The 56,576-nt window shown below is 64.1% G+C and carries 52 protein-coding genes, 1 tRNA gene and 1 pseudogene (1 of these 54 running past the window's edge); 27 read left to right on the top strand and 27 right to left on the bottom strand.

What is annotated here, in order from left to right; all coding sequences use genetic code 11:
- The coding region (locus AC630_RS02450; RefSeq protein WP_143197751.1) for a caspase family protein at positions 1–830 on the bottom strand (830 nt) is incomplete at its 3' end.
- 97 nt (positions 831–927) lie between these two features.
- The gene (locus AC630_RS45175) at positions 928–1,209 is read right to left on the bottom strand and encodes a hypothetical protein (protein WP_167561119.1); all 282 of its coding nucleotides are present in this window, start codon (positions 1,207–1,209) and stop codon (positions 928–930) included.
- Here AC630_RS45175 and AC630_RS02455 point away from each other — a divergent pair.
- Positions 1,208–2,014, top strand: coding sequence for an N-acyl homoserine lactonase family protein (locus tag AC630_RS02455; RefSeq protein WP_074116899.1), 807 nt, complete (start codon positions 1,208–1,210; stop codon positions 2,012–2,014). The genes AC630_RS45175 and AC630_RS02455 overlap by 2 nt on opposite strands.
- Positions 2,015–2,069: 55 nt before the next feature.
- Here AC630_RS02455 and AC630_RS02460 read toward each other — a convergent pair whose 3' ends face one another.
- Positions 2,070–2,612 carry a MarR family winged helix-turn-helix transcriptional regulator gene (locus AC630_RS02460; protein ID WP_074116900.1) on the bottom strand — a complete coding sequence of 181 codons (543 nt, stop codon included), beginning with the start codon at positions 2,610–2,612 and terminating at the stop codon, positions 2,070–2,072.
- 110 nt (positions 2,613–2,722) lie between these two features.
- Here AC630_RS02460 and AC630_RS02465 point away from each other — a divergent pair, with 110 nt between their 5' ends.
- From AC630_RS02465 to fahA, 5 genes are all read left to right on the top strand, one after another.
- Positions 2,723–4,351: an FAD-dependent oxidoreductase gene (locus AC630_RS02465; RefSeq protein WP_074116901.1), complete on the top strand. Its 1,629-nt coding sequence runs from the start codon at positions 2,723–2,725 to the stop codon at positions 4,349–4,351.
- A gap of 37 nt (positions 4,352–4,388) precedes the next feature.
- Positions 4,389–4,613, top strand: coding sequence for a DUF2783 domain-containing protein (locus AC630_RS02470; protein WP_074116902.1), 225 nt, complete (start codon positions 4,389–4,391; stop codon positions 4,611–4,613).
- Between the two features lie 25 nt (positions 4,614–4,638).
- Entirely contained in the window at positions 4,639–5,595 is a 957-nt protein-coding gene (locus AC630_RS02475; RefSeq protein WP_074116903.1) for an MBL fold metallo-hydrolase, read from the top strand.
- 2 nt (positions 5,596–5,597) lie between these two features.
- Positions 5,598–6,944, top strand: coding sequence for a homogentisate 1,2-dioxygenase (gene hmgA, locus AC630_RS02480; RefSeq protein WP_074116904.1), 1,347 nt, complete (start codon positions 5,598–5,600; stop codon positions 6,942–6,944).
- A gap of 145 nt (positions 6,945–7,089) precedes the next feature.
- Positions 7,090–8,361: a fumarylacetoacetase gene (gene fahA / locus AC630_RS02485; protein WP_074116905.1), complete on the top strand. Its 1,272-nt coding sequence runs from the start codon at positions 7,090–7,092 to the stop codon at positions 8,359–8,361.
- A 122-nt stretch (positions 8,362–8,483) separates the two neighbouring features.
- Here the strand turns inward: fahA and AC630_RS02490 are convergent, their stop codons facing one another.
- A complete protein-coding gene (locus AC630_RS02490; RefSeq protein ID WP_074116906.1) occupies positions 8,484–8,795 on the bottom strand; it encodes a DUF1272 domain-containing protein in 312 nt (103 codons plus the stop codon).
- 73 nt (positions 8,796–8,868) lie between these two features.
- The gene (locus tag AC630_RS02495) at positions 8,869–9,348 is read right to left on the bottom strand and encodes an Lrp/AsnC family transcriptional regulator (protein WP_074116907.1); all 480 of its coding nucleotides are present in this window, start codon (positions 9,346–9,348) and stop codon (positions 8,869–8,871) included.
- Positions 9,349–9,469: 121 nt separating this feature from the next.
- Here AC630_RS02495 and hppD point away from each other — a divergent pair, with 121 nt between their 5' ends.
- Entirely contained in the window at positions 9,470–10,588 is a 1,119-nt protein-coding gene (gene hppD, locus AC630_RS02500) for a 4-hydroxyphenylpyruvate dioxygenase (RefSeq protein ID WP_074116908.1), read from the top strand.
- Between the two features lie 109 nt (positions 10,589–10,697).
- On the opposite strand, the gene AC630_RS02505 is transcribed toward hppD, so the two are convergent.
- From AC630_RS02505 to AC630_RS02525, 5 genes are all read right to left on the bottom strand, one after another.
- The gene (locus tag AC630_RS02505) at positions 10,698–12,017 is read right to left on the bottom strand and encodes an MFS transporter (protein ID WP_143197754.1); all 1,320 of its coding nucleotides are present in this window, start codon (positions 12,015–12,017) and stop codon (positions 10,698–10,700) included.
- 74 nt (positions 12,018–12,091) lie between these two features.
- Entirely contained in the window at positions 12,092–13,204 is a 1,113-nt protein-coding gene (locus tag AC630_RS02510; RefSeq protein WP_074116979.1) for a CaiB/BaiF CoA transferase family protein, read from the bottom strand.
- A 208-nt stretch (positions 13,205–13,412) separates the two neighbouring features.
- The gene (locus AC630_RS02515; RefSeq protein ID WP_074116910.1) at positions 13,413–14,213 is read right to left on the bottom strand and encodes an FAD binding domain-containing protein; all 801 of its coding nucleotides are present in this window, start codon (positions 14,211–14,213) and stop codon (positions 13,413–13,415) included.
- Between the two features lie 15 nt (positions 14,214–14,228).
- Entirely contained in the window at positions 14,229–16,571 is a 2,343-nt protein-coding gene (locus tag AC630_RS02520; protein ID WP_074116911.1) for a xanthine dehydrogenase family protein molybdopterin-binding subunit, read from the bottom strand.
- Positions 16,572–16,655: 84 nt separating this feature from the next.
- Positions 16,656–17,141 (bottom strand): (2Fe-2S)-binding protein, encoded by a 486-nt coding sequence (locus AC630_RS02525; RefSeq protein WP_074116912.1) that lies wholly within the window; start codon positions 17,139–17,141, stop codon positions 16,656–16,658.
- Between the two features lie 340 nt (positions 17,142–17,481).
- On the opposite strand from AC630_RS02525, the gene AC630_RS02530 reads away from it, so the two are divergent.
- Together AC630_RS02530 and AC630_RS02535 are read left to right on the top strand one after the other, a co-directional pair.
- Complete coding sequence (locus AC630_RS02530; RefSeq protein WP_074116913.1) at positions 17,482–19,521, top strand: methyl-accepting chemotaxis protein; 2,040 nt, start codon at positions 17,482–17,484, stop codon at positions 19,519–19,521.
- 388 nt (positions 19,522–19,909) lie between these two features.
- On the top strand, positions 19,910–21,943 hold the full coding sequence (locus AC630_RS02535; protein ID WP_074116914.1) for a methyl-accepting chemotaxis protein: 2,034 nt from the start codon (positions 19,910–19,912) through the stop codon (positions 21,941–21,943).
- Positions 21,944–22,185: 242 nt separating this feature from the next.
- On the opposite strand, the gene AC630_RS02540 is transcribed toward AC630_RS02535, so the two are convergent.
- A complete protein-coding gene (locus AC630_RS02540) occupies positions 22,186–22,569 on the bottom strand; it encodes a DUF3175 domain-containing protein (RefSeq protein WP_074116915.1) in 384 nt (127 codons plus the stop codon).
- 182 nt (positions 22,570–22,751) lie between these two features.
- Between AC630_RS02540 and AC630_RS02545 the strand changes: the two genes are divergently transcribed.
- The 3 genes from AC630_RS02545 (at position 22,752) to AC630_RS02555 (ending at position 26,763) form a co-directional block, all read left to right on the top strand.
- Positions 22,752–24,239 carry an MFS transporter gene (locus tag AC630_RS02545; RefSeq protein ID WP_074116916.1) on the top strand — a complete coding sequence of 496 codons (1,488 nt, stop codon included), beginning with the start codon at positions 22,752–22,754 and terminating at the stop codon, positions 24,237–24,239.
- A 3-nt stretch (positions 24,240–24,242) separates the two neighbouring features.
- The gene (gene otsB, locus AC630_RS02550) at positions 24,243–25,061 is read left to right on the top strand and encodes a trehalose-phosphatase (protein ID WP_074116917.1); all 819 of its coding nucleotides are present in this window, start codon (positions 24,243–24,245) and stop codon (positions 25,059–25,061) included.
- A gap of 238 nt (positions 25,062–25,299) precedes the next feature.
- Entirely contained in the window at positions 25,300–26,763 is a 1,464-nt protein-coding gene (locus tag AC630_RS02555; RefSeq protein ID WP_074116918.1) for a trehalose-6-phosphate synthase, read from the top strand.
- 87 nt (positions 26,764–26,850) lie between these two features.
- On the opposite strand, the gene AC630_RS02560 is transcribed toward AC630_RS02555, so the two are convergent.
- On the bottom strand, positions 26,851–27,192 hold the full coding sequence (locus AC630_RS02560) for a hypothetical protein (RefSeq protein ID WP_074116919.1): 342 nt from the start codon (positions 27,190–27,192) through the stop codon (positions 26,851–26,853).
- A gap of 195 nt (positions 27,193–27,387) precedes the next feature.
- Between AC630_RS02560 and AC630_RS02565 the strand changes: the two genes are divergently transcribed.
- Positions 27,388–27,477, top strand: a tRNA-Ser gene (locus AC630_RS02565).
- Between the two features lie 237 nt (positions 27,478–27,714).
- On the opposite strand, the pseudogene AC630_RS02570 reads toward AC630_RS02565, so the two are convergent.
- A pseudogene (locus AC630_RS02570) lies at positions 27,715–28,444 on the bottom strand (GDP-mannose 4,6-dehydratase); the annotation flags it as partial.
- 107 nt (positions 28,445–28,551) lie between these two features.
- Between AC630_RS02570 and AC630_RS02575 the strand changes: the two are divergent.
- From AC630_RS02575 to recQ, 5 genes are all read left to right on the top strand, one after another.
- Positions 28,552–30,138, top strand: coding sequence for an amidase family protein (locus tag AC630_RS02575; RefSeq protein ID WP_074116920.1), 1,587 nt, complete (start codon positions 28,552–28,554; stop codon positions 30,136–30,138).
- A 228-nt stretch (positions 30,139–30,366) separates the two neighbouring features.
- Positions 30,367–31,665 carry an O-acetylhomoserine aminocarboxypropyltransferase/cysteine synthase family protein gene (locus tag AC630_RS02580; RefSeq protein WP_074116921.1) on the top strand — a complete coding sequence of 433 codons (1,299 nt, stop codon included), beginning with the start codon at positions 30,367–30,369 and terminating at the stop codon, positions 31,663–31,665.
- Between the two features lie 12 nt (positions 31,666–31,677).
- Positions 31,678–32,721 (top strand): homoserine O-succinyltransferase MetA, encoded by a 1,044-nt coding sequence (metA, locus tag AC630_RS02585; RefSeq protein ID WP_074116922.1) that lies wholly within the window; start codon positions 31,678–31,680, stop codon positions 32,719–32,721.
- Between the two features lie 63 nt (positions 32,722–32,784).
- Entirely contained in the window at positions 32,785–33,528 is a 744-nt protein-coding gene (locus AC630_RS02590; RefSeq protein WP_074116923.1) for a polysaccharide deacetylase family protein, read from the top strand.
- 108 nt (positions 33,529–33,636) lie between these two features.
- Positions 33,637–35,502, top strand: coding sequence for a DNA helicase RecQ (gene recQ / locus AC630_RS02595; protein WP_074116924.1), 1,866 nt, complete (start codon positions 33,637–33,639; stop codon positions 35,500–35,502).
- Between the two features lie 177 nt (positions 35,503–35,679).
- Here the strand turns inward: recQ and AC630_RS02600 are convergent, their stop codons facing one another.
- Positions 35,680–36,693 carry a 1-aminocyclopropane-1-carboxylate deaminase gene (locus AC630_RS02600; protein WP_074116925.1) on the bottom strand — a complete coding sequence of 338 codons (1,014 nt, stop codon included), beginning with the start codon at positions 36,691–36,693 and terminating at the stop codon, positions 35,680–35,682.
- A 173-nt stretch (positions 36,694–36,866) separates the two neighbouring features.
- On the opposite strand from AC630_RS02600, the gene AC630_RS02605 reads away from it, so the two are divergent.
- On the top strand, positions 36,867–37,331 hold the full coding sequence (locus tag AC630_RS02605; protein WP_074116926.1) for an Lrp/AsnC family transcriptional regulator: 465 nt from the start codon (positions 36,867–36,869) through the stop codon (positions 37,329–37,331).
- An 81-nt stretch (positions 37,332–37,412) separates the two neighbouring features.
- The gene (locus AC630_RS02610; RefSeq protein ID WP_074116927.1) at positions 37,413–37,973 is read left to right on the top strand and encodes a carboxymuconolactone decarboxylase family protein; all 561 of its coding nucleotides are present in this window, start codon (positions 37,413–37,415) and stop codon (positions 37,971–37,973) included.
- A gap of 8 nt (positions 37,974–37,981) precedes the next feature.
- On the opposite strand, the gene AC630_RS02615 is transcribed toward AC630_RS02610, so the two are convergent.
- On the bottom strand, positions 37,982–38,854 hold the full coding sequence (locus AC630_RS02615; RefSeq protein ID WP_074116928.1) for a hypothetical protein: 873 nt from the start codon (positions 38,852–38,854) through the stop codon (positions 37,982–37,984).
- 215 nt (positions 38,855–39,069) lie between these two features.
- Here AC630_RS02615 and AC630_RS02620 point away from each other — a divergent pair, with 215 nt between their 5' ends.
- A complete protein-coding gene (locus tag AC630_RS02620; protein WP_074116929.1) occupies positions 39,070–39,315 on the top strand; it encodes a hypothetical protein in 246 nt (81 codons plus the stop codon).
- 9 nt (positions 39,316–39,324) lie between these two features.
- On the opposite strand, the gene AC630_RS02625 is transcribed toward AC630_RS02620, so the two are convergent.
- Positions 39,325–40,260, bottom strand: coding sequence for an alpha/beta hydrolase (locus AC630_RS02625; RefSeq protein WP_074116930.1), 936 nt, complete (start codon positions 40,258–40,260; stop codon positions 39,325–39,327).
- A gap of 168 nt (positions 40,261–40,428) precedes the next feature.
- Between AC630_RS02625 and AC630_RS02630 the strand changes: the two genes are divergently transcribed.
- A complete protein-coding gene (locus AC630_RS02630) occupies positions 40,429–41,316 on the top strand; it encodes a branched-chain amino acid aminotransferase (protein ID WP_074116931.1) in 888 nt (295 codons plus the stop codon).
- A gap of 194 nt (positions 41,317–41,510) precedes the next feature.
- On the opposite strand, the gene AC630_RS02635 is transcribed toward AC630_RS02630, so the two are convergent.
- Complete coding sequence (locus tag AC630_RS02635; RefSeq protein ID WP_074116980.1) at positions 41,511–42,128, bottom strand: class I SAM-dependent methyltransferase; 618 nt, start codon at positions 42,126–42,128, stop codon at positions 41,511–41,513.
- A 107-nt stretch (positions 42,129–42,235) separates the two neighbouring features.
- Positions 42,236–42,820: a polyhydroxyalkanoate synthesis repressor PhaR gene (gene phaR / locus AC630_RS02640; RefSeq protein WP_074116932.1), complete on the bottom strand. Its 585-nt coding sequence runs from the start codon at positions 42,818–42,820 to the stop codon at positions 42,236–42,238.
- A gap of 316 nt (positions 42,821–43,136) precedes the next feature.
- Between phaR and AC630_RS02645 the strand changes: the two genes are divergently transcribed.
- From AC630_RS02645 to yddG, 3 genes are all read left to right on the top strand, one after another.
- Positions 43,137–44,315: an acetyl-CoA C-acetyltransferase gene (locus AC630_RS02645; protein WP_074116933.1), complete on the top strand. Its 1,179-nt coding sequence runs from the start codon at positions 43,137–43,139 to the stop codon at positions 44,313–44,315.
- Between the two features lie 265 nt (positions 44,316–44,580).
- Complete coding sequence (gene phbB / locus AC630_RS02650) at positions 44,581–45,306, top strand: acetoacetyl-CoA reductase (protein ID WP_074116934.1); 726 nt, start codon at positions 44,581–44,583, stop codon at positions 45,304–45,306.
- Positions 45,307–45,440: 134 nt separating this feature from the next.
- Entirely contained in the window at positions 45,441–46,310 is an 870-nt protein-coding gene (yddG, locus tag AC630_RS02655; protein WP_074116981.1) for an aromatic amino acid exporter YddG, read from the top strand.
- Between the two features lie 138 nt (positions 46,311–46,448).
- Here the strand turns inward: yddG and AC630_RS02660 are convergent, their stop codons facing one another.
- Together AC630_RS02660 and gloB are read right to left on the bottom strand one after the other, a co-directional pair.
- Positions 46,449–46,871: a cupin domain-containing protein gene (locus AC630_RS02660; protein ID WP_074116935.1), complete on the bottom strand. Its 423-nt coding sequence runs from the start codon at positions 46,869–46,871 to the stop codon at positions 46,449–46,451.
- Between the two features lie 9 nt (positions 46,872–46,880).
- Entirely contained in the window at positions 46,881–47,648 is a 768-nt protein-coding gene (gloB, locus tag AC630_RS02665; RefSeq protein WP_074116936.1) for a hydroxyacylglutathione hydrolase, read from the bottom strand.
- A 108-nt stretch (positions 47,649–47,756) separates the two neighbouring features.
- Between gloB and AC630_RS02670 the strand changes: the two genes are divergently transcribed.
- Complete coding sequence (locus AC630_RS02670) at positions 47,757–48,503, top strand: methyltransferase domain-containing protein (RefSeq protein WP_074116937.1); 747 nt, start codon at positions 47,757–47,759, stop codon at positions 48,501–48,503.
- Positions 48,504–48,670: 167 nt separating this feature from the next.
- On the opposite strand, the gene AC630_RS02675 is transcribed toward AC630_RS02670, so the two are convergent.
- The gene (locus AC630_RS02675; protein ID WP_074116938.1) at positions 48,671–49,426 is read right to left on the bottom strand and encodes a DUF4167 domain-containing protein; all 756 of its coding nucleotides are present in this window, start codon (positions 49,424–49,426) and stop codon (positions 48,671–48,673) included.
- 462 nt (positions 49,427–49,888) lie between these two features.
- Entirely contained in the window at positions 49,889–50,782 is an 894-nt protein-coding gene (gene prmC / locus AC630_RS02680) for a peptide chain release factor N(5)-glutamine methyltransferase (RefSeq protein WP_074116939.1), read from the bottom strand.
- 90 nt (positions 50,783–50,872) lie between these two features.
- Between prmC and AC630_RS02685 the strand changes: the two genes are divergently transcribed.
- Entirely contained in the window at positions 50,873–51,298 is a 426-nt protein-coding gene (locus AC630_RS02685; protein WP_074116940.1) for an HIT family protein, read from the top strand.
- Positions 51,299–51,495: 197 nt separating this feature from the next.
- Here AC630_RS02685 and AC630_RS02690 read toward each other — a convergent pair whose 3' ends face one another.
- From AC630_RS02690 to AC630_RS02710, 5 genes are all read right to left on the bottom strand, one after another.
- Complete coding sequence (locus AC630_RS02690) at positions 51,496–52,440, bottom strand: DUF5996 family protein (RefSeq protein ID WP_074116941.1); 945 nt, start codon at positions 52,438–52,440, stop codon at positions 51,496–51,498.
- A gap of 160 nt (positions 52,441–52,600) precedes the next feature.
- Positions 52,601–53,299, bottom strand: a complete 699-nt coding sequence (locus AC630_RS02695) for an ABC transporter ATP-binding protein (RefSeq protein ID WP_074116942.1) — start codon at positions 53,297–53,299, stop codon at positions 52,601–52,603.
- Positions 53,296–55,143 (bottom strand): branched-chain amino acid ABC transporter ATP-binding protein/permease, encoded by a 1,848-nt coding sequence (locus tag AC630_RS02700; RefSeq protein WP_074116943.1) that lies wholly within the window; start codon positions 55,141–55,143, stop codon positions 53,296–53,298. Before AC630_RS02700 ends, AC630_RS02695 begins: the two co-directional genes overlap by 4 nt.
- A gap of 11 nt (positions 55,144–55,154) precedes the next feature.
- Positions 55,155–56,030: a branched-chain amino acid ABC transporter permease gene (locus AC630_RS02705; protein ID WP_074116944.1), complete on the bottom strand. Its 876-nt coding sequence runs from the start codon at positions 56,028–56,030 to the stop codon at positions 55,155–55,157.
- Between the two features lie 97 nt (positions 56,031–56,127).
- Positions 56,128–56,576 carry the 3' end of a substrate-binding protein gene (locus AC630_RS02710; protein ID WP_074116945.1) on the bottom strand. The gene runs 898 nt beyond the window's last position, so the window shows 449 of its 1,347 coding nt (coding positions 899–1,347); the start codon falls outside the window, past its right edge; its stop codon occupies positions 56,128–56,130.

Below are 56,576 nucleotides of genomic sequence, written 5' to 3' on the forward strand. Positions count from 1 at the left end.
GGCGGGTTGTTGGCGACGACCGGCGGCGGAGCGGGAGGCGTCGGCTGTTGTGCCGTCACTGGCGGGCGCGATCCGCCGGGCCCGGTGATGAATGAAAAGTCTTCAGCCAGCGAAGACGAGATCCACGGCACCTGCTCACCGCGCGAGGCGCGGGTGACGCCCATCTTGGTGCGGTTCAGTGTCTCTTCCGCCATCAGGTCGGGGACGCGGATTTCCTTCAAGAGTTCCTGGACGAAGAGGCTGTGGTCGCCGCCTGCATCCGAGACCACCGAGGCCAGCGCCGCGGAATACATCACCAGCGTGCCGTTCGGCGCGATGACCGGCGTGAGGCCGGCCGAGAAGCTGCGGAACCGGCGCTCGAACGGGTTGCGCCTGGAGGCGTCGATCAGCGCGATCTTGACGCCGGCGCCGCGGGTATTGAGCTCGCCGAGCACGGTCTCGAGGCTGAAACCGTCGCGGCGCACGTCGGATTCGGTCCAGATCTGTGCATCGATCGGCAGCATGTAGCTCTGGCGCGCCGACTGGATGCCGAAACCGCTGAAGAACACCAGCGCCACCGAGCCCGGCTTGATCTTGCCGTAGAGCTTGTCGAAGGCGCGGCGCATGCCGTCGCCGGTCAGGTTCTCGCCGATCTCGACGGAAAAGCCGTCCCGCTTGAGCTCGTCGGCGACGTCGCGCGCATCGTTGATCGGCTCCTTCAGCGGGGCATCGGCGTCCGGATATTTGGCGTTGCCGATGACCAGCGCATAGCGGTCGCCGGCCGCGAGCGACGGAGCGGTCGGGAGCAATGAAACGAGTAAGGGGAGAAGGACAAGGAAGCGAATTTTCATAATCAGCGCGGTCCAGCCAAAAAGGCGCCGATCCCAGCTTGCGCCGCGGCGACCTTAACTTACGCTCTAGGCATTATCAAACCGGGGAGAGGATGCGTCAACCGCTTGGAGATTCGGCATTATCGCGACGATTGACCGCAACGCACGGGCGCGCCGCGAGGGGAATAAACGGTCTGTCATGGTTGTACTCGACGCGATCCGGTTCGACCTTACGGCGCCATGTTAGGGCTGCCATGGCGACGAAAATGTGATTGGTCTCACATTGCAGGCTTGCGGTGGTCGCAACCTCGGATGTTTGACCTTTGCGGCGGACAATGGCTTGGTTTGCTGGATCGTCCCGGAAGGTCCATCTCGAAAAACGAGCCAAAAGCAAAACCATGGGAAACGTCTACGAAATCTACGCGCTGCGCTATGCGACGATGTCGCCGCGCACCCCCAGCATGAACTTCCTGGCGCCCGACCCGCATGACAGCGCGGCGCAGGACCTCGACTACTTCGTCTGGCTGATCCGCGGCGGCGGCCGCGACGTCCTGGTCGATACCGGGTTCAATGCCGAGGAGGCGACCGCGCGGGCGCGCAAGCTGACGCTCAACCCGGTCGATGCACTGGAGCGCTTTGGCGTCGCCGCGTCGAGCATTCGCGACATTATCGTGACGCATCTGCACTACGACCACGCCGGCAATCTCGATCGCTTCCCGAACGCCCGCTTCCATCTCCAGGAGCGCGAGATGGCTTACGCGACGGGGCGGTGCATGTGCAACGGACTGTTGCGACATCCGTTCTCGGTCGAACACGTCACGCAGATGGTGCGCCACGTCTATGGCGAACGCGTCACCTTCTATTCCGGCGATGGCGAGGTTGCGCCCGGCGTCACCGTGCATCGCGTCGGCGGTCATTCCGACGGCTTGCAGGTGGTCAAGGTCGAGACCGCGCGCGGGCCGGTGGTGCTGGCGTCCGACGCCACGCATTACTACGCCAATCTGCAGCGCCGCAGCCCATTCCCGATCGTCTACAATGTCGGCGACATGGCGGTAGGCTGGGAAACGATCGAGCGCCTCGCCGGTCACCCCGACCGCTACATTCCCGGCCACGATCCAATCGTGGCGCAGATCTATCCGCGCGCCGGCGACAAGGTCGATGTCTGGGCGCTGCATCTGCCGCCGTCGAGATCGTTTGCGAAGTGACGGCGAAGCCGTCATTCCGGGTTCGCGCTACGCGCGCCCCGGAATGACGGAGGGGCTAATACGCCTGCTTGGCGTCGGCCTCTTCGCTGGTCTGGATCAGGTCGAGGCTCGCCTCGATCTTGCCAAGCAGCGCAGAGAGCTGCTTGCGCTCCTGCGCGGAGAGGCAGGCGAGGATTTCGTCCTCCCGCCGCAGCAATTGCGGGAAAAGCTCTTCATAGAGCTCGCGGCCCTTCTTCGTCAACTGCAGGCGGAATTCGCGGCGGTCGGCTTCATTCTCGACCCGCTCGATCAGTTCCTCATGCAACAGCGTGGTCACCGCGCGGCTGATGGTGGATTTGTGGGTGCGGGTGCATTGCGAGATGTACTGCGCGCTACAGGCATCGTTGCGGAAGCCGAGCGTCGCGATCACGCGCCAGGCCGGAATGTCGAGGCCGTGGCGCTCCTGATATTCGACCGCGAGCGCCGAGCTCACCTCCGCCGCAAGCCGGTTGAGGCGGAACGGCACGAACTTGAACAGATCGAGTCGAGCTTTTGGTCCCGGTGAAGCCTCATCGGCTTCCCGTGTCTTCAGCGCGATGTCGCTGGATGTCCTCGCCAAGAAGAGCGCTCCGAATTCCAGTTGACGGCCGGCCGGCTCCGGTCCAAAATAGTTGCACGTGAGACTATCTAGCAGATCAAGCCTCTCCTGACCAGAGCCGAGGTTCGCGTATGGCGCAGGCCAATTCCCCTCAGGCCAAGACCCAGTTCGGCTATCGCCGTCACCCCGATCAGGACCGCCCCGGCCAAAGCCCGGCCGAGCATCCGGTCGTGGTCGTCGGCGCAGGCCCGGTCGGGCTGTCGCTTGCGATTGATCTCGCCCAGCGCGGCCAGCCCGTCGTCCTTCTGGATGACGCCGACCGTATCGGCGAGGGTTCCCGCGCGATCTGCTTCTCGAAACGTTCGCTGGAATATTGGGACCGGCTCGGCGTCGGCGACCGTATGGTCGACAAGGGCGTGGTGTGGAGTGTCGGCCGCATCTTCCATGGCGAATCGCAGCTCTACCAATTCAATCTCCTGCCCGAGGACGGCCATAAGCGGCCGGCCTTCATCAATCTCCAGCAATATTACGCCGAGGCCTATCTGGTCGATCGCATCAGCGATCTGCCTGATATCGACCTGCGCTGGCGCAACAAGGTGACGGCGCTGGAGCAGCGTAACGATTCCGTCCTGCTGACGATTGAAACGCCGGAGGGCGCCTATCGCCTGCACGCGCAATATGTCATCGCCTGCGACGGCGCACGGTCGTCGCTGCGGCAGATGGTCGGCGCCGAGTTTGCAGGCCAAGTGTTCGAGGATCAGTTCCTGATCGCCGACGTCAAGATGACGGCGGAATTCCCGACCGAGCGCTGGTTCTGGTTCGATCCGCCCTTTCATGCGGGACGTTCGGCGCTGCTGCACCGGCAGCCCGACGATGTCTGGCGCATCGATCTCCAGCTCCATCGCTACGCCGATCCGGTCGTCGAGAAGAAACCCGAGAACGTGCGGCCGCGCATCGCGCGCATGCTCGGCCACGACAAGTTCGAGTTCGAGTGGATCTCTCTCTATAAGTTCCAATGCCGGCGGATGGATCGTTTCCTCCATGGCCGCGTGATCTTCGCCGGCGATTCCGCGCATCAGGTCTCGCCCTTCGGGGCGCGTGGCGCGAACTCGGGACTCGAAGACGCCGAAAACCTCTCCTGGAAGCTCGACCGCGTGCTGCGTGGCTTGTCACCCGCGAGCCTGCTCGAAACCTACCATGTCGAGCGCAGCCTGGCGGCCGACGAGAACATCCGCGAATCCACCCGTTCGACCGATTTCATGGCGCCGAACTCGCATCAGGAAGCGCGGCTGCGCAAGGCCGTGCTGTCGCTGGCCAAGGAAACCGAGTTCGGCAAGCGCATGGTCAATGGCGGTCGGCTGTCGGTGCCGTGCAGCTATGACTCGCCGCTGTCATCCCCCGATGCCGACGCTTGGCGCAGCGGACCGTCTCCCGGCTGTTCCATGCTCGACGCCCCCGTTGCGGCGCGCGCGGGCGAGCAGGCTTATCTGACGGATGCATTCCGCAAGGGTGGAACGGATTTCACCCTGCTGTCGTTCAACAATGGCGCGGCGATCGACGCGCCCGATGGTGTGAAGGATATCCGCATCGGCGGCGAGGGCGGGCTTGCCGATCCCTCAGGCCTTGTCGCAAAGCGCTACGACGCCGAGCCGGGTGTGGCCTATCTGCTCAGGCCCGATGGCTATGTTGCGGCCCGCTTCCGTCAACCGACGCGCGCAGCGATCGCGGCCGCGCTGTCGCGGGCCCAAGGCCTGAATTAAAAAGGCTTGAACTGATAAGCTTGAATTGAGGTCTGACATGCCGCTTTCCACCAACTCCAACTTTGCGCGCCCGGACGACGCCTTTCGCGCCATCGTCGAAGCGCATCGCGGCCTCACCGAAGAGCAGAGCGCCGATTTCGATGCCGCGCTGGTGCTGATTCTCGCCAACCATATCGGCGACATCGACGTGCTGCGTGAAGCGATCGGGCTCGCCAGGCGGCGCATGATCGACGGCCAGCAGCAACAACAGCAACAACAATAACCCCAAAGACTTGAAGGATGAACTGATGGCGAAGAATTTCGCATCCACGGGTGATCTTTCCGAGAAGAAGATCACCTTCTCCGAGATCGGCACCGATCTCTACGCGTTCACCGCCGAAGGCGATCCGAACACGGCCGTCATTGTCGGCGACGACGGCTGCCTCGTGTTCGACGCGCAAGCAACGCCGGCAATGGCCAACAAGGTCATCGAGCGCGTCCGGACCGTCACCGACAAGCCGATCAAATATGTCGTGTTGTCGCATTATCACGCCGTGCGCGTGTTAGGGGCCTCCGCCTACAAGGCGCAAGGCATCGTTGCCTCGCAGGAGACCTATCGCCTCATCGAGGAGCGCGGCAAGCAGGATTGGGATTCCGAATACGGCCGCTTTCCGCGCCTGTTCCAGGATGCGCAAAGCATTCCCGGCCTGACCTGGCCGACGCTGACCTTCGAAGGCGAAATGTCGATCTATCTCGGCAAGCGCGAGGTGCGCCTGATGCAGCTCGGCGCTGGCCATACCTCCGGCGACATCGTCGCCTGGGTGCCGGATGCCGAAGTGATGTTCTCCGGCGACCTCATCGAATATCACTCGGCCTGCTATTGCGGCGACGCGCATTTGCGCGAATGGCCGCTGACGCTGAACGAGATCCGCAACTTCAATCCCAAGGCGATCGCGCCGGGCCGCGGCGATGCGTTGAAGGGCCTTGCCACGGGACGCGAGGCCATCGCGATGACGCGCGACTTCGTCTCGACGCTCTATGGCGCGGCCGAAATATCAGTCGCGAAGGGCCGCACGCTGAAGGAGACGATGGCGGCGACGCGCGAGGTGATGGATCCGAAATTTTCCAGCTTCGCCATCTATGAGCACTGCCTGCCGTTCAACGTGTCGCGCGCCTTCGACGAAGCGTCCGGGATCGATGATCCCGTGATCTGGACCGACAAGCGCGACCAGGAAATGTGGGCCGCCCTGCAAGGAGGAGGATAGTCATGAACATCAATACCTCGCCTGATCAGATCATCCGCAGCTCGGCCCAAGTGACGCCGGGCTACATGTCCGGCTTCGGCAACAGCTTCGAGACCGAGGCGCTGCCCGGTGCGCTGCCGATCGGCCGGAACTCGCCGCAGCGTTGCGCCTACGGCCTCTATGCCGAGCAACTCTCGGGCTCGCCCTTCACCGCGCCGCGCGGCACCAATGAGCGCTCCTGGCTCTATCGCATCCGCCCCTCGGTGAAGCATTCGGGACGTTTCGAGAAGGTCGATGCAGGCCTGTGGCGTTCGGCGCCGTGTCATGAATACGATTTGCCGATCGCGCAGCTGCGCTGGGACCCGGCGCCGCTGCCGAAGGAGGATGTGACCTTCGTCCAGGGCGTGCAGACCATGACGACCGCCGGTGACGTGAACACGCAGGCCGGCATGGCCGCGCATGTCTACCTCATCACCAAGTCGATGGTGGACCAGCACTTTTACAATGCCGACGGCGAGCTGATGTTCGTGCTCCAGCAGGGTAATCTGCGCGTCGTCACCGAGTTCGGCCGCATCGACGCCGAGCCCGGCGAGATCGTGGTGATCCCGCGCGGCGTCAAGTTCCGCGTCGAGATTCCGAACGGTCCCGCCCGCGGTTATCTCTGCGAAAACTACGGCGGCGCCTTCACGCTGCCGGAGCGCGGGCCGATCGGCGCCAACTGTCTTGCGAACGCGCGCGACTTCCTCACGCCGGTTGCGTTTTACGAAGACAAGGACACGCCGACCGAGCTCTACGTGAAATGGGGTGGTTCGCTGTTCAAGACGACGCTGCCGCATTCGCCGATCGACGTCGTCGCCTGGCACGGCAATTACGCGCCCTACAAATACGATCTGCGGACCTTCTCGCCGGTCGGCGCGATCGGGTTCGACCATCCCGATCCCTCGATCTTCACGGTGCTGACCTCACCGTCGGAGACGGCGGGCACGGCGAATATCGACTTCGTCATCTTCCCCGAGCGCTGGATGGTCGCGGACAACACCTTCCGTCCGCCCTGGTATCATATGAACATCATGAGCGAGTTCATGGGCCTGATCTACGGCGTCTACGATGCCAAGCCGCAAGGCTTCGTGCCGGGCGGCATCAGCCTGCACAATTGCATGCTGCCGCACGGTCCGGATCGCGACGCTTTCGATCACGCCAGCAACGGCGAGCTGAAGCCGGTCAAGCTGACCGGCACCATGGCCTTCATGTTCGAGACCCGCTATCCGCAGCGTGTGACAGCGCATGCCGCGAAGTCGTCGACGCTTCAGGACGATTACGCGGATTGCTGGACGGGTCTGGAGAAGCGGTTCGATCCGAACAGGCCGTAATCTCTCCCGTCGTCATTCCGGGGCGCCGCGAAGCGGCGAGCCCGGAATCCATACTCCCGATCGTGGCTATGGATTCCGGGCCTGCGCCATACGGCGCATCCCGGAATGACGGCAGACAGAATGTCAAAAACATCTGGCAGGAAACATGCCCCACCCCAACGACCCTAGTCTCCGCTCCTTCATCGGCGTCGATCCCGCTTCCGACTTCCCGATCCAGAACCTGCCCTACGGCGTGTTCTCGACCGCAGCCAATCCGACGCCGCGGGTCGGCGTCGCGATCGGCAACTTCGTGCTCGATCTCTGGGAGCTTGAGCAGGACTCCCGGCTCGAGGTCGGTCCGCTCGGCGTATTCTCCGGCCCCTCGCTCAATCCTTTCATGGCGCTGGGACCGAAGGTCTGGACGAAGACGCGGGCGCGGATCAGCGAGCTGCTGCGTCACGATCATCCCGAGCTGCGCGACAACGAGGAGCTGCGCAAACAGGCCCTGGTGCCGATGCGGGATGCAAAGCTGCATCTGCCGATCACCGTCTCCGGCTACACCGATTTCTATTCCTCGAAGGAGCACGCCACCAATGTCGGCGTGATGTTCCGCGGCAAGGATAATGCGCTGCAGCCGAACTGGCTGCATATGCCGATCGCCTATAATGGCCGCGCCTCGACCGTTGTGGTCTCCGGCACCAGGGTGAAGCGGCCGCGCGGGCAGCTGAAGCCGCCGAATGTCGAGCTACCGAGCTTCGGCCCATGCAAGCGGCTCGATTTCGAGCTGGAGATGGGCGTCGTGGTCGGCCAGCCCTCGCCGATGGGCGGCATGCTCACGGAGAGCCAGGCTGAGGAGATGATCTTCGGCTTCGTCCTGCTCAACGACTGGAGCGCGCGCGACATCCAGCAGTGGGAATATGTGCCGCTCGGCCCGTTCCTCGCAAAAGCGTTTGCGACCTCGATCAGCCCGTGGGTCGTGACCCGCGAGGCGCTGGAGCCGTTCCGCCTGAAGGGCCCGGAGCAGGAGCCGGTGCCGCTCGATTATCTCAGGCAGGCAAAGCCGCAGAACTATGATCTGGAACTCGACGTCTCCTTGCGCGCTGCCGGCGCCAACGCGCCCGCCAGCATCAGCCGTACCAACTTCAAGTACATGTACTGGTCCTCGGTGCAGCAGCTGATGCACCACGCTTCCAGCGGCTGCGCCATGAACGTCGGCGATCTCCTGGGGTCCGGCACCATCTCCGGCCCGGAGAAGAACCAGCGCGGCAGCCTTCTGGAGATCAGCTGGAACGGCACGGAGCCGGTCGAACTTCCCGGCGGCGCGAAGCGGTCGTTCCTTGAGGACGGCGACAGCCTCATGATGCGCGGCTGGTGCCAGGGCAACGGCTATCGCGTTGGTTTTGGCGAGGTCGAGGGGACGATTTCGGCGGCGGAGTAGGCTTCGCCGTCGCCACCAAGTCCGTCATTGCGAGCGCAGCGAAGCAATCCAGAATCGTTCTGCGGAGTGATTCTGGATTGCTTCGTCGCAAGAGCTCCTCGCAATGACGGTGTGGAGAGAGCCTACCGTCTCTCCGGCGGCACGTCCTTGATTCTCGCGCAATGCGCCGCGACGTCGTCCAGGCTGTACTTCAGATGTACCCGCTTGTCGGACGGCGCCTGCTTGCTGGTGCACACGCCTGGCCGCCATTCCTGCATGGGGCGGATCGGGCGCGGGGCAAAACTGCCGCCGCAGTTCGGGCAGACGTTGGAGAGCCTGGTCTCCACGCATTCCGCACAGAACGTGCATTCATAGGAGCAGATCCGCGCATCTGTCGCATTCGGCGGCAGGTCGCGGTCGCAATATTCGCAGTTCGGTCGAAGCTGGAGGGCCATGGCTGAAACTCCCGGATTGACTGGGATCATCGCAGATCGCGCGCGCAGCGCGAATGCCGCATTTCCCTCGATTTCAGCCGGGCTTGATCTCCTTGAGCGGCAGCCGCGAGCTTTCCTTGAGCCTGTCGAGCACGATCGAGGAGCGCACATGCGCCACGCTCTGGTGCGGCATCAGCACGTCGTTGACGAGGTTGGAGAGCCCCTTGAGGTCGCGCAGCACCGCCTTCAGCACATAATCAGCGTCGCCGGTGAGTGAATAGGCCTCCTGAATCTCGTCGATGCGGCCAACCAGCGCGCGGAAGCGCTTCGAATTGTCGGGCGAGTGGGTCGCCAGCGTCACCTGGATGAAGGCGATCACGCCGAAGCCCAGCGCCTCGCTGGAGAGATCGGCGTGGTAGCCCGCGATCACCTTCTTCTCCTCCAGCCGCATCCGCCGGCGCGAGCATTGCGAGGCCGAAAGCCCTGCAAGCTCGGCGAGCTCCTGGTTGGTGAGGCGGCCGTCGTCCTGGAGCGCACCCAGGATCTTGAGGTCGAAGGCGTCAACCGAAATCATGCGTTATTTGTCCATTTCATGCATGGATCGTGCATATGATAGCCAGGGAGACGCCCCGTTTGCACGCTCATTGCATCTCCCGTGAAGGATATTTCAGGCTGCAGCAATTTGGGAGAGCACCATGGGTCCGTTTCCGCACGATGCGCCGCCGGCCACGATCAGCGCCGACAATCCGATGGGTACCGACGGGTTCGAGTTCGTCGAATATGCGCATCCCAATCCGGAAGAGCTGCACGCGCTGTTCAAGCTGATGGGCTATGCCCCTGTCGCGCGCCACAGAACTAAGAAGATCACGGTCTATCGCCAGGGCGACATCAATTATCTCGTCAACGAGCAGCCCGGCACCCACGGCTACGAGTTCGTTGCCGCGCACGGCCCCTGTGCGCCGTCGATGGCGTTCCGTGTGGTCGACGCAAAAGCGGCCTTTGACCGTGCGATTGCGCTCGGCGCGGAGCCTGCCGACGTGTCATCCGCGCAGAAGACGCTCGATGTGCCCGCGATCAAGGGCATCGGCGGCAGCCTGCTCTATCTGGTCGATCGCTACGGGGCCAAGGGTTCGGCCTATGATTCCGAGTTCGAGTGGCTCGGCGCGCGCGATCCGCGGCCCAACGGCGCCGGCCTGTTCTATCTCGACCATCTCACCCACAACGTCCATCGTGGCCGCATGGATGTCTGGGCCGGCTTCTACGAAAAGCTTTTCAATTTCCGCCAGATTCGCTTCTTCGACATCGAAGGCCGTGCCTCCGGCCTGTTCTCGCGCGCGCTGACCAGCCCGGACGGCAAGATACGGATTCCGATCAACGAGGATGCCGGTGATTCCGGGCAGATCGAGGAATATCTGAAGACCTATCGCGGCGAGGGCATTCAGCACATCGCCTGCGGCTGCCGCGACATCTACCGTACCATCGAAGGCCTGCGCGAGGCCGGCCTGCCCTTCATGCCGTCGCCGCCAAACACCTATTTCGAACGGATCGACGCGCGCCTGCGCAAGCATGGCGAAGACGTCGTGCGGCTCCAGGCCAACGGCATCCTGATCGACGGCGAGTGTGTGGTCGACGGCGGCCAGACCAAGGTGCTGCTGCAGATCTTTTCCGCCAACGCGATCGGCCCGATCTTCTTCGAGTTCATCCAGCGCAAGGGCGACGACGGCTTTGGCGAGGGCAACTTCAAGGCCCTGTTCGAATCGATCGAGGAGGACCAGATCCGGCGCGGGGTGCTGAAGGTGGATACAGCGGCGTAAGTTGCGGCCGTCGTAGCCCGGATGGAGCGCAGCGAAATCCGGGAAGTTACACCTGACAATGCGAAACCCGGATTGCGCTGCGCTCCATCCGGGCTACACGCTTTGCTCGTCAGCTCGACAAACTCGCCACCGCCGCGCCGGTCGTTGCACCCTGCCGCCTTCGCTCGACACCTTCGGGCAGGCGCAGCGCCATCGTCGCGATCAGGCTGATCACGCTCATGGCGATGACGTACCAGACCCATGACAGCTTGTCGCCGGTCGCACCGATGATCCAGGTGAACACGAACTGGGCCGTACCGCCGAAGATGGTCACGCCGAGCGCGTAGGCGATCGACAGACCTGCGGTGCGAACGATCGCCGGGAAGATCAGCGGGATGAGGATGATGCCCGCACCCGACGACATCGCGTGGAATGCGATCAATGTCGCCGATGTCGCCAAGAACACCAGCGGCGAGCCCGACGACACGACCAGCTGCAGCGCGGGGTAGAGCAGCAGCGTCACGATGATGCGCGGGACGATGGTGACGGTCTTCAAGCCGTATTTGTCCGCCAGCAGCCCACCGAGCAGTGCGAAGATGGTTCCGCTGATGAAGGTGACGAAGTTGGTCGCCATTGCCCAGCCCTGGCTGTAGTGCAGCGTGCTGATGGCGTAGGTGGTCGTGTAGAGGAAGAAGTACTGGCTGATCGTCGCGCCCGAGATCAAGAGGATGCAGAGCACGATCTTGGCCCAGTGATTGGCCAGGATGTCGGAGAGCACGCCGCCTACGCTGCCATGAGCTTCTTCCGTGTTCAGGGTTTCATCGAGATTGCGGCGGATGAAGTAGCCGACAGGCGCAATCAGGATTCCCAGCAGGAACGGGATTCGCCAGCCCCAGCTGTCATTCGCGCCGGGCGTGATCAGAAGTGCGAGCAGAAGGCCGATCAAGGCAGACAAGAGACTGCCCATGTTCTGGCTGGCGAGCTGCCAGCTGCCGAAAAAGCCCTTGCGGTGTGCGGGCGCGCTTTCGAGAAGATAGGTCGTCGCCGGGCCCATCTCGCCACCGGCCGAGAACCCCTGCAGCAGGCGCGCGAACACCAGCAGGACCGGCGCCATCAGGCCGATCTGATCGTAGGTCGGCAACAAGCCGATGATGCCGGTTCCAAGCGCCATCAACCAGATCGTCAGGGTCATCGCGGGCTTGCGGCCGAAGCGATCCGCATAGGCGCCGATGACGATGCCGCCGAGCGGCCGCACCACGAAGCCGACGCCGAAGGTGGCGACGGCCAGCAGCAGGCTCGTGTTCGGATTGTCCGCCGGGAAGAACGCCTTGGCGAGCCAGGTGGCGAACGCCGCGTAGACGGTAAAATCGTAGAATTCGAGCGCGTTGCCCAGAATGGCTGCGCCGACGCGCATGGTTTGAGAGGGACGCGGGCGGTCAGTCTGGTTCACGGGTCGCACCTTGTGTCACTTGCATGAACGCGAAGTGACGCAAAAGGTGCTTGCTTGCAACCCTTAAGCCCGCCTTAGCGGCCCGCTTTCCACGCAGCCGTTACCGCCCCGATCTCGGCGCCTTCCGGCTCGCGGACCGCAGACGGCGTGCGCGAGAAGCGCGGCGCGGGCGCGGGTTGTTTCACGCCGTGGCGCTCGAGGAAGACGTTGCGGGCGACCATGTGCGGATGCTCGGTCGCTTCCGACATGGTCAGCACCGGCGCGAAGCAGATGTCAGTGCCTTCCATGATCTTGCACCAATCTTCGCGCGTCTTGCTCTTGAACACCGCCTTCAGCTTCTCCTTCAGCGCCGGCCAGGCCTTGCGGTCCATCTGCGCGTCGAAATCGGCATCGGTCAGGCCCGCGTGCTCGCGCAGCAGCGCGTAGAACTGCGGCTCGATCGAGCCGATCGAGACGAAGTGGCCGCAGGCGCATTCATAGACGCCGTAGAAATGCGCGCCGCCATCGAGGAAGTTCTGGTTGCGCCCCTCGGTCCAGCGTCCGAGCGTGGTCATGTCGAAGAAGAACGACATCAGCGATGCCGCGCCGTCGCACATCGCGGTATCGACGACCTGGCCCTTGCCGGACTTCTGCGCTTCCAGAAGCGCTGCGAGCACGCCGACGACGAGATAGAGCGCGCCGCCGCCGAAATCGCCGACCAAATTGAGCGGCGGCACCGGCGCTTCCGTGGTGCCGATCGCGGCCAGCGCGCCGGTGATGGAGATGTAATTGATGTCATGACCGGCGGCGTTGGCGAGCGGGCCTTCCTGGCCCCAGCCGGTCATGCGGCCATAGACGAGTTTTGGATTGCGGGCGAGCACGATTTCGGGGCCGAGCCCGAGACGCTCCATCACGCCGGGGCGGAAGCCCTCGACCAGCGCATCGGCGCTGCCAAGCAGGTCGAGCACCTGCGCGATCGCGGCCTTATCCTTGAGGTCGAGCTCGATCACCTTGCGGCCGCGGCCCGCCACCGACTTCATGCTCTTCTTCGCGCCGACGCGGTCGAGCGTGACGACATCGGCGCCCATGTCGGCCAGCATCATGCAGGCGAACGGACCGGGTCCGATGCCGGCGAATTCGACGATGCGGAAGCCCGACAGCGGGCCGGAGGTGCGGACGGAAGAGCTTTGGGCTGGTTTATCGAGCACGTTGTTGTTTCCTCGGGTCGCGGGCGGCTGCCGATGGTCCGGCAATGGCCTCGGACATTCCTCTCTGGGGGCGAGTTAATTGGCTGATTAACTTTTCTCGCCTTCACGTCAGCGAGGCAAGCGCTTTTCCTGCATGGGCGCATAATAAAAGCGGCGCGCATTGCTGCGCGCCGCGAAAGAATTGTGTTGAGTCGCTAAAGCCGGATCGTCAGCCTGCAGCCGCTACTGCGCGCTGCGCCATCACCTTCACGAGGTTGGCGCGGTACTCCGACGTGCCGTGGATGTCGGACAGAAGTCCGCTCGCCGGAATAGTCACGCTGTCGATCGCGGACGGCGACCAACTCGCCTTCAGCGCGGCTTCGATTGCGGGAACCCGCATCACGCCGCTCTGCGAGGCGCCGGTGGCGGCCACGCGGATCTCGCCCGACTTCGTCTGCGCGACGAACACGCCCGTCAGTGCGAAGCGCGAGGCCGGATGTGGCATCTTGGCGTAGCCCGCCTTCTGTGGAATCGGGAACGACACGGCGGTGATGATCTCGCCGTCTTCGAGGGCCGTCGTGAACAGACCCTTGAAGAAATCATCCCCCGCAATCGACCGCTTGTTGGTCTTCACCGTCGCGCCGAGCGCCAACGTCGCGGCCGGATAGTCGGCGGCCGGATCGTTGTTGGCGAGCGAGCCGCCGATCGTGCCGCGATAGCGCACCGCGGGGTCGCCGATCAGCGAGGCGAGATAGGCGAGCGCGGGGATCGCCTTCTTCGCGGCATCGCTTGTCGCCACATCATAATGCGGTGTGGCGGCCTTGATGGTCAGCGTGTCGCCGGAGGCCTCGACGCCGATCATGTCCTTGATCTTCGCAAGGTCGATTACGTCCGACGGGCTCGCGAGCCGCTGCTTCATGACCGGCAGCAGCGTCTGGCCGCCGGCGAGGAATTTCGCCTCGCTGCTCTTGCTGAACAGGCTGGCGGCTTCGTCGACCGAGGAAGCGCGATGATAAGTGGTCTGGTACATCTTCGTTCCTCCCTCTTAAGCCGCGTGGATCGTGCGCCACACCCGGTCCGGGGTTGCGGGCATTTCCAGATTGTTCTTGCCGATCGCATCCGTGATCGCGTTGATCACGGCCGCAGAGGCGCCGATCGCGCCGGCCTCACCGCAACCCTTGATGCCGAGCGGATTGCCCGGGCACAGCGTCGTGGTGTGGGAGAGGTTGAACGAGGGCAGGTCGTCGGCGCGCGGCATGGAGTAATCCATGAACGAGGCCGTGACCGGCTGGCCGTTGGCATCGTAGATCGCGTGCTCGAGCAGCGCCTGCCCGATACCCTGGGCGAGGCCGCCATGGACCTGGCCTTCGACGATCATCGGGTTGATCAGCCGGCCGAAATCGTCGGCCGCGACGAAATTGACGAAGGAGGTCTTGCCCGTGCCGGGATCGACTTCGAGCTCGCAGATATAGGCGCCGGCCGGGAAGGTGAAGTTGGTCGGGTCGTAGAAGGCGCTTTCCTTCAGGCCCGGCTCCATCCCGTCAGGCAGATTGTGCGCGGTGTAGGCCGCGAGCGCGACCATCGGGAAGGCGATGGCCTTGTCCGTGCCGGTCACCTTGAACTCGCCGTTCTCGATGACGATGTCGGCTTCCGACGCTTCCAGCGCATGCGCCGCGATCTTCTTGGCCTTGGATTCCATCTTCTCCATGGCCTTCAGGATCGCGGTGAGGCCGACGGCCGCGGAGCGCGAGCCGTAGGTGCCCATGCCGAACTGCACCTTGTCGGTATCGCCGTGGACGATCGAGACCTGGCTGATGGGCACGCCGAGACGATCCGCGACGAGCTGGCAGAACGTGGTCTCATGACCCTGGCCGTGGCTGTGCGAGCCCGTCAGGATCTCGATGGTACCGACCGGGTTGACGCGCACTTCCGCGGACTCCCAGAGACCGACGCCGGCACCTAAGCTGCCGACCGCCTTGGACGGCGCGATCCCGCAGGCCTCGATGTAGCAGGACACGCCGATGCCGCGCAGCTTGCCGTCGGCTTTCGCCTTGGCCTTGCGGGCGGCGAAGCCGGCATAGTCGATCGCCTTCATTGCGGCGTCGAGTGAGGCGTTAAAATCGCCGGTGTCATAGGCCATGATCACGGGCGTCTGGTGCGGGAACTGGGTGATGAAGTTGGTCCTGCGCAGCTGGGCCGGATCGACCTTGAGCTGCCGCGCCGCCGTCTCCATCAGCCGTTCGATCAGGTAGCTTGCCTCGGGGCGGCCGGCGCCGCGATAGGCATCGACCGGCGTGGTGTTGGTGTAGACGCCGATCACCTCGGCATGGATCGCCGGGATGTTGTATTGGCCCGACAGCAGCGTCGCGTAGAGATAGGTCGGCACCGACGACGAGAACAGCGACATGTAGGCGCCGAAATTGGCGTAGGTCTTCACCTTCAGGCCGGTGATCTTGTTGCTGGCGTCGAATGCCATCTCGGCATGGGTGACATGGTCACGGCCATGCGCGTCGGTGAGGAAGGCCTCGGTGCGGTCGCCGGTCCATTTCACGGGCCGGCCGACTTTCTTCGACGCCCAGAGCGCCACCATCTCTTCCGGATAGATGAAGATCTTGGAGCCGAAGCCGCCGCCGACGTCGGGTGCGATCACGCGCAGCTTGTGCTCGGGGGCGATGTTGTAGAACGCCGACAGCACGAGGCGTGCGACGTGCGGGTTCTGCGAGGTCGTGTAGAGCGTGAAATGCTCGTCCGCAGCGTCGTAGTCGGCGATCGCCGCGCGCGGCTCCATCGCGTTCGGGGCGAGGCGGTTGTTGGTGACGTCGAGCTTTACGACATTGGCGGCCTTCGCGAAGGCGGCATCCGTTGCGCCCTCGTCGCCGATCACCCAGTCATAAACCTGGTTGCCGGGGGCTTCGGGGTGAAGCTGCGGTGCGCCGGCCTTGATAGCGGCGTGGACGTCGGCGACTGCCGGCAGCTCTTCATAGTCCACGACCACGGCCTCGGCCGCGTCGCGCGCCAGATTCTTGCTGTCCGCGATCACAACGGCGACAGCCTGGCCGACGAAGCGCACCGTCTCCGGCGCCATTGCCGGCCATGCGCCCATCTTCATCGGACTGCCGTCCTTGGAGGTGATGGCCCAGCCGCAGATGAGGTTGCCGACCTTGTCGTCGACGATCTGCTGTCCGGTGAGCACTGTGACGACGCCCGGCATCTTCAGTGCGGCGGAAGAGTCGATCTTCTTCACCTTGGCGTGGGCGTGCGGGCTTCGGATGAAATGGGCATGGGTCATGCCCTGCAATTTGATGTCGTCGACGTAGCGGCCCTTGCCGGTAATGAAACGCTTGTCTTCCTTGCGCACGACGCGTGCGCCGATGCCTTCAACACCCATGTCTGGTCCTCCCGACCGGAAATTGATTGGCCGCGCTGTCCATCGATAGCGGCGGCGGTGATTCTGCTTTCGAGGCGGGCCGCTTTACTCGGCCGCCTGCGAGACCTTCATGCGGCCGGCCGCATCCAGCACGGCTTTGACGATGTTGTGGTAGCCGGTGCAGCGGCAGATATTGCCTTCGAGCTCGTGACGGACGGTGGCCTCGTCGAGCTGGCCACCATGGCGATGCACGATGTCGATCGCCGACATGATCATGCCCGGCGTGCAATAGCCGCACTGCAGGCCGTGATTGTCGCGGAAGGCGGCCTGCATCGGGTGCAGCTCATCGCCCCTGGCGATGCCTTCGATGGTGGTGACGCTGGCGCCGTCCGCTTGTCCTGCCAGCATGGTGCAGGATTTCACCGCCTTGCCGTCCACGTGAACGACGCAAGCGCCGCACTGGCTGGTGTCGCAGCCGACATGGGTCCCGGTGAGGTTGAGGTGATCGCGCAGGAGATGGACCAGCAGCGTGCGGTCCTCGACGTCGACAGCAACGGCCTTGCCGTTCACTGTCAGTTTGACTGTAGACACGGTGAAGTCCTCCCAGGAATGATTTTGATTGCTTCTAATTAGAGACAGCGCTCCGGAACTTTGCAACTAGGATTTTGGTCGCCCCGGTCATGGAAAAGTCATCGATCCTGACGGGGGGCGCAATGATTTGCGCGGGCAAGCCGAGGATTCCTTGGCCGGACCGCCTGCCGGGGTGGGATGCCAGCCATCATGTCATCCGGTCGGCCTTTGGCCGATGAAGCCGGAGATTGCTCGCGTCTGCCAAATTTACCGCCCCTTATCGATTCTGCCTTAGTTTTGCGCATCCAGGCCGGGGGCGGGGCGCCTCTGGATCGCGGCTGAATATAAAATGGGGGTTGGAATGTCCGGGCGTATCGCGTCGCCGTCGAAGCGTACAATATTTCCGACCCTCCGGTTCCGCGCAAAAATCATCCTCGGCTTTGCCGCGGTGCTGGTGATCTCCGCCGGCAGTATGGCCTTCTCTTATTTCGGCTTCGAGCGGGTCTCGTCCGGGGTCGGGTCTTATCGCGCCAGCGTTTCCGAGGCCGACCTCGCCCGCAACATCGACCGCGAGCTGCTTGCCTACCGTTCGGCCGTCAAATATTTCGTCGCCACGGGCAAGGAGGACGACGCCAAAGCGGCGCAGGACGCCGAAGCCAGCCTGAAGAATGCCATCGACCAGGCCGTCAAGAGCGCCAAGAAGCCGGCACGCCTGGACAGCCTCAATAAGCTCGCCAAGGAATTCTCCAATTTCTCCACCACCTTCGCGAAGGTCCTCCAGGCCAAGCGCGACAACGCGCTCCTGGTCCAGAACCAGCTCACGCGCAATGCCAACCTCCTGAAGTACAAGCTCGACGACATCGGCAACAACGCCTCCGATTCCGAGGCCCAGTCGATCGAATTCGGCACCAAGCAGGCCAATGCCCAGTTCCAGACCGCCAGCGCGGCGGCGACCAACTTCGTGCTGACGTCCGACCAGGCGATCGCCACCAGCGCGCAGGCGCGGCTGAAATTCGTCGAGAACTCGCTCGGCGCGGTCTATTCCATGGACGACAAGATCGTCGCCGGCCTGAAGGACGCCAAGGCGCTGCTTGTCGCCTATCGTGAAGCGCTTGAGAAGCTGATCGCCAACGCCAAGATGGTCGATGAGCTCGTCACCGAGATGAGCGGCTCGGCCGGTGCGATCCTTCAGGGCGCCACCGCCATGAAGGCGGATCTGGTCGCCGACCAGCAGCGGCTTGAATCGGAGTCGGAAGCGACCATCGGACAGACCGAACACCTGGTCTTGATGCTGGCCGTCGGTGGCACGCTGCTCGGCGTTGTCCTCGCCTTCCTGCTCGGCACCGGTATCTCGCGCCCGATGATCGCGATGTGCAAGGCGATGCGTGAGCTTGCTTCGGGCAATTTCGACGTCGTGCTGCCGGGCCTCGGCCGCAAGGACGAGATCGGTGAGATGGCCGGCGCGGTCGAGGAATTCAAGGTTCAGGCGGTGGCGAAAGCCGAGCGTGACGCCGCCGCCAGCGAAGCCCAGAACAAGGAGGCGAGCGCTGCCCGCCGTTCCGAGCTGATTCGTTTTGCCGATGATTTCGAGAGCGCCGTCGGCGCGATCGTGTCGAACGTTTCGGCCTCGGCCGTACAGCTCGAATCGGCAGCGTCGACGCTGACCCGCACCGCCGAGACCACGCAGAGCCTGTCGAGCCAGGTCGCCGGCGTCTCCGAGCAGGCCTCGAGCAACATGCAGTCGGTCGCGACCGCGACCGAGGAGCTCTCGGTCTCGGTCGAGGAGATCGGCCGCCAGGTCCGCGACTCCAGCCGCATCGCGGAAGCCGCGGTGGTGCAGGCCAAAGAAACCGACGGCCGCATCGGCAAGCTGTCGCACGCCGCCCAGCAGATCGGCGAAGTGGTCAAGCTGATCACCGCGATTGCCGAGCAGACCAACCTGCTGGCCCTCAACGCCACCATCGAGGCGGCACGTGCCGGTGAAGCCGGCCGCGGTTTTGCGGTGGTTGCCAGCGAAGTGAAGTCGCTGGCGAGCCAGACGGCGAAAGCCACCGACGAGATCTCCTCGCACATCGCCGGCATGCAGGGCGCAACGGCCGAATCGGTGGCGGCGATCAAGGAGATCGGCGCGACCATCGGCCAGATCTCGACCATCTCGACGTCGATTGCGAGCGCCGTCGAGCAGCAGGGCGCCGCAACGCAGGAGATCGCTCGCAGCGTTCAGAACGTTGCCCAGGGCACGCAGGCCGCCGCCAGCGACATCGGCGAAGTCAACCGCGGCGCCGCCGAGACCGGCTCGGCTTCGGAAGAAGTTCTAAACTCGGCCAAGACCCTGTCCAGCGAAAGCACGCGTCTGCGCGCCGAGCTCGATCGCTTCATGGGGAATATCCGGGCGGCGTAAGTTCGCGGCGCCTGAAGCCTTCGCTGCCGCCTCATACTCCGCTGTCGTCCCGGGGCGCGAAGCGAAAACCCGGGACCCGTAACCACAGGCCGCGGTTTTGGCACGAAGGCGGTAACTCCAGGTCTTCGCCAAACCGCATCCTGTGGTTCGCGACGAGCGCAAGCGCTCGCGCGGGGTCCCGGATCGGCGCTCCGCCCTGGACAACGCTACGCGTTGCCAAGGCTGCGCTTGTCCGGGACGACAGACCACATTCCCGCGTCACCTAACCGCAAGTTGCGACGCTGCAAATTTACCGCCGCTTATCCTTTGCCCCTTACCGTGCATACGAGTCGGGGAGCGGGCTGCTTCCGGGCTGCGCCTGGTTTTCCGCGAATGGAATGGGGTGGGAATGTCCGTCAAGTCCAAGCCGAGCACGTCGAAGCTGTTCACCTTGCGTTTTCGCGCAAAAATCATCCTCGGCTTCGTGGCGGTACTTGCGATCCTCGCCGTCAGCATGGCTTTCGCCTATTTCGGCTTCGAGCGGATCCAGGGGGCTGTGGCTTCCTACCGCACCAGCGTGTCGGAAGCGGACCTCGCGCGGACGGTCGATCGCGAGCTGATCAGCTATCAGGGACTGTCGCGGGCTTACACGCTGACCGGCGCGGCCGATGACGAGACCGCGGCAAAGGCGGCCGAGGAGAATCTGAGGGGCGCGATTGCCAAGTCGATGGCGGCCACGACCGGCGCTGTCCGCCGTGACCAGGTCGGCAAGCTCGAGGCCGAATTCCAGCGCTTCACGAAGGTGTTCGGTGAAATCGTCACCCTGACGCGCGAGAACAACAAGATCGCGACCGATGAGCTCAACAGTGTCGGCAACAAGATCCGCTTCAAGTTCGACGATCTCGCCGATACCGCCGCACTGGCGGGCCTGAACTCGGTTCAGACCACGGCCAAGGACGTCACCTCGCAATATCTGGCGGTCTCCACCTCGGTCAGCGCTTTCGTAGCCAAGCCGGAGCCGAAGACCGCCGACGGCGTGATCGCCCGCATCAAGTTCCTGGAGACCCTGCTGGTCTCTATCTATGCGAACGACCAGAAAATCACGGACCGCGTCACCGAGATCGGCAATCTCCTGAAGCAGTACCGCACCTCCTTCGCAAAGCTGACCGAGAACGTGAAGGTCATCGTCAAGCAGAATGGCGAGATGACCAAGACGGCCGCGTCCATCCTCAAGCTCTCGGCCGAGCTGCGGTCGGACCTCTCAGCCGATCAGCAGCGCATCGAGGCCAGCGCCAATGCGACGATCGGGGAAACCGAGCGGTTGATGCTGATGCTGGCGCTGGGCGGGCTCGCCATTGGCGCCGTGCTGGCCCTGATGCTCGGCAATGGCATTTCGCGTCCGATGATCGCGATGTGCAAGGCGATGCGTGAGCTTGCCTCAGGCAATTTCGACGTCATGCTGCCGGGCCTGGGCCGCAAGGACGAAATCGGCGAGATGGCCGGCGCGGTCGAGGAGTTCAAGGTTCAGGCTGTCGCCAAGGCCGAGCGCGATGCCGCCGCCAGCGAGGCCCAGAACAAGGAGCAGGCCGCGGCGCGCCGCTCCGAGCTGATCCGCTTTGCCGACGATTTCGAGAGCGCCGTCGGCGCCATCGTCTCCAATGTCTCGGCCTCGGCTGTGCAGCTCGAATCGGCGGCGTCGACGCTGACGCGCACCGCCGAGACCACGCAGAGCCTGTCGAGCCAGGTCGCCGGCGTCTCCGAGCAGGCCTCGAGCAACATGCAGTCGGTCGCGACCGCGACGGAAGAGCTCTCGGCCTCGGTCGAGGAGATCGGCCGCCAGGTCCGCGATTCCAACCGCATTGCAGAAGCTGCGGTGGTGCAGGCGAAGGAGACCGACAGTCGCATCGGCAAGCTGTCGCACGCCGCCCAGCAGATCGGCGAGGTCGTCAAGCTGATCACCGCGATTGCCGAGCAGACCAACCTGCTCGCGCTGAACGCCACGATCGAGGCGGCACGTGCCGGTGAAGCCGGCCGCGGCTTTGCGGTGGTCGCCAGCGAGGTGAAATCGCTGGCGAGCCAGACCGCGAAGGCGACGGACGAGATATCCTCGCACATCGCGGGCATGCAAGGCGCAACGGCCGAATCGGTGGCGGCGATCAAGGAGATCGGCGCGACCATCGGCCAGATCTCCACCATCTCGACGTCGATTGCGAGCGCCGTCGAGCAGCAGGGCGCCGCGACGCAGGAGATCGCCCGCAGCGTCCAGACGGTGGCGCAGGGCACCCAGACCGCGGCCACCGATATCGGCCAGGTCAATCGCGGCGCCGCCGAGACCGGCTTGGCTTCGGAAGAAGTTCTGAACTCGGCCAAGACCCTGTCCAGCGAAAGCACTCGCCTCCGCGCCGAGCTCGACCGCTTCATGGGGAACATCCGGGCGGCGTAAGCCATCGTTCCGCCTGAAGTCTTCGCTGCCGCCTCATACTCCGCTGTCGTCCCGGGGCGCGAAGCGAACCCGGGACCTATAACCACAGGCTACGAAGGCGGTGACTCCAGGTCTTCGCCAAACCGCATCCTGTGGTTCGCGACGAGCGCATGCGCTCGCGCTGGGGTCCCGGATCAGCGCTCCGCCCTGGACAACGCAACGCGTTGCCAAGGCTGCGCTTGTCCGGGACGACGGAGGAGAGTTCAATCCCTCCCAAACGCCCGCTTCAGCTCCACCTTCGCCCGTTCAAGCCGCGTGCGCTGTGTCTTCGGCAGCGTCCTGCCGGCGCGGTTGATGTAGAAGGTCAGCATCGACAGCGCCGAGCGATACGCGCCGGTCTTGCGCCGTGAACTGTGCTCGGCCGAGCGTTTGAGCGACGCGGCGATCTTCTTTGCGCTGGTCAGCTTGAATACGCCGCGCTTCAGGTCGAGCGCATTGCTTTCCTTCGTTACATATTGAGACCAGCGCTTTGGCGCTGCGCGTTTTGAACTCTTGCGAGTGCTGCTGCGCCTCGCGCTGGTCTTTCGGCGGTCCGTTTTGCGTGAGGCTGTTTTGCGGGAATGTGTCGTCTTTCTGACGTGAGCCATGCGTCAACTCCTTGCAGCTCCATCGGAAACGGGCGGTACACGGGGGCGTTCCTATGGGAACCTGCTTTCGCCACAGACGTTGTCGCAGGTGGCAGGCGGAATACCGCACCCCATGATCGGAGCGATCCCCATCCACATCATGTGAAAAGGGGCCGATCGCTTTGGTTAGACGCAACAACGCGATGGAATTGCAGCAGAGCCCAGCATTGAACTATGGACCTGCAGTCCCGGCGGAGGTCGCGACCGACCGCATCATCGAGACCAGCATTCCCGCACGGCTCGATGCGCTGCCGTGGAGCGGCTTTCACACCCGTGTCGTGCTCGCGCTCGGCATTACCTGGATCCTGGATGGGCTCGAGGTGACGCTGGCCGGCGCGCTTTCCGGTGCGCTGAAGCAGAGCCCGTCGCTGCAGTTCTCCAATCTCGATCTCGGCGTCGCCAATTCCGCCTATCTGGCCGGCGCGGTGCTCGGCGCGCTCGGCTTCGGCTGGCTCACGGATCGCATCGGCCGCAAGAAGCTGTTCTTCATCACGCTCGCGGTTTACCTCACGGCGACCGCCGCGACCGCTTTGTCGTGGAGTGTCGCGAGCTATGCGCTGTTTCGCTTTCTCACGGGCGCGGGCATCGGCGGCGAGTACACCGCGATCAACTCCACCATCCAGGAGCTGGTGCCGGCGCGCTATCGCGGCTGGACCGATCTCGTCATCAACGGCAGTTTCTGGATCGGCGCGGCGATGGGCGCGGTTGCAGCCATCGTGCTGCTCGATCCCGCTGTGTTCGGTCCCGATCTCGGTTGGCGCCTCGCCTATCTCATCGGCGCGACCATCGGTCTCGTCGTGCTGTTGATGCGAATGTGGATTCCCGAGAGTCCGCGTTGGCTCATGATCCACGGTCGTCCCGATCAGGCCCACGCCATCGTCGACGACATCGAGCGCTCTGTGATCGGACATGACCATGATGCGAGTGAAGGACGCTTCACGAAAATCCGCCTGAAGATGCGCACTCACACGCCGATCCGCGAGGTCGTGCACACGCTGTTCTCGGCCTATCGCCAGCGCGCGCTCGTCGGCCTCGTGCTGATGAGCGCGCAGGCCTTCTTCTACAACGCCATCTTCTTCACCTTCGCGCTGGTGCTGACCGACTTCTACGGCATCAGCGCCGACCACGTCGGCTGGTACCTGCTGCCCTTCGCGGCCGGCAACTTCCTCGGCCCGCTGCTGCTCGGACGCCTGTTCGATACGCTTGGTCGCCGCAGCATGATCGTGTTCACCTATGGCGTCTCCGGTCTGCTGCTGGCGCTCTCAGGCTACCTGTTCTCGATCGGCGCACTCAGCGCGCAAGGACAGACCATCGCCTGGATGGTGATCTTCTTCTTTGCCTCGCCCGCCGCGAGCGCGGCTTATCTCACCGTCAGCGAGACCTTTCCGCTCGAAGTCCGCGCGCTGGCAATCGCGGTGTTCTACGCGGTCGGCACCGGCATCGGCGGGGTGATCGGACCCGCGCTGTTCGGCGCATTGATCGATACGGGATCACGCAACAGCGTGTTCGCCGGCTATTTGCTGGGGGCGTTTCTGATGATCGCGGCCGCGATCGTGGCTTGGCGCTATGCCATCTCCGCGGAACGCAAATCGCTCGAACAAATCGCACGGCCGCTGGCGTTTATGGAGTAGACTATGAAATCGGAACTCGCGGAATTGGATAAGCGCACCATGCCCGATGATGAAGCGCCCGATGCGGTTCCTGTGCCGCATGCACTCGTCCCCCATCTCGACGAGACCGCGATCCTGCTCGATATCGACGGTACGCTGCTCGACCTGATGCCGACGCCGCGCGAGGTGTGGGTGCCGCCGGGCCTGTCGGATACGCTCACCCGGCTGACCGAGCGCACCTCCGGCGCGCTCGCGATGGTCAGCGGCCGCTCGCTCAACGACATCGACCTGATCTTCGCGCCCGACGTCTTTTGTGCCGTCGCCGGTCACGGCGCGGAGATGCGCCTGTCGGCGGGCAACGAGGCCGACGACGTGCACGCGCCGCCAATGGACAAGGAGTTGAAGCGGCGCCTGGCTTCGATCGCAAAGCTCAGCCCTGGCATTCTGCTCGAGGACAAAGGCTATTCGCTGGCATTGCACTACCGCCTGGCGCCGCATGCGGAGAAGGCGATCTACGAAGCCATCTCGCTGATCCGCGCCGACCTGCCCAATGCGCCGATCGAAGTGCTGCCCGGCAAGTTCGTTTTCGAGATCAAGCATTCCGGCTTCACCAAGGCGACCGGCGTACGCGAATTGATGAAACATGAGCCGTTCAGGGGACGCCGTCCGATCTTCATCGGCGACGACGTCACCGACGAGACCGTGTTCGCGATCATGCCCGACATGAACGGACTCGCCTTCTCGGTCGGCCGCCGCGCCATCGGCGTCAACGGCCACTTCGATGCGCCGAAGGACGTGCGCGCGTTCCTTGCGCGTCTGCTCGACGATACAAGGTTGGAATAAGGCGCCGACACCTCAGAGCCACATTATTACTCGCGTAGGTTCCATTGCGCGCGTCGTTCCTGCTGCGCGAAACAGCCACTCAAGCTGTCATTCTCCAATGAAATCGCCGGGTTCCTCGCAAGGAAAACTGGTTCCAACGCGCGTGCCTGATTTTGGTTTCAATTCGTACAAATGATGACAGGAACCATATTGATGAACGGCAGTTAAACGGGCTGGAATGAACAGGAGGGGACGACCTGTGAACTTAGTCGTCGTTTCAAATCGAGTTGCGCGCGGCAAACCCAACGAGCCCATGACGGGAGGCCTCGCTGCGGCATTGCTTCCCGTCGTGGAGTATTCGGGTGCGATCTGGGTGGGTTCCTCCGGCCGCGTGCGTGACGGCCATCAGAAGGAACCGTTCGCCGAGGTCGAAGCGCTCGGCTCGGGCGCTATTGCGACGCTGGATCTGCCGGCGGCGCACTATGGCGGCTATTACGAAGGTTTTGCCAATTCGGCGCTATGGCCGGCGCTGCATTCGCGCAGCGATCTGATCCGCGTCTCGCGAGAGGACTATGTCAGCTATCGCGAGGTCAACGCCTTCATGGCGCGCGCCTTGATGCGCTTCCGGAAAGCCCGGACCGCGTTCTGGGTGCAGGATTATCATTTCCTCTCGCTCGGCGCGGAGCTGCGCGATCTCGGCGTCGACGATCCGATCGGCTTCTTCCTGCACACTCCGTGGCCTGTCGCCGCGGTGATGCAGGGCGTGCCCAATCATCGCGAGCTGATCATGGCGATGCTCGCCTACGATCTTCTCGGCTTCCAGACCGAGGAGGATCGTGAGAACTTCCTTGGCTATGTCGGCGGCGAGCTCGGTCTCACCGTCGAGGATGGAGTCGTGCTCTCGCCGCACGGCCGCACGCGCTGCGAGGTCTTCCCCATCGGCATCGATGCTGAGAAGTTTGCGCAATATGCCGCGAAGTCGGCCTCGCATCCCGACGTGTCGCGACTGCGCCGCAGCCTCAATGGCGAGCGGCTCGCGATCGGCGTCGACCGGCTCGACTATTCGAAGGGGCTCGTCAACCGCATCAGCGCGTTCGACCGCCTCTGGACCGATCAGCCGCAGTTCGCGCGCGACATCTCACTGCTCCAGATCGCCAATCCCTCGCGCGGCGGCATCGAGGCCTACGGCAATCTCCAGAACGAGGTCGCGCGTCTCGTGAGCGACGTCAACGGCCGCCACGGGGAGGTCGACTGGACGCCGATCCGCTACCTCAACAAGGGTTTTAGCCAGGCCGTGCTCGCCGGCCTCTATCGCACCGCACAGGTCGGCGTGGTGACGCCGCTGCATGACGGCATGAACCTCGTCGCCAAGGAATACGTCGCCGCGCAAAACCCGGCCGATCCGGGTGTGCTGGTGCTGTCGAAATTTGCCGGCGCGGCCAACGAACTCGACGCCGCGCTGCTGGTCAATCCGCACGACATCGACGGCATGGCGCGGGCGATCGCGATTGCGGCTGCGATGCCGCTCACCGAGCGCAAGATGCGCTGGGACGCGATGATGAAGAAGCTGCGCGGCCACACCATCCAGCAATGGTCTGCCGACTTCGTCACCGAACTGGAAAAGTGCCGGCCCGAAAAGGCCGCCGTCGCCCCGCTCGCCGCCCAGCCGCCGCAGGCGCTGCGCTGGCTCAAGTCTGCGATCTCAGGCGTGCGGTTGATCTAGTTCTTCTCCCTCGCCCGCATTGTGTGTTCGACGCAATCCGACCTCTCCCCGCAAGCGGGGCGAGGTAAGGGCGCTGCGCCGCCCGCCTCAATAGCAATACGAAACACTATCCAGGATCGCGCACTGCCGCTTGTTTGGCGCGTTCGGATCGTCCAGCGGCACCATGCCCTTGCCCTGTCCGACGAACACGCCGGGCCCGACATGCACCGAGCTTTTGTTGCCGATGATCACGCTCTGATGCGGCGTCGAGCTCGAGCGGGTGCCGTCCGGCCATAGGATGGCATCGCCCGAAAGCACCCCGCGCCGCCCGTCGTCGCAGCTCACGTCGACGCCTTGCCGGGTGCAGACCTGTGCCAGAGCCGGCACGGCGAAGGCGGAGCCAAGGGCCGAAATCAGGCCCAGCGCGGCGATGGTCTTGCGGATGATCATGGCGTCCCCGGGGGTGTTGGGCGTTCTCGAGTGAATCGTCGCGCCAAACCCGCCACGGGTTCAGCCGGCGGGCAGATCAAGGCATCGTGCAGCGCCAGATATTTCCGTGCAAATACAATAAGTTGAGGAAATTTCACTCGATTTCCCCGCGATCCCTTGCAAAATCACCGGCGCCCCTTCAAGAGAGGGCGCTCCGGAGAGATGGCCGAGTGGCTTAAGGCGCACGCTTGGAAAGCGTGTGTGCGGGAAACCGTACCGTGGGTTCGAATCCCACTCTCTCCGCCAATGCCATTGATAGCTAATAATGATCTCTAGATATCGATCTTTGACCCCCCACCATCGGTGATGGATCTCAGCTTCGAGGGCGAGCGTGTCTACGGCTGGACACATGTGAGCATGTCGAACAGTGGCGCCCCATAACGCCGAAAGACTCCGCGCAGATGGTTTTGCCCATCCTCGGCATCCAGTGCAGAAATCAGACGCATCCAGATTGAATGAGCTTGCGAAGACTGACCTGCGGCCTCAGCCCAGATCGTCCAGCAGAGGCTTGCGGATGGCGTCGTCGGATAGAAGGCGGTCGAAATAGGTGATCGTCTTGGTCAGGCCTTCCGTGAGGCTAATCTTTGGCTGCCAGGACAGAATGGCTTCCGCGCGCTATATCGGGCCGTCGCCGACCCGGATCATCCGCCTGGCGCTCGCGGCACACGATGGCAGACGGCGAATTGCACAAACCGATGATGGTCCTGGCGAGCTCCAGGATGGAGATTTCGGCGGGGTTACCGAGGTTGATCGGCCCGGTCACATCGTCGGGTGTTGCGGCGAGGCGCACGAGCGCATCGACCATGTCGTCGACATAGCAGAAGGATCGTGTCTGCGAACCGTCGCCGTATATTGCAATCGGTTTGCCGAGCAAGGCCCGAACGATGAAATTCGACACCGCGCGCCCGTCATGGGGGTGCATGCGGGGTCCGTAGGTATTGAAGATTCTGGCTGCCTTGATCTGGAGCCGGTGCTGGCGCCAATAGTCGAAGAATAGCGTCTCGGCGCAGCGCTTACCTTCATCCTAGCAGGAGCGCAGTCCGATTGGATTGACGTTGCCCCAATAGTCCTCCGTCTGTGGGTGCTCTTTCGGATCGCCGTAGACTTCCGACGTCGACGCCTGAAGGATCATCGCCTTGAGGCGCTTCGCCAACCCGAGCATGTTGATGGCGCCATGGACGCTCGTCTTGGTCGTCCGTACGGGATCGTGCTGACAATTCGTTGCATCGGGGCGTTGCGATAACGCGCCATGCAGAAACGCCCCTGTACAGCCGCGATCGCCCTCCGTAACCTTCGTCGCGCAAATTCAGGAGATGCGACGTGGCGAAGAAGACGGCGACCAGGAAGAAAAGTGCTTCGAAGAAGGTCGCGAAGACCTCCAGCAAGAAGACTGCGGCCCGCAAGAGCGCCGTCGCGAAGACGGCCAAGAAGACGGTCAAGAAGACGGTCAAGAAACCCGCACCGCGCAAATCAGCCTCGGCACGCCGCCCCAAGGGGCCGGCCTGGCAATGGTCCGCGGTCGAGACGGCGGCAGCGATTCGCGCCGGCGCAATCTCCGCGGTCGAGACTGTCGAATCGCATCTCGAACGGATGCGCGCCGTCAATCCGAGGCTGAACGCGGTCGTCGTCGATCTCTCTGAGGAAGCGCTTGCTGCCGCCCATGCGGCCGACAAGCAGCGCGCCAAGGGAGGCGAGCTCGGCCTCCTGCACGGCGTGCCCGTGACCATCAAGGAAAACGTCGACTACGAAGGCCGGCCGAATTTCAACGGCGTTCCCGCCAACAAGGACCTCGTCGCGCCATCGGATTCGCCGGTCGTGCGTAACCTGAAGAAGGCAGGCGCGATCGTCATCGGGCTGACCAACACGCCGGAATTCTCCTTCCGCGGCTTCACCGACAATCCACTGCACGGGCTGACGCTGAATCCATGGGATCCGAACATCACCTGCGGCGGCTCCTCGGGTGGTGCGGGTTCGGCGGTTGCCGCCGGCATCGGCACCATCGCCCATGGCAACGACATCGGCGGCTCGCTGCGCTGGCCGGCGCATTGCAACGGCGTTGCCACCATCAAGCCGACGCAGGGCCGTATTCCCGCGTTCAACGCAAGCGCAACCGCAGAGCGGCCGATGCTGGCGCACCTGATGTCGGCGCAGGGACCGCTCGCCCGCCACGTCGCCGACGTTCGCCTCGCGCTGGAGGTGATGAGCCAGCGCGATCCGCGCGATCCCTGGTGGGTGCCGGCGCCGCTGGCCGGGCCGAAGCCGAAGGGGCCGATCAAGGTCGCGCTGGCAAAGATCCCGGAGGACATGGACGTCGATCCGTCAGTCCGCGAGGCGTTGCGTCAGGCCGCCGATCATCTGGAGCGCGCCGGCTATCGGGTCAGCGAGGTCGACGTCCCCGACATCAACGGCGTCTGGCAGACCTGGTGCGACATCATCACCAACGAGACCGTGGTGATGCAGGAGGCCGGCATGCTGAAGGTCACATCCGAGGATTTCCATAAGGCCTGGGGCGGCATGAAGGCCAAGGCAAGCGTGCTCGATCTCAAGGCCTGGATGCAGGCGACCGCTGCGCGCAACGGCCACATCCGCGCCTGGCAATTGTTCTTCGAGGAATATCCGGTCGTGCTGGCGCCGACCACGGTGAAGCCGACGCCGGGACCGCGTGAGGACACCGTGAGCGCCGAGCGCGCCCGCGAAATTTTCTGGGGCGAGATCCGCTTCATCTCCGCGATCAACGTGCTGGGCCTGCCCGGCGCCGTGGTGCCGGTGGCGCTGCATGACGGCAAGCCAATCGGCGTGCAGCTCATTGCCGGGCGCTATCGCGAAGACCTCGCGCTCGATGCGGCGGCCGCGATCGAGAAGCGCGCCGGCGTGCTCACGCATCGGCTCTGGGAGACGATGGCCTGAATCTGCTTGCGAGGCTTCGCGAGTCATGTGCGAAGCCTCGCGTACGATTCATTAATCTAAATTGACTCGAATTTTAGCCAATTCGCCAACAAGCGTTAGGGTTACTTCCTCGATCTCTATGCGAATTATGGTCCGCTTTACCACCCGCCTCTAACACGAGCACGGCGGACAACGCACATGCCTCATACAGGCCGATAAGTGCGGCCCGCTCCACGCGGAGGTGGCACGATGCGCAATGAGACGATGGCTATTCACGCCGGCTACGAACCCGAAGCCACCACGCACGCGGTTGCCGTGCCGATCTACCAGACCGCGGCCTACGCTTTCGACAGCGCCGATCACGGTGCGGCGCTCTTCAATCTCGAGGCCGAAGGTTTCCGCTACAGCCGTATCGCCAATCCGACCAGCGCCGTGCTGGAGAAGCGCATCAGCCAGCTCGAGGGCGGCGTCGGCGCGCTTGCGGTCGCGACCGGCCAGGCAGCGCTGCATTTTGCCTTTGTCAACGTCGCTGACCACGGCGGCAACATCGTTTCCGTGCCGCAGCTCTACGGCACCACGCACACGCTGCTCTCGCACATCCTGCCGCGGCAGGGCATCACCGGCCGCTTTGCCGAGAGCGACAAGCCTGAGGCGATCGAGAAGCTGATCGACGAGAACACCCGCGCCGTGTTTGCCGAGACCATCGGCAATCCCGCCGGCAATGTCTGCGACATCGAGGCGCTGGCCAAGATCGCCCATGCGCATGGCGTGCCGCTGATCGTCGACAATACGGTCGCGACCCCGATCCTGCTCAAGCCGTTTGACTACGGCGCCGACATCGCCGTGCACTCACTCACCAAATTCTTGGGCGGCCACGGCACCACGCTCGGCGGCGCCATCGTCGATTCCGGAAACTTTCCGTGGGCCAAGCACGCTGACCGCTTTCCGGCCTACAACAGGCCCGACACCTCCTATCACGGCCTCGTTTATGCCGAACGCTTCGGCAGGACCGCCTATATCGAGCGCGCGCGCAGCGTCTATCAGCGCACCATGGGTTCGGTGCTGTCGCCGTTCAACGCCTTCCTGCTGCTCCAGGGCATCGAGACCGTGGCGCTGCGCATGGAGCGTCACGTCGAGAACGCCCAAAAGGTCGCCGAATTCCTCCGCAAGGATCCGCGCGTCGCCTGGGTCAACTACACCGGTTTCCCGGACAGCCCGTACTATCCGCTGGTGCAGAAATATCTGGGCGGCAACGCGTCCTCGCTGTTTACCTTCGGCATCAAGGGCGGCATGGAAGCCGGCAAGACCTTCTACGATGCGCTCAAGCTGATCACCCGCCTCGTCAATATCGGCGATGCCAAGTCGCTGGCCTGCCATCCGGCCTCGACCACGCACCGTCAGATGTCCGCCGAGCAGCAGCGCATCGCCGGCGTGCTGCCGGAGACGATCCGCCTCTCGATCGGCATCGAGCATTCCGCTGATATCATCGAGGACATCGACCAGGCACTGGACAAGGCCTGTCCGTCGCGCCTGCAGGCCGCGGAGTAGGCATCAGGGCCGATGAGCATCTTGATCGACAGGGATCAAGGTATATCGAGCCCGGCGCTGGTGCCGGCCGACAGCGATCTCGCGCGCGATCACACCAGGCCCGAACTGACCATCGGGCTGATCAACAACATGCCGGATCCGGCGCTGAAGGCCACCGAGCGGCAGTTCATGAAGCTGCTCCAGGCCGCCGCGGGACCGCGCCGCATCCGCTTCCACTGCTTCTCGCTGCCATCGGTGAAGCGCTCGTCCGAAGCGAAGTGGCATGTCGAGAGTGAATATTCGGAACTCACCGAGCTCAGGCGCAACAAGTTCGATGGGCTGATCGTTACCGGCGCAGAGCCGCTCGCACCCGATCTCGAGCAGGAACCGTACTGGCGCGATCTCACCGAGCTCATCGACTGGGCCAGGGTCAACACACGTTCGACGATCTGGTCGTGCCTCGCCGCGCACGCTGCGGTGCTGCATCTCGACCGTATTGAGCGGCGGCGGCTTCCGGCCAAGTGCCACGGTGTCTTCGACTGCGACGCCGTGACGAGCGATCCGCTGACGGGCGCCGCGCCAGCGCCGCTCAAGGTCTCGCATTCGCGCCTGAATGAGATCACCGAGGCTGACCTCACGCAGTCCGGCTATCAGGTGCTGACACGCTCGGCCCTGGCCGGCGTCGATATCTTCGTCCGGCAGTATGCCAGCCGCTTCGTGTTCTTCCAGGGCCACCCCGAGTACGACGCACTGTCGCTCCAGCGCGAATATCTGCGCGACATTGGTCGCTATCTTGCGCGCGAGCGGGAGAACTATCCGGCGGTGCCTGTGAGCTATTTTGACGGGGCGACGGAAGAAAAGCTCGCACGATTCGAAAGGCGGGCAAAGCACGAGCGGCATCCGGCGATCACCAACCACCTTCCAGCGCTGAATTTGCGCGCCGATATCGCGGCCGGCAGCGCCGCCGCGGCGCTGTTCAGCAACTGGCTGCAATATCTTGGCGCGGAAGCCGACGCCTCGGTCCTTGCGCGCTCAACCAAGACGCGCAGGTTTCACGTTAGGACTAACGAAGTGTGATGCTTGCCTCGGGCGACACACGAATGCTTGAGTGAAGGGGCGGGGCAAACAGGAAATGCGGTCGTGTGGTCGGCACTCCAGGGACGCGTGAGCAATCGGTTGGCCCGGCATTTCCACGCCGCGCCGCACCGCCTGCCTGCGCATGCGCCGATGGTGAGCTTCACCTTCGATGACGCTCCCGATAGCGCGGCCAGCCAGGGCGCCGAGCTTATCGAGAGGCACGGCGGCCGCGGCACGTACTACATCGCCGGCAGCCTGATCGGGCGTCCATCGGACCATTGGCACGGCCTGTCGAACGACGCAATCGTGCGGCTTCACCGCGCCGGCCACGAGATTGCCTGCCACACCTTCTCGCACCAGAGCGCGCCCAATCTCGACGAAGCGGGCATGGCCCGCGAGATCGAACGGAACCGCAATCATTTCCGCGATATCGATTCCTCGATCACGCTGGAGAACTTTGCCTATCCGTACGGCCTCGCCTCGGTCTGGCGCAAGCCGCAGCTCGCCAGGACCTTCCGCTCGGCACGCGGCATCCTTCCCGGCGTCAATCGCGACGTCATCGATCTCCAGCTGCTGCGCGCATCGCCCCTTGTTGACCGCGACATCGACACGGCGGGTGTGGATCGTTACTTCGACGAGGCGGTCGCGAGCGGCGGCTGGCTGATCTTCTACGGCCATGACGTCGTCGATGAGCCGAGCCCCTATGGCTGTACCCCGAACCTGCTGCGCCACGCGCTGGAGGCGGCAGAAAAGCGCAACATGCCGATCGTGACGGTCGCCGAGGCGCTGCGAAGGATTGGGGCGTAGTCTCGTTACCTGTCCCCGCGAGCGGGGGGAGGTAGAAGATGGACTTGCCACGCCCGCGCGGTCATGCGACTGGCCTTGTGACGAATCTCACGGCACCGCTCCGACACCATGACCGCTTCCTCCACCGCTCCGCTGCCTGCGCCGGCCAACGGCCGTGACGCGCTGTCGGTGTTGCATTCGGTGTTCGGCCTGCCGGGTTTCCGCGGCGCGCAGGGCGAGATCATCCGGCACGTCACGGACGGTGGCAATTGCCTGGTCCTGATGCCGACCGGCGGCGGCAAGTCGCTGTGCTACCAGCTTCCGTCACTGTTGCGTGAGGGCTGCGGCATCGTGGTCTCGCCGCTGATCGCGCTGATGCGCGACCAGGTCGCGGGCCTGATCGAAGCCGGTGTCAACGCCGCGGCGCTGAACTCGTCGTTGACGCTGCAGGAGGCGTCCGAGGTCGAGCGTCGCCTGATCTCGGGTGATCTCGACCTGCTCTATATCGCGCCGGAACGCCTCGTCACGCCGCGGTGCCTGTCGCTGCTGGCGCAGGCAAAGGTGGCGCTGTTCGCGATCGATGAAGCGCACTGCGTCTCGCAATGGGGCCACGACTTCCGTCCCGAATATGTCGGCCTCTCCGTCATCGCCGAGCGCTTTCCCGAGGTGCCACGCATCGCCCTGACCGCGACCGCCGACGAATTGACGCGGAAGGAGATCGTCGAACGCCTGCGTCTTGCGGACAGCCCACAATTCGTCGCCAGCTTCGACCGCCCCAACATCCGCTACGAAATCGTCGACAAGCGCAATGCGGTGTCGCAGCTCAAGGAGTTCATCCGGGAACGCCATGCCGGCGATGCCGGCGTGGTCTACTGCCTGTCGCGCAACCGCGTCGAGGAAGTCGCCGCTGCGCTCGAGGACGCCGGCATTGCAGCGCTGCCCTATCACGCCGGGCTCGACAGCAGCGTGCGCTCGCGCAACCAGGACCGCTTCCTCAACGAGGACGGCATCGTCATCGTCGCGACCGTCGCCTTCGGCATGGGCATCGACAAGCCTGACGTGCGCTTCGTCGCCCATCTCGATCTGCCCAAGAGCATCGAGGCCTACTACCAGGAGACGGGGCGCGCCGGCCGCGACGGCAAGCCGTCCGCTGCCTGGATGGCCTATGGCCTCTCCGACATCGTGCAGCAGCGCCGCATGATCGACGAATCCGGCGCCTCGGACGATTTCAAGCGGGTCTCGATCGGCAAGCTCGACGCGCTGGTTGGCCTCGCCGAAACGCCGCACTGCCGGCGCCGGCGGCTGCTCGCCTATTTCGGCGAGATCGTGACGGGCGAGACCTGCGGCAATTGCGACAATTGCCTGACGCCGCCCAAGATGCGCGACGGCAAGGTGCTGGCGCAGAAGCTCCTGTCCTGCGTCTATCGCACCGGGCAACGTTTCGGCGCGATGCATCTGATCGACGTCCTGATCGGACGCCTGACCGAGAAGGTGACGCAGTTCGGCCACGACAAGCTCTCGGTGTTCGGCATCGGGCGCGAGCTCAACGAAAAGCAGTGGCGCACCGTGCTGCGGCAGCTTGTGGCGATGGGCCATTTGCAGAGCGACAGCGAAGCTTTTGGCGCGCTGAAATTGACGGATTCCGCACGCGGCGTGCTGCGCGGCGAGACCGAGGTGTGGCTGCGCGAGGAGGCGCCCGGCACCCGCATCCGTTCGAGCCGCGCCAAATCCCGCCGCGGTGACCTCGCGCCCGCGGCAAACGCCGCCCAAGGCGATGTCGATCCCGAATTGCGCGCGCGCCTGCGCTCCTGGCGTTCAGACGTCGCGCGCGAACGCGCCGTGCCGGCCTATGTGGTGCTGCACGATGCCACCATCGACGGCATCGTCCGGGCCTGGCCGACCACGCTGGACGAACTGCGCAACGTGCCGGGAATTGGCGACAAGAAGCTCGAGCATTACGGCGACGAGCTGCTGCAGATTATCAGGACGCGGTAGGCCGCCAATATCTCCGCTGTCATCCCGGACAAGCGAAGCGCAGATCCGGGATCCATAGCCACAGGCCGATGTGGTTACGGTAAGCTGCTAACCACGAGTCTTAGCCAAACGCGATCCGGTGGTTATGGGTCCCGGGCTCGCGACTTCGTCGCGCCCCGTGACGACAGTATTGGTAGGCTACCCATTCCGGAACGCGTACGCATAGCCGTTCAGCGCGGGCGCACCGCCGAGATGGGCGTAGAGGATCTTCGCGCCCGGCTCGAAATGGCCCTTCTGCGCGAGGTCGATCAGGCCCTGCATCGACTTGCCTTCGTAGACGGGGTCGGTGATCATGCCTTCGAGCCGCGCCGTGAGCCGGATCGCCTCCTTGGTCTCTTCCGACGGCACGCCATAGGCCGGATAGGCGTATTCCTCGATCAGCACGACGTCATCAGCGACGAGCTCCTTGCCGAGCTCGACGAGCTTTGCGGTGTTCTGCGCGATCTCGAGCACCTGCGCTTTCGTCTGCGCCGGCGTGAACGACGCGTCGATACCGATCACTTTTCGGGCACGGCCGTCGGCGGCGAAGCCGACCAACATGCCGGCATGGGTGGAGCCGGTGACGGTGCAGACGATGATGTAGTCGAACTTGAAGCCGAGCTCAGCTTCCTGCTTGCGCACCTCCTCGGCGAAGCCGACATAGCCGAGGCCGCCATATTTGTGCACGGAGGCGCCGGCGGGAATCGCGTAAGGCTTGCCGCCAGCGGCCTTCACCTCCTCGATCGCCTGCTCCCAGCTCTTGCGAATGCCGATGTCGAAACCGTCGTCGACGAGGCGCACGTCGGCGCCCATGATGCGCGAGAGCATGATGTTACCGACGCGGTCATAGACGGCGTCCTCGTGCGGCACCCATGCTTCCTGCACCAGGCGGCACTTCATGCCGATCTTGGCGGCGACGGCCGCGACCATGCGGGTGTGGTTCGACTGCACACCGCCGATCGAAACCAGCGTGTCGGCGTTCGAGGCGATCGCGTCGGGGATGATGTATTCGAGCTTGCGCAGCTTGTTGCCGCCATAGGCGAGGCCGGAATTGCAGTCCTCGCGCTTGGCGTAGATCTCGACCTTGCCGCCGAGATGCTTCGACAGCCGCTCCAGCTTCTCGATGGGCGTCGGGCCGAAGGTCAACGGATAGCGTGCGAATTTTTCCAGCATCGTCAGTCATCCCGATTGGCGTTGGTGTCTTGGAGGTGTCCTGGACGTCGCTAGCATTGGTCTGCAAAAATGTGCTCTCATTTATTCCGGCGATATTGCCCATGGTCTTGCGCCAACGGTCCTGTGAGCTATCATTTCTTTCGTAAAAGAAACGATGTACGGAAGTTTCTTCCATGCCCGCCCGACTCGACCGCATCGACCTCAAGATGCTGAGGTTGCTGCAAAATAACGGCCGGCTCAGCAACGCTGAGCTGGCCGAAACCGTCGCGATCAGCCCCGCCACCTGTCATCGCCGTACCCAGCGTCTGTTCGAGGAGGGCTTCATCGCCGCCGTCCGTGCCATGGTCGCCCCGAAGAAGGTGGCGAAGGGCACACTGGTGATGGTCGGCGTCGTGCTCGACCGCTCGACGCCGGAGAGCTTTGCGAGCTTCGAGCAGGCGATCGCCAAGCTCAAATTCGTGCTCGACTGCCACCTCGTCGCCGGCGACTTCGACTACTTCCTGAAAATCCGCGTCGGCGACATGGAGGATTTCAACCGCATCCACGGCGAGCAGCTCATCGCGCTGCCCGGCGTCCGCCAGACCCGCACCTTCTTCGTGATGAAGGAGGTCGTCGACAACGCGCCGCTGGAATTCTGAGCAGGGCCGTCACGGCAACTTCACTTGCCTTGCGTGCGCACGCGGGCGAGCCTCGCAGCTTCTCAACGAGGAGATCCCACCGTGCGCCTTCCTATTCTCGATCCGAAAGAGCTGACCGACGAACAGAAGCCGCTCTATGACGACATGCGAGCCGGCATCAAGGACCACTTCAAGGGCTTTGTGAACATGCGCGACGACGGCGCGCTGCTCGGGCCCTGGAATCCCTGGATCCGTGAGCCGCGCTTCGGCGGGCCGGTGTGGGAGCTGGTCAAGGCGATCGCGTCGAACTCGCTGCTGCCGGCGCCGGTGCGCGAGGTCGCGATCCTCGTCACCGGCTCGCACTTCCGCTCCGGCTACGAGCTCTATGCTCACGTGCTGGTCGCCGAACAGCGCGGCCTGTCCGACGAGAAGCTCGCGACCATTGTAGCCGGCCAGCGTCCGGTCGACCTCACCAAGCAGGAAGCCGTTGCCTACGACATGGCCTCCGCGCTGGTCAGCGGCGGTGTGCTGCCGGAACTGACCTGGCGCGCCGCGGTGAAGGAGTTCGGCGAGCATGGCGCGGCGGAGCTTTCTTATCTCGTCGGCGTCTATTGCATGGTCTCGGTCACGCTCAACACCTTCGACGTGCCGGTGCCGGAGTAGCGTGGCGCCTAGTTGCGTACGGCGTAGAGCGGCGTGCGCAGCGTCACCTGATAGGACGGCTTCGGCACCCAAGCGATCTGCGCGGTGAGGCCGAACAGGCGGTTGTCGTTGTCGTCCATCCGGTCGAGGTCGAAGCGCAGGATCGGTTGCGTGAAGGGTTCCGCGAGTGTCCGGCCTGCGATCTGCGCGCCGCCGAACGACTGCACACCGAGGCGGCCGGTGAACTTCCAGTTGCTCGGCCACTGATAGTAGCCGCCGGCATAAAGGATCGTGTTCGGCTTGATGCTGGCGAATTGGCTGGCGATGTCGGTGTGGGTGTATTGCAGGCCCGCAAGCCAGCCCCGTGTCTCGTCCTCATCCAGCGCGTAGTCGAATTCCAGGATGTTGTTGAACGACGTCGTCATGCCCGGTTCGTTCGGCACCGATTGCGTCAGGGTCGATTGCAGCGTGATCGTCGGGATATTGCCGCCGTTCTGCTGATACAGATCCGCCTGCACGCCGATGTTCCAGCTGGTGATGTCGAACGCCGACCAGCCGCCGCCGAGATCGGTCGCCGAGCCGGACACGCCGCCATAGAGCGAGACACTATCGCTGACGTCGACGGTCAGCGGCAGATCGACGGCGATCGATCTCGCGGCCGGCAAGCCGGTCGGCAGCATCGTGCCTCGGCGCGCCGCCAGTGCGTCGAGCGCGGCCGACAATGAGGTGTTGCCGAAGCCGAGCCCGAGCGTGCCCGCCGGGATCGTCGCATAAGTCGTGCGCAGATCGAGATAGATGTTTGGGACAGCCGGTTTCGCCGGTGCGTCCTCCTCGTCGTCAGCGGCGAAGGCGCCACCCGCCGAAATCGTCAAACCGAGGAGCCCCATCGCGACAGCGCGCAAAGCCGGACGGTGCGATAGGCAGTAATATGACACGTGACAATCCGACGCGTGGCGCTCTGATGACGGAACCGTTCGCTAGATGGAACGTGACCACTCGTGTGGTCAAGCGCTATCCGCGAACGATGGACTGCGCCGACGTGCGCGGTTACCCTGCCGTGATCGCACTGACATCCGCGCACGCCAGAGCGCAGCCCGGACAACGGAGAACGACAGCCATGAACACGTCACGCCGCATCCTCCTCGCCGGACTGGCGGGGCTCGCCGTCGCTCCGACCGTTGCGGGGGCCGCTCCGACGCCCCTAGCCGACGAGGTGACGGTTGCCGAAGAACGCTTTGCCCGCATGATCGCCGCGGCGCATGCGCCCGACGTCACCTGCGCACGGCAGGCCGAGCGCTACGCGGAGACGCATTGGCCTGAATATGTTGTGGCAGCCAGGGCGGTGCTCGACGCGCGCGTCTGATTCCCGCTTTTACTTCTCCACCGCTCGCCTGACCTGCTCGCCGATCTGCGAGAGCACCAGCTGCGCCTGCGGCAGGATCGCGCCCATGGCGTGAAAGTTGTGAACCATGCCGTCATGGCAGACGTGCTCGACGGTGACGCCCGCGGTGAGCAGTTTGCGCGCATAGGCATTGCCTTCGTCGCGCATCGGGTCAAACTCGGCGGTGTGAATGATCGCGGTCGGCAGGCCCGCCAGCCGTGTCGCGCGCAACGGCGAGACGCGGGGATCGGCGGCGTCGATGCCGTCCGGAAGATAGTCGGAAAGGTCGGCTTCGATCGTGACGCGATCGATCAGATGGCCTTCGGCGAACGCCTCGCGTGAGGGTGAGGTCTCCTCGAAATCCAGCACCGGGCAGATCAGGCATTGTGCGACGATCGAGAGGCCGGCGTTCTGCATCGCCTCCTGGCACACAATCGCAGCGAGCGTGGCGCCGGCGGAGTCGCCGCCGACCACCAGACGTTCGGCGTCTATGCCGAGCGATGGGGCCTCGCGCGCGACCCATTCGGTAGCGGCAATCGCATCGTCCACGGCGGCGGGAAATTTGTGCTCGGGCGCGAGCCGGTAGTCGACCGAGACGAGGCGGCAGCCGGTCACATGCGCCAGCGCCGCCGCGATGCGGTCGTGCGTCGCAACGCTTCCGGCAACGAGCCCGCCGCCATGAAAGAACACGAAGCCCGGCGCGCGTTCACCCGCGCTTGCGGGCGAGTAGAGGCGATAGGGGAGTTCGCCTCCAGGGCCGGGCAGCATGCCGTCGGACGTGGTCACATCCGGCGCCTCCGCGCGTGCGAACTGCATCAGCTTCGCCAGCGACTGCCGCCGTGCCTCGACGCTCGGCCGGCTCCGCGCCTGCGGCGCGGCCGCAGCCATCATGGTCAACAAACGCTTTGCGAGCGGATCGAGCGGCATGGGAAACTCCGTAGCGCAGTCGACATTATAGCCGGTTTGTTCTTCGATAGTGCCTCGATGCTTACCCCCTCCTGGAGGGAGAAGGTTGCAGTTCCGCGCAGCAAATCGTTTAGAAATTGGGACAATAGTGCCCGGACATTGCGGCATCACGCCAAGGGGAGGCCGGTCATGGCCGAGATCAGGAAGCCGATCGAATATTCGCCGAGCTGGACCTTCTTGGAGGGCAGGTGGCACGACGGCAACGTGCCGATCATGGGCCCGCGCACGCATGGCGCCTGGCTCGGCTCGGTCGTGTTCGACGGCGCGCGCGCATTCGAGGGCGTCGCGCCCGATCTCGATCGCCACGTCGCTCGCGCCAATCAATCGGCGATCAACTTTGGCCTGAAGCCGGTGGTCGACGCCAACACCTGGCTCACGCTTGCGCGTGAGGGCATCGCGCGCTTCGCGGTGAATGCCGAGCTTTACGTTCGTCCGATGTACTGGGCGCAGAACGGCTCGGGCGGCGGTGTGCTGTTCGATCCGGAGACCACCAATTGGTGCCTGTGCATCTACGAGGCGCCGATGCCGAAGCCCGTCGGCAATGCCATCACGCTGTCGCCGTTCCGCAGGCCCACCGCCGAATGTGCGCCGGTCGAAGCCAAGGCAGCCTGCCTCTACCCGAACAACTCGCGTGCGTTGGCCGAAGCCGCGGCGCGCGGCTTCCAGAACGCGCTGATGCTCGACATGCTCGGCAACGTCGCCGAGTTCGGCAATTCCAACGTGTTCATGGCCAAGGACGGCGTGGTCTTCACGCCGGTGCCGAACGGGACCTTCCTCAACGGCATCACGCGCCAGCGCGTCATCAGCCTGCTTCGCGGCGATGGCGTCACCGTGGTCGAGAAGACGTTGCGCTATGCCGACTTCCTTGCCGCCGACGAGATCTTCTCCACCGGCAACTTCGCAAAAGTCGCGCCCGTGATCCGCATCGATTCGCGCGAGCTGAAGCCGGGCCCGTTCTACACCAGGGCGCGCAAGCTCTATTGGGACTTTGCGCATACGGTGAAGCTGGCGGCGTAGGCGGCGCACTTCCTGTCATTGCGAGCGCATGCGCGCCAAGTACTCCGCTGTCATCGCCCGACTTGATCGGGCGATCCAGTATTCCAGAGACGTTCGTTGTTCACCGAGAAGCCGCGGCGTACTGGATGCCCCGCCGGAACCTGTCATCGGGCTCGCCGAAGGCGAGACCCGGTGGCGGGGCATGACAGCTAGCTTTAGCTACGCCTTCGGAACCGGCTGAACTGGAACGCCTGCGTCGAATTCCACGGCGTGTGGTGGACCTCGCTCCGCGTCTCGACCAGCTCGAACCCCGGCCCGAGCTCTGCGGCGAGGCTCGCGCTGTTATGGCGCTGCACCGGCAGGCCGCTGCATTTCTCCGGACCATCGGGCGCGAACGTGGCGATGATGACGTGGCCGCCAGGCGCAACCGCCGACCGCAGGCGCTCGACGTAGGCGGCCCTGTCGCGCGGATCGGTCAGGAAGTGAAACGCCGCGCGATCATGCCACACATCGTAGCTGCGCGCAGGCCGCCATGCCGTGGCGTCGGCGACGATCCAGTCGACGGCTGCGGCGGCCGGACCAATCCGCCGCTTCGCAGCGTCGAGCGCATTGGCGGAGAGATCCAGCACGGCGACATCGCGATATCCGTCCTGCAGGAGCGAATCGACCAGCCGCGAGGCGCCGCCGCCGATATCGATGATGCCTGCGCGATGATCTGGACTGGCGGCGTGGATCATCTCGAGCGAGATCGCCGGAATATCCTGATACCAGCTCACCTCGGCCTCACCCTTGGTGGCGTAGACGTTGTCCCAATGCGTGCTTCGGTCGGACATGGCAGCTCCAGCCATCGCCGGGATGACGGCGAGCAAGAGGCGGCGCCTCTACAAATCCGCGGACCCCGCGTCCGCCGCATGCGGACGCGCTGGCATGAACGAAAGACCTATTCGTCCTTCTTAGACATCCGCTCCAGGCGCTCCTGCATTTCCTTCATCTGCTGGCGAAGCTCGTCAATGTTGCTGTCCTTCGGCGTCTCGGCGTTCGCATCGGGCTCCGGGCTGGCCGCCGGGCGGGGCGCTGCGAAGGGCTTGAACATCGAGAAGGTTTGCTGGAACAGCTCCATGTTGCGGCGGACTTGTTCTTCCAACGGAGCGAAGGGCGTGCCGGACAGCGTGTTGGCGATCTGCTTGCGAAACTTTTCCTGCTCCTGGGTCAGCGTCGCGATCGACTGCTCCAGATATTTCGGCACCACCATCTGCATGCTGTCGCCGTAGAAGCGGATCAGCTGGCGCAGGAAAGTGGTCGGGAGCAGGTTCTGGCCGGCCTTGTTCTCCTGCTCGAAGATGATCTGGGCGAGCACGGAGCGGGTGATGTCGTCGCCGGTCTTGGCATCGTAGACTAGGAAATCTTCGCCGTCCTTGACCATGGCGGCGAGGTCCTCGAGCGTCACGTAAGTGCTCGTTCCGGTGTTATAGAGCCGGCGATTCGCGTATTTCTTGATGGTGGTGGGTTGGTCAGATTTCGCCATGGGCTCTCACTTCAAAGACACTGAGAACAGGAACCTGCGGCATTGCCGCAAGGCGCGGGACGAGTACGCAACGCAACAAAATAAGCATTTTCAAAGGGGTCACGCTACCGTTTTGTGCGCCACGGTTAGTCGCACAGCAAAAACTTGCTTGCGAAAGCGCCAAGAACGCTATTTTGAATGCGCTGCGGCATGAATTCGGTCGCCGGCCGATTGACATGCCTCAACGACGTTAACAGGATGCCTTACGAGACTGGCTGGCCGTTCCCAGCGCCCGCCTGCCCCTTTTTTTCAGAACCTCAAGCCTCAGGAGATGCCCATGTCAGACGATGTCGTCATCGTCAGCGCCGCCCGCACCCCGGTCGGAAGCTTCAACGGAGCGTTCGCGACCCTTCCCGCCCACGATCTCGGCGCCGTCGCCATCAAGGCCGCGCTTGAGCGTGGTGGCATCGAGCCCGGCCGGGTCTCGGAAGTCATCATGGGGCAGATCCTGACCGCCGCTCAGGGCCAGAACCCCGCCCGCCAGGCCTCGATTGGCGCGGGTATTCCGGTGGAAAGCCCGGCCTGGGGCGTGAACCAGCTTTGCGGCTCGGGCCTGCGCACGGTCGCGCTCGGCTACCAGGCGCTGCTCAACGGCGATTCCGAGATCGTGGTCGCCGGCGGCCAGGAATCCATGAGCATGGCTCCGCACGCCCAGTATCTGCGCGGCGGCGTCAAGATGGGCGCGGTCGAGTTCGTCGACACCATGATCAAGGATGGCCTGTGGGATGCCTTCAACGGCTACCACATGGGCAACACCGCCGAGAACGTCGCACGGCAGTGGCAGATCACCCGCGCGCAGCAGGACGAATTCGCGGTCGCCTCGCAGCAGAAGGCCGAGGCCGCGCAGAAGGCCGGCAAGTTCAACGACGAGATCGTTCCCGTCACGATCAAGACCCGCAAGGGCGACGTCGTCGTCAGCGCCGACGAATACCCGCGCCATGGCGCCACGCTCGACGCGATGGCCAAGCTCAAGCCCGCCTTCGAGAAGGATGGCACGGTCACCGCGGGCTCGGCCTCGGGCATCAATGACGGCGCTGCCGCCGTGGTGCTGATGACCGCCAAGCAGGCCGCGAAGGAAGGCAAGAAGCCGCTCGCGCGCATCGTGTCCTGGGCGCAGGCCGGTGTCGATCCGAAGATCATGGGCTCGGGCCCGATCCCGGCCTCGCGCGCCGCGCTGAAGAAGGCCGGCTGGAACGTCGGCGATCTCGACCTGATCGAGGCCAACGAGGCCTTCGCGGCGCAGGCCTGCGCCGTCAACAAGGATCTCGGCTGGGATACTTCGAAGGTCAACGTCAACGGCGGCGCGATCGCGATCGGCCATCCGATCGGCGCCTCCGGCGCGCGCGTGCTGGTGACCTTGCTGCACGAAATGCAGAAGCGCGATTCGAAGAAGGGCCTCGCCACGCTGTGCATCGGCGGCGGCATGGGCATTGCCATGTGCCTTGCCCGCGATTGATGTGGGCGAGGCACCAAACGAAAACATGCATCGCGCAACTGACGCGTGCGCTGCACACCTGACTCAGTGCGTTGCACGCGGCTAAAAAGGCGGCGGTTGCAAATCAAATATTCTTCGCAACTGCGCAAGCCTCGACTAAATACAAACGCCCGGCTCAACGCCGGGCGTTTTGTTCTTGATGTCCGTCAAACCAGCCGCATAATCCGTCGTTAAAAACCATCGCTAATCAGCATCAATGATTGAGTCCAAGGGAAGGAAGCTTGAGATGGCACGAGTTGCACTGGTGACGGGTGGTACGCGGGGCATTGGTGCTGCGATCAGCAAGGCGCTGAAGGCAGCTGGCTACAAGGTCGCAGCGAGCTATGCCGGCAATGATGCCGCGGCGGAGAAGTTCAAGGCCGAGACCGGTATCGCCGTCTATAAATGGGACGTCGCGTCGTTCGATGCCTGTGCGGAAGGCGTGAAGAAGGTTGAAGCTGATCTCGGTCCCGTCGACGTGCTCGTCAACAATGCCGGCATCACCCGCGACACCGCCTTCCACAAGATGACGCTCGAGCAGTGGAACGCCGTGATCAACACCAATCTCGGCTCGCTGTTCAACATGACGCGCCAGGTGATCGAAGGCATGCGCGCGCGCAAGTTCGGCCGCGTCATCTCGATCTCGTCGATCAACGGCCAGAAAGGGCAGTTCGGTCAGGTCAACTATTCCGCGGCGAAGGCCGGCGACATCGGCTTCACCAAGGCGCTCGCGCTCGAGAACGCCAAGGGCGGCATCACTGTGAACGCGATCTGCCCCGGCTATATCAACACCGAAATGGTGCAGGCGGTGCCGAAGGACGTTCTGGAGAAGAACGTGATCCCGCAGATCCCGGTCAGCCGGCTCGGCGAGCCCGAGGAGATCGCGCGCGCGGTGGTGTTCCTCGCGGCCGACGAGGCCGGCTTCATCACCGGGTCGACGCTGACCATCAATGGCGGCCAATATCAGACCTGATATGGCACAAAGCCTTTATATGGCGCCAAGCCTTTAAGCTAAAAGCCTGTAGCTTCAGGCGCGACAAGGCGATAGTGAAGACGAAAATGCCCGGCCTCGTGCCGGGCATCCGCGTCCTCAGAGCCCTTCAATTGATGACCCCGCGCACAGCCACGCTGATCGGATTGACCGCAATCCTGATGTGGTCGCTGCTCTCCGTGATGACGGTGGCGACCGGGAAAATCCCCGCCTTTCAGCTTGCCGCGATGACGTTCGCGATCGGCGGTCTCGTCGGGCTCCTCACCTGGATCGGCCGCGACGGGGCCGCCACGAGCCTGCGCCAGCCGCTTGTCGTCTGGGCGGTCGGCGTCGGCGGCCTGTTCGGCTATCACGCCCTCTATTTCCTCGCCCTGCGTTTCGCGCCGCCGGCCGAAGCAGGCCTTCTCAATTATTTGTGGCCGCTGTTGATCGTGCTGTTCTCGTCATTCCTGCCGGGCGAGCGGCTTGCCGTGCATCACATCATCGGTGCCGTGCTCGGCCTCGTCGGCACCGTGCTGCTGTTTGCCGGCAGCACCTCCGGTTTCGCGCCGGGCCAGGTGCCGGGATTGATCGCTGCGTTCGTCGCGGCGTTCGTCTGGGCAACCTATTCGGTGCTGTCGCGCCGGCTGAAGGCCGTGCCGACCGATGCCGTCGCAGGCTTCTGTCTCGCCACCGCGGTGCTCGCCGCGCTAATGCATGGTTTGCTTGAAACCACCGTGTGGCCCGAGACCACGCTGCAATGGCTCTCCGTGATCGCGCTCGGCATCGGCCCCGTCGGTGCAGCATTCTATGCCTGGGACATCGGCATGAAGCGTGGCGACATCCGCGTGCTCGGCGCCGCCTCCTACGCGACGCCGCTGCTCTCGACCGGCTTCCTCATCGCTGCCGGTTTTGCCAAGGCCAGCGCCAACATCGCCATCGCCGCCATTCTGATCGCCGGCGGCGGCCTGATCGCGGCGAAGGACATGGTGCTGCGGAAGCGATGACTGTCATTCCCGGGGGGCGATGCGCAGCATCGAACCCGGAATCCATTTATCGGCGTCAATGATGGAGAGATGGATTCTCCGATGCGCAATTGCGCATCATAGCTCGCCGCTTTGCGGCGCCCCGGAATGACAGCTTGCCTAAGGCTCCCAGCCCTTCGGCGCGAGCTCGAATTTTGCGAATTCGAACGCGGGTGCCACGGTGCAGCCGACCAGCGTCCACTCGCCAGTGGTCTCTGCCATCTGCCAGGCGTCGGCCGGCACGATCGCCTGCGGCCGCTCGCCGCTCACAAGATCGGTGCCGAGGCGCACCTCGTGCTGGGAGCAGCCTTCATGCGCGATGCGCAGCGTCAACGGGCTGCCCGCATAATAGTGCCAGATCTCGACCGCATCGATGCGGTGCCAGTGCGAGCGCTCGCCGCGCGCGAGCAGGAAGTAAATCAGGGTCGAGCGCGATCGTCCGTTGGCGTCCGTTGTCTGGTCGCGAAAGGTCTCGCGGTAATGCCCGCCTTCGGGATGCGGGCGGAGTTCGAGGCGCGCGATGATCTCGGCTGCGGTCGGCATCGATTCCCGTCAGGACTTGTTCTTGCGCTCGCGCAATTCGCCGAACACGACGGCGGCATCAGCACCCTTCATGTGTAGCCTGGCTGCGACCGAGGGTTCATCAGCGCGCAGGAACACATTTGCTCGCTTCTCTTCACCAAGCAGTGAGGGAATGGTCGGCTTGTTCTCGGCGCGGAGCTTGGCAACTTCCGCCGCGCGCGCCTGGAGCGCCGCATTGTCCGGCTCGATGGTGAGCGCAAACTTGACGTTCGAGGCGGTGTATTCGTGGCCGCAATAGAGCTTGAAGTCGTCGGGCAGGGCCCGCAGCTTCAGAAGCGAATCCCACATCATCGGGTAGGTGCCTTCGAACACCCGGCCGCAGCCGATCGAGAACAGCGTGTCGGCGGCGAACACCGTCTTCTCGGTGTCGAACACGTAGGAGACGTGGTCGAGCGTGTGGCCGGGCGTCTCGACGACGCGCCCCAGCAAGGTGCCGATCTTGACCACGTCGCCATTGGCGACGCGCAGGTCGACGTCGGCAATCTTCGTCGTCTTGTCGTGCGGCGCGACGACGCGGCAATTGTATTTCTGCTTGAGTTCGGCGACCCCGCCGACATGATCGCCGTGATGATGGGTGATCAGGATATCCGTGAGCTGCCAGCCCTCGCGCTCCAGCGCCTTCAGGATGGGGCCGGCCTCCGGCGCGTCGATCGAAGCGGTTGCCTTGGTTTCCACATCGTGGATCAGATAACCGAAATTGTCGTTTAAACAGTTGAAAGTACGAATTTCGGCGGCCATGACATCTCCATCGCGCTCAGCCCCGCCAGACAAATATGGCGTTAACGTTGCGCAGGCAATGCAATATTCCGCGCGCGGCGGCGGCCTTGTGCATGTTACATTGCCGTCATGAGCATCGACGTCGTCGACCTCCGCGAGTTCTATTCCCGTCGACTCGGGATTGTGGCGCGGCAAATGATCAACCGCGGCATCAGGCAGCGCTGGCCGAACGCCGAGGGCCAGCGCGTGCTCGGCATCGGCTATCCGACGCCCTATCTCGGCCTGTTCCGCGAGGACGCGGAGCGCTGCATCGCCTTCATGCCGGCGGCCCAGGGCGTTCTGAAATGGCCGACGGGACGGCCGGCACTGGCTTCGCTGGTGGATGAATTCTCGTTGCCGCTTCCTGACGCCGCGGTCGACCGCATCCTCCTGGTCCATGCGCTGGAGATGTCGGACGATCCGGCCGCGCTGCTGCGCGAGGTCTGGCGCGTGCTGTCGCCGTCCGGCCGCGTCATCGCGGTGATCCCGAACCGGCGCGGGGTGTGGACCCGTACCGACAATACGCCGTTCGGCCATGGCCGGCCCTATTCGCGCTCGCAGATCACCGATCTGCTGCGCCAGACCTGGTTCACGCCGACCGCCTGGGGCGAAGCGCTGTTCATGCCGCCCTATGCCGGCGGCTGGGTGCTGAAATCGGCGCAGATGTGGGAGCGCGCGGGCGCGGCGCTGTCGCTGCCCTTCGCGGGCGTGCACATCGTCGAGGCGACCAAGCAGGTCTACCGCGCCATCCCCGCCAAGCGCGAACGGGCACGGTTGATTCCCGCGCTGACCAAGCCAGTGCTGGTGCCGTCGTCCACGACGGTCACGCGCAGCTGAAACTCGATGAAATCATGCTGGCCATCGCCGGCGTTCACCTCTCCCCACGGGAGAGGTGATGCGCGCAGAGCTCGCATCGAGCTAACCAATACTCAATGCCTCAAAAGCAAATCGTCCCGGCGTGGCCGGGACGATTGCAATTCGATAAATCCGATAGGGCCTGCGGCTTACTCGCTGGGCGCGTGATCGTCGCCGGAAGCGGCCGGAGCGGCTTCGCGCTCGGGACGCGGACCATGCGGCCGGCGCCGGCGGCGCGGATAACGCTCGCCGCCGCCACCGCCGCCCTCGAAGCCGCCCTGGCCGGCATTCACCTGCGGCTGCGCGCCGGTGATGAAGGAGGGCAGGCGGTCGACGCTGCCGGCATCGGCAACGACGGGCTGCGGCTGGTTCTGCGGTTGCGGCTGGGGCTGATACTGCGGCTGCGGACGATGATCGCGCTCGCGGTGCTCGCGCGGCTGCTGCTGCTGGTCGCGCTGATAAGGCTGCTGGTTGTCGCGCTGCTGATGATCGCGCTGGCCGTCGCGCGTGTAAGGCTGCTGCTGCGGTTGCGGAACGAAGCCCGGTTCCTGGCCGAAATTCGAGAAATTCTCGCCGTCGTCCTCGCCGAAGTCGCTGCTCGTGCTGATCGGCTCGTCGCCGCGCGGCTGCTGGTTCTGGCGGAACTGTTCCTGAGCGGCGGCGATCAGGCGGAAATAATGCTCGGCGTGCTGGTAGTAGTTCTCGGCTGCAACGGGATCGCCGGAGGAGCGCGCGTCGCGCGCAAGCTGGAGATATTTCTCGGCGATGTGCGAGGCGGTGCCGCGGATCTTGATGTCGGGTCCGTTGGACTCGTAGACCCGGGTCATCGGGTTCTGGCTGCGCCGGTTGTTGTTGTTATTATTGTTGCGGTTGCGCATCCGCTGCTTGTTCTGACCGTTTCTCATGTCCTGCCTTTAATTCCAGCCTAAAGGTTGCACGCACTACTGATTGCTGAGAGTGACCTGGTGACAGCGGCTCACATTTCTCGCGCGCACCGCGCGCAAGAGCGGCTTGAACCCTGCCGATGTTTGTCGACCGTCGCGTTCAACAAAGACGCGTTCCCCACTCGCCAGCATTCATCGCCAGCGAACCCATTCATTTTGCCTGCCGAAACAAGCCCAGCTTTCTCGCGTAAGTCTTCAAGCGCAATATCAGGCTTTCGTTCACGTTGCGGTCGGAGAGCAGCGCAGCTCCACTGGCCATCGCGCTCAACAGGACCTGCGGCTTGGAACCTTCAAATCAGTAAAGCTCTCGCCCGAGAGCCCGGCTTTCACCCGTAGGTCTACGGGGCCGGTACCGATGTGTTGACCGGAACGTAGTCGTTCCGACGGGATATTCCAAGAGGTTTTTACAGGCCAATCCGGCTTTTATGGGGGCATTTTTCGGGCCGAAACGGCCCGCAGGATGCCCGCCAGATCGGCGCTGGGTGGCCTGTCCACTGTTAACGCGGCGGCCGCCATCAAGGTTTCGATATCGCGGGCCTGCCCCTGTCCGGCCTCGACGATCAGGGCCCCGCCGGGCGCGAGCCGTTCGGCCGCCTGCGGAATCAGGGCGCGATAGGCGTCATAGCCATCATTGCCGCCGTCGAGCGCCAGATGCGGATCGTGCTCGCGCACCTCGATGCTCAGTTTCGGAATTTCCCCTGAGGGAATATAGGGCGGGTTCGACACGATGAGATCGAACGGGCCACGAAGCGCTGCCGCATAGGAGCAGGCGACGAAGCCGGCGCGGTCGGCGAGGCCGAGCGCAGCCGCGTTGTCGCGCGCGGTTTCGAGTGCCGTCAGGCTGACATCGGTGCCGACGCCGAACGCCTCGGGAATCTCGTGCAGCAGTGCGAGCAGGATGGCGCCCGATCCGACGCCGATATCAGCGATCCGCGGGCGCCGCCCGGATATCGTGAGCCCGCGAAAAATCTCGAGCGCCAGCTCGACCACGGTCTCGGTGTCCGGTCGCGGCACCAGCGTCGCCTCGGACAGGCGGAACGGCAGGCCCCAGAATTCCCGCGCGCCGAGAATGCGCGCGACCGGCTCATGCGCAAGCCGGCGCTGCGCATATCCTTCGAGCCGCGCGGCCTCCTCGGGCGTGAGTTGCCGCGCCGCCTGCGTGACCATGCCGGTCAGATCGAGCTCCAGCGCGGCGCCGACGAGCAGGCGCGCATCGAGGGCGGCCTCCTCGAGGCCGGCCGATTGCAGCCGCGCGGTGAGGGCGCGCCGCGCGCTCTCGATGCTGTTTCCGGAATCGCCTGTCGCCAATGGAGCCATCCTGCCTGGCATCGTGGATAGATCGGCGGCATTGCTTGCGTCAACGGAAAGGAGCGCGTTTGATCGCACCTCGCGGCGAAGGAGGCATCCATGACGGCTTATGACGATCAGAACGTCTTCGCAAAGATCCTGCGCGGCGAGATTCCCTGCTTCGAGGTGTTCAGGGACGACCGCAGCTTCGCCTTCCTCGACATCATGCCGCGCTCGCCCGGGCACACGCTGGTCGTTCCCCGGGCGCCGGCGCGCGGCATCCTGGACATAGCGGATGACGATCTTGCTGCGGTCGCCCGGACCGCGAAGCGGATTGCGATTGCTGCGATGAAGGCGTTCGATGCCGAGGGCATTATCCTCCAGCAGTTCAGCGAGCGGGCCAGCGGGCAGGTGGTCTTTCACCTGCACATGCACGTCATGCCGGTCAGGGCCGGCGTCGAACTGCTGCCGGCGCAGACGCGCAAGGAAGAGATGGCGGTGCTCGCTGAACAGGCCAAACGGATGATTGCGGCACTTGGTGGCTGAACTTGGCGTCTGACTAGACCATGTACCATAGTGCGTGAGTCAGGCACGGCTGAAGTCTGCTTGTCTGCCATTAGGCGCCGAATAGCGAACGTCGCCGGAGGTAGAGCTGTTGCGACCCATCATCGCTACAAACTCGAGATTGACGAGTGCAGCTTCGCTCCACCCAAACTACCAGCCAGCGATCTTTCCTCGAACCTTCATGATTTCTTGTTCAGGGGGCGGGGTCGAAGAGGGTAGCCAATCGGACATTCGAGCGCGGCATGATCCCAGCGTCCGGTATCAGCTGCCGCCCGATAGGTGCTTTGCAGAAACGCCATGAGCGTCGCCTCCGGCTCGCTCGATTTTCGCACAAGATCGTAGGGCAGGAGATATTCGCCGAGCTTCTGATCGAAGTATGCGCCCGCCGGCATTACCTGTTCGTCAGCAAAGCCATTCGGGGTGGGATAGGCATAGGAGTAGAAAGCCGCAAAGTCTGTACCACCTCCGCCCGGCCAAAAGCCGGCGGATGAGACCTCGTCGCTGTAGGCCTCGCGGGTCACAACGTCCGGCAAACCCGGGACGCCACCCGGGTGAAGCGGAGCGGGACGCCCAGAGAAGCGCGTCACCGCGAGATCGAAGCTGCCCCAGAAGAGATGGACCGGACTGACCTTCCCGGTGAACCCCGTCCGAAACCGATAGAACACTCCGTTGATCGCGACGAGGGCGCTGAAGAACCGCCTCACGGCGTCTGCGTCGTAGGGCCTGATTTGGCGGTCCTCCCTGAACGGGATCGGATCTGGGACTTCACTGGGCCGAGCGTCGAATTCTGGTGTTCCGCCGAGATGTCTTACCAAATCACAGAACCGGGCGTGAAATTCGGCGACGGACATTCGCCCGAGCGGCATTTCAGCCCGGCACCCATCAGCTGCCTCTCCGATCAGGACATGACGGGAGAGATCGAAGACGATCTCGATACCTGATGCGTCTGGAATCAGCGAAGTCGTGAGCCCGCGTGCATTCACGTAGAAGGTCGCGTGCCAGGAATGGTTGACCCACGCCGTTCTCGCGAGCCTATACTTGCCGACAATCTGGCAATACAAATGAAGCGCGGAGCAGGTTTCGCGCCATGCCTCGAAGGGGATCTCCGGCCAGACCGCGCTCATAGCGTTTCCTCCCTTATGTTCGGTTCGGCTTGGGCAAGACCTCGCCTCGGCTACAGGCGACCCTGTGTCCGCTTTGGGCACAAGGCGACGTTCCGGGGCGGGGGCCGCGTGTCCGCTTTACCCTCGAAAGCAAACATCCCGGATTTTATGGGTACACGCCCTAGACGCCAAGGTAGCGCTGGAGCAATTCCGGCTGGGCCTTGAGCTCCTGCGCCGGGCCCTCGTGCACGATGTGGCCATTGTTGATGATGTAGATCCGCCTCGCCAGCGCCAGCGTCGCCGCCAGGTTCTGCTCGACCAGCACGATGGTCTGGCCGGCGGCCGCGAGCTCGCGGCAGGCCTTGACGAGATCGTGGACGATGACGGGGGCAAGCCCCTCGAACGGCTCGTCCAGCAGCACGATCTTGGGATCCCGCACCAGCGCCCGCGCGATCGCGAGCATCTGCTGCTCGCCGCCGGAGAGCTCGGTGCCGCGGTTGTTGCGCCGCTCCTTGAGCCGCGGAAACATCTCGTAGATGCGGCCGAGCGGCCAGCGCTTCGGCGCGGTGATCCCGGCGAGGACGATGTTCTCCTCCACCGACAGGCTGCCGAAGATGCGGCGCTCCTCGTGCACGAGCTGCATTCCCGCCTGCGCGATCTTGTGGCTCCTGCGTCCGGCGATGTCGATGCCGTCGAACTTCACGGTGCCGCTGCGCGGCGTCACGACACCCATCAGGCTTTTCAGTGTCGTGCTCTTGCCGGCGCCGTTGCGGCCGAGCAGCGCCACCACCTCGTGACGCTCGACGTGCATGGCGACGTCGAACAGGATGTGGGAATCCCCGTAGTAGCTGTTCAGGCCGTTGACCTCGATCAGGCTCATGCGGCGATCTCTCCGTGCACGCCGCCGAGATAGGCTTCCTGCACTGCGGCGTTGGTCCTGATTTCCTCCGGCGTGCCGTCGAGCAGCACCCGGCCCTCCTGCAGCACGGTCACGCGCTCGACCAGCTCGAACAGCGAATCCATGTCGTGGTCGATGATGATCATGGTGCGGCCGCGCGCGATCGATTTGAGCAGTCTGACGGTCTCGACCCGTTCGCGGGGGCTCATGCCGGCGAGCGGCTCGTCGAGCAGCAGCAGGCGCGGCGAGGTGGCGAGCGCAAGCCCAATCTCCAGCCTGCGCTTCTCGCCATAGGCGAGCTCGGCGACCTGCGTGTCGGCACGGCCTGTCAGGTTGACCAGCGCGAGCGTGTGCTCCACCTGCTCCGTCAGGCCCTTGACGCCTGGGAGCTTGCGGAACAGATCGAGCCGGAACTTTCCGCGCAGCTCGGCGAGCGCTGCGATCGTCAGGTTCTGCCGCACCGTCAGTCCGGTGAAGAGCTGGTTGACCTGGTAGCTCTTGGTGAGTCCGAGCTGGCAAACCTCGGTGACCCTCAATCCCGTGATGTCCCGTCCCTCGAACACGATCTGGCCCGAGGTCGGCGGAATCTCGCAGGTCAGCATCTTGAAGAAGGTCGATTTGCCGGCGCCGTTGGGGCCGATGATCCCGCGCAGCTCGCCCTGATTGACGCTGAAATCGATGTCGCTGTTGGCGACGAGACCGCCATAGCGCTTGGTGAGGCCGGTGGCTTTCAGGATCGGACCGGAATAGGCGGGGTGCTCGACCTGCTTGGCCAGCATCGGCGCCGGAGCAGGTTGTCGCGCGGCCTCGGCGTCCGCGGCCTGTTGCTCCGCTTCCGCATCCTTCCGCGCCCGTTTGCCGGACACAAGACGATAGAGGTCCGCAAGACCGCCGACGATGCCGCCGCGCAGGAAGCAGACCAGCAGCACGAACACCACGCCCAGCACGAGCTTCCAGGTCGCTCCCAGGTCGAGTGCTGCCTGCAGAAAATCCTGAAGGAAGAGCCAGACGGCCGCGCCGACGAGCGGTCCGAACAGCGTGCCTCGACCACCAATGGCGGTCTGCATCACGAGCTGGCCGGAGGTGTCGAAGGTGAAGGCGTCGGGCGGCATGAAGGCCTGGAGCACGCCGAGCAGGCCGCCGGCGAAGCCCGCGTAAGCCGCGGCGATCACGAAGGCGGTCAGCTTGTAGCCGTGGATGTTGTGGCCGACCGCAGTGGCGCGCAGCGGATTGTCCCTGACAGCGCTGAGGATGGCGCCGACCGGGGAGCGCACGATCCTGAGCGCGATGATGACGCCGACGAAGTAGCACAGCGCGATGAACTGATAGAGCGACCAGCCGTCGGTGAAGTGAATGGTGGTGAAGCCGAGATTGAAGCTCGGCATCGGCACGCCAGGCAGGCCGTTCTCGCCGCCGGTGAAATCCGAGAGCGGATTGAACTCGACGAAGAAGAACACCTCCGCGATCGCCACGGTGATCATAGCGAAGTAGATGCCGGTGCGGCGCAGCGCGATCAGGCCGACCAGATAGCCGGTCGCAGCTGCCGCGATCATGCCGATGATCAGCGCGCCCAGCACGTTGCCGAAGCCGGCGCGGGTCAGGAGGTAAGCGGCGACGAAGCCGCCGGTGCCGTAGAAGGCGGACTGGCCGAACGACAACAGGCCGGTGAAGCCGAACAGGATGTCGAAGCCGAGACCGAACAGGCCCCAGACCAGGATCCGGTTCACCGTGTTCGGCGCGAAGCCGAGATGAGGCAGCACGAAGGGAGCCACGATCAGCCCGATGGCCGTCAGTGTCTCGATCAGGTACGGGCGTTGCTTGAGCATCAGGGGATCACTTATTCGCGGCCCTGCACGCCGAGCAGGCCATGCGGTCGCACCACGAGCACGAGCGTCATCGCCGCAAACAGCATCGCATAGGCGTAGCCGGGGTTGAACATGGAGGTGATGCTGATGATCTCGCCGGCGATCAGGCCGCCCAGGATGGCGCCTGGGAACGAGCCGACGCCGCCGATCACCACCACCACGAAGGTCTCGACGAGGATGTCGTCGCCAACGCCCGGCGTCAGCGAGACCACCGGCGCATTGATGATGCCGGCAAAGCCCGCAGCCATCGCGCCGATGCCGAACACGACCATGAAGACGCGGTAGACGTTGATGCCGAGCGAATCCACCATGACGGAATCCTCGATGCCGGCACGCACGATCATGCCGAGGCGGGTCCGGTAGAGAACGAGGAACAGCGCACTGAGCGCGATCGCGACGATGCCCACCACGGCGAGGCGGTAGGTCGGATAGTACATGAAGCCGAGATTGGTGATGCCCTGGAACAGCGCCGGCGGCGGAACGATCTGCGACTGGCTCGAGAAGATCAGGCGCACGACCTCGACGAAGCAGATGCCGAGCCCGAAGGTCACGAGCAGCTGATCCTCGTGCGGGCGATGATAGAAATGGCGGATGATGACGCGTTCCATCAGAACGCCGAGCAGCATCACGAACAGGGAGCCGGCGATGACGGCAACAGTGAACGAACCCGTATACTGGTATGCGACGAAGCCGGCATAGCCGCCGATCATGAACATCGCGCCATGCGCGAGGTTGAGCACGCCGAGCGTGCCGTAAATGATGGTCAGGCCGGAGCTGATCAGTGCGAGCAGTGCGCCGAGCGCGAGCCCGTTGAAGAGTTGAGAAACGAGATTGGGCCAACTAATCATGCAATGATCGCGGTTGCGACGCGCGCGAGCTGCGTCAAAAAAGGTGACGCCGCAGGAGCAGGAAGCGACCTACGGCGTCACAGGGGTTAGCTCGGGCTCAGGTGTAGTCGCCGAGATGGCAGCCGAAGGCGTCCGGCTTCTGCATCAGGCCTTCACCCGGGACGATCTCGACGACGTCGTACCAGTCTTCCTTGTTCTTCATGTCCTTTTGCTGCTTGCCCTTCACGATGATCACCGGACGGACGCACTGATGGTCCTCGGGCCGGTAATGCACGTCGCCGACCAGGGAGGGCAGGGTCTCGCCCTTCTCATAGGCCTTGATCACGTCGGGCGGATCGAAGCTGCCGGCCTCCTCGCACATGCGGGCCCAGTGCGCGAAGCTGACATAGGCATTCTCCGCGCCCCATTCCGGCTTGTAGCCGTACTTCTTCTCGAAGGCCGCGTTGAACATTTTGGCCAGCGGGAACTTGTCCTCGATCGTCCACCAATAGTCGGTGGCGGCGTAGACGCCCTGCATCAGGCCGCCGGTCTCGCGCGCGATGAAGG

It is taken from the genome of Bradyrhizobium sp. AS23.2 (assembly GCF_001908185.1).
GTDB lineage: Bacteria > Pseudomonadota > Alphaproteobacteria > Rhizobiales > Xanthobacteraceae > Bradyrhizobium.

Excerpts from the sequence above, each read along its gene's own strand:
- AC630_RS02455 (WP_074116899.1), top strand. The coding sequence starts at position 1,208 with ATGGGAAACGTCTACGAAATCTACGCGCTGCGCTATGCGACGATGTCG.
- AC630_RS45175 (WP_167561119.1), bottom strand. The coding sequence starts at position 1,209 with ATGGTTTTGCTTTTGGCTCGTTTTTCGAGATGGACCTTCCGGGACGAT.
- AC630_RS02465 (WP_074116901.1), top strand. The coding sequence starts at position 2,723 with ATGGCGCAGGCCAATTCCCCTCAGGCCAAGACCCAGTTCGGCTATCGC.
- AC630_RS02470 (WP_074116902.1), top strand. The coding sequence starts at position 4,389 with ATGCCGCTTTCCACCAACTCCAACTTTGCGCGCCCGGACGACGCCTTT.
- AC630_RS02475 (WP_074116903.1), top strand. The coding sequence starts at position 4,639 with ATGGCGAAGAATTTCGCATCCACGGGTGATCTTTCCGAGAAGAAGATC.
- hmgA (WP_074116904.1), top strand. The coding sequence starts at position 5,598 with ATGAACATCAATACCTCGCCTGATCAGATCATCCGCAGCTCGGCCCAA.
- fahA (WP_074116905.1), top strand. The coding sequence starts at position 7,090 with ATGCCCCACCCCAACGACCCTAGTCTCCGCTCCTTCATCGGCGTCGAT.
- AC630_RS02490 (WP_074116906.1), bottom strand. The coding sequence starts at position 8,795 with ATGGCCCTCCAGCTTCGACCGAACTGCGAATATTGCGACCGCGACCTG.
- AC630_RS02495 (WP_074116907.1), bottom strand. The coding sequence starts at position 9,348 with ATGATTTCGGTTGACGCCTTCGACCTCAAGATCCTGGGTGCGCTCCAG.
- hppD (WP_074116908.1), top strand. The coding sequence starts at position 9,470 with ATGGGTCCGTTTCCGCACGATGCGCCGCCGGCCACGATCAGCGCCGAC.
- AC630_RS02515 (WP_074116910.1), bottom strand. The coding sequence starts at position 14,213 with ATGTACCAGACCACTTATCATCGCGCTTCCTCGGTCGACGAAGCCGCC.
- AC630_RS02520 (WP_074116911.1), bottom strand. The coding sequence starts at position 16,571 with ATGGGTGTTGAAGGCATCGGCGCACGCGTCGTGCGCAAGGAAGACAAG.
- AC630_RS02530 (WP_074116913.1), top strand. The coding sequence starts at position 17,482 with ATGTCCGGGCGTATCGCGTCGCCGTCGAAGCGTACAATATTTCCGACC.
- AC630_RS02535 (WP_074116914.1), top strand. The coding sequence starts at position 19,910 with ATGTCCGTCAAGTCCAAGCCGAGCACGTCGAAGCTGTTCACCTTGCGT.
- AC630_RS02540 (WP_074116915.1), bottom strand. The coding sequence starts at position 22,569 with ATGGCTCACGTCAGAAAGACGACACATTCCCGCAAAACAGCCTCACGC.
- AC630_RS02545 (WP_074116916.1), top strand. The coding sequence starts at position 22,752 with ATGGAATTGCAGCAGAGCCCAGCATTGAACTATGGACCTGCAGTCCCG.
- otsB (WP_074116917.1), top strand. The coding sequence starts at position 24,243 with ATGAAATCGGAACTCGCGGAATTGGATAAGCGCACCATGCCCGATGAT.
- AC630_RS02560 (WP_074116919.1), bottom strand. The coding sequence starts at position 27,192 with ATGATCATCCGCAAGACCATCGCCGCGCTGGGCCTGATTTCGGCCCTT.
- AC630_RS02580 (WP_074116921.1), top strand. The coding sequence starts at position 30,367 with ATGCGCAATGAGACGATGGCTATTCACGCCGGCTACGAACCCGAAGCC.
- metA (WP_074116922.1), top strand. The coding sequence starts at position 31,678 with ATGAGCATCTTGATCGACAGGGATCAAGGTATATCGAGCCCGGCGCTG.
- recQ (WP_074116924.1), top strand. The coding sequence starts at position 33,637 with ATGACCGCTTCCTCCACCGCTCCGCTGCCTGCGCCGGCCAACGGCCGT.
- AC630_RS02600 (WP_074116925.1), bottom strand. The coding sequence starts at position 36,693 with ATGCTGGAAAAATTCGCACGCTATCCGTTGACCTTCGGCCCGACGCCC.
- AC630_RS02605 (WP_074116926.1), top strand. The coding sequence starts at position 36,867 with ATGCCCGCCCGACTCGACCGCATCGACCTCAAGATGCTGAGGTTGCTG.
- AC630_RS02620 (WP_074116929.1), top strand. The coding sequence starts at position 39,070 with ATGAACACGTCACGCCGCATCCTCCTCGCCGGACTGGCGGGGCTCGCC.
- AC630_RS02625 (WP_074116930.1), bottom strand. The coding sequence starts at position 40,260 with ATGCCGCTCGATCCGCTCGCAAAGCGTTTGTTGACCATGATGGCTGCG.
- AC630_RS02630 (WP_074116931.1), top strand. The coding sequence starts at position 40,429 with ATGGCCGAGATCAGGAAGCCGATCGAATATTCGCCGAGCTGGACCTTC.
- AC630_RS02635 (WP_074116980.1), bottom strand. The coding sequence starts at position 42,128 with ATGTCCGACCGAAGCACGCATTGGGACAACGTCTACGCCACCAAGGGT.
- phaR (WP_074116932.1), bottom strand. The coding sequence starts at position 42,820 with ATGGCGAAATCTGACCAACCCACCACCATCAAGAAATACGCGAATCGC.
- AC630_RS02645 (WP_074116933.1), top strand. The coding sequence starts at position 43,137 with ATGTCAGACGATGTCGTCATCGTCAGCGCCGCCCGCACCCCGGTCGGA.
- phbB (WP_074116934.1), top strand. The coding sequence starts at position 44,581 with ATGGCACGAGTTGCACTGGTGACGGGTGGTACGCGGGGCATTGGTGCT.
- yddG (WP_074116981.1), top strand. The coding sequence starts at position 45,441 with ATGACCCCGCGCACAGCCACGCTGATCGGATTGACCGCAATCCTGATG.
- AC630_RS02660 (WP_074116935.1), bottom strand. The coding sequence starts at position 46,871 with ATGCCGACCGCAGCCGAGATCATCGCGCGCCTCGAACTCCGCCCGCAT.
- gloB (WP_074116936.1), bottom strand. The coding sequence starts at position 47,648 with ATGGCCGCCGAAATTCGTACTTTCAACTGTTTAAACGACAATTTCGGT.
- AC630_RS02670 (WP_074116937.1), top strand. The coding sequence starts at position 47,757 with ATGAGCATCGACGTCGTCGACCTCCGCGAGTTCTATTCCCGTCGACTC.
- AC630_RS02675 (WP_074116938.1), bottom strand. The coding sequence starts at position 49,426 with ATGAGAAACGGTCAGAACAAGCAGCGGATGCGCAACCGCAACAATAAT.
- prmC (WP_074116939.1), bottom strand. The coding sequence starts at position 50,782 with ATGGCTCCATTGGCGACAGGCGATTCCGGAAACAGCATCGAGAGCGCG.
- AC630_RS02685 (WP_074116940.1), top strand. The coding sequence starts at position 50,873 with ATGACGGCTTATGACGATCAGAACGTCTTCGCAAAGATCCTGCGCGGC.
- AC630_RS02690 (WP_074116941.1), bottom strand. The coding sequence starts at position 52,440 with ATGAGCGCGGTCTGGCCGGAGATCCCCTTCGAGGCATGGCGCGAAACC.
- AC630_RS02695 (WP_074116942.1), bottom strand. The coding sequence starts at position 53,299 with ATGAGCCTGATCGAGGTCAACGGCCTGAACAGCTACTACGGGGATTCC.
- AC630_RS02700 (WP_074116943.1), bottom strand. The coding sequence starts at position 55,143 with ATGCTCAAGCAACGCCCGTACCTGATCGAGACACTGACGGCCATCGGG.
- AC630_RS02705 (WP_074116944.1), bottom strand. The coding sequence starts at position 56,030 with ATGATTAGTTGGCCCAATCTCGTTTCTCAACTCTTCAACGGGCTCGCG.